This is a genomic window from Pseudomonas sp. GM33 (assembly GCF_000282295.1).
Taxonomy (GTDB): domain Bacteria; phylum Pseudomonadota; class Gammaproteobacteria; order Pseudomonadales; family Pseudomonadaceae; genus Aquipseudomonas; species Aquipseudomonas laurylsulfatiphila.
Map to the genome: position 1 here is coordinate 1 of NZ_AKJO01000014.1, position 57,393 is coordinate 57,393.

At 60.2% G+C, this 57,393-nt stretch carries 43 protein-coding genes; 21 read left to right on the top strand and 22 right to left on the bottom strand.

The features are described 5' to 3' along the window. The 10 genes from xylB to PMI26_RS26410 all read right to left on the bottom strand — a co-directional run. On the bottom strand, positions 1 to 902 hold a 902-nt coding region (xylB, locus tag PMI26_RS26455), incomplete at its 3' end, for a xylulokinase (protein WP_007970562.1). A gap of 137 nt (positions 903 to 1,039) precedes the next feature. Further along, complete coding sequence (locus PMI26_RS26450) at positions 1,040 to 2,512, bottom strand: mannitol dehydrogenase family protein (RefSeq protein ID WP_007970564.1); 1,473 nt, start codon at positions 2,510 to 2,512, stop codon at positions 1,040 to 1,042. A 16-nt stretch (positions 2,513 to 2,528) separates the two neighbouring features. Next, positions 2,529 to 3,632, bottom strand: a complete 1,104-nt coding sequence (locus PMI26_RS26445; protein ID WP_007970566.1) for an ABC transporter ATP-binding protein — start codon at positions 3,630 to 3,632, stop codon at positions 2,529 to 2,531. Positions 3,633 to 3,799: 167 nt separating this feature from the next. Beyond that, a complete protein-coding gene (locus tag PMI26_RS26440) occupies positions 3,800 to 4,630 on the bottom strand; it encodes a carbohydrate ABC transporter permease (protein WP_007970567.1) in 831 nt (276 codons plus the stop codon). Positions 4,631 to 4,638: 8 nt separating this feature from the next. Continuing rightward, positions 4,639 to 5,565, bottom strand: a complete 927-nt coding sequence (locus PMI26_RS26435; RefSeq protein WP_033047392.1) for a carbohydrate ABC transporter permease — start codon at positions 5,563 to 5,565, stop codon at positions 4,639 to 4,641. Positions 5,566 to 5,745: 180 nt separating this feature from the next. Next, entirely contained in the window at positions 5,746 to 7,056 is a 1,311-nt protein-coding gene (locus PMI26_RS26430) for an ABC transporter substrate-binding protein (RefSeq protein ID WP_007970569.1), read from the bottom strand. Positions 7,057 to 7,396: 340 nt separating this feature from the next. Next, entirely contained in the window at positions 7,397 to 8,302 is a 906-nt protein-coding gene (locus PMI26_RS26425; protein ID WP_033047396.1) for an AraC family transcriptional regulator, read from the bottom strand. Positions 8,303 to 8,375: 73 nt separating this feature from the next. Further along, positions 8,376 to 9,242, bottom strand: coding sequence for a hypothetical protein (locus PMI26_RS26420; protein WP_007970571.1), 867 nt, complete (start codon positions 9,240 to 9,242; stop codon positions 8,376 to 8,378). A gap of 118 nt (positions 9,243 to 9,360) precedes the next feature. After that, positions 9,361 to 10,653: a glycosyltransferase gene (locus PMI26_RS26415; protein ID WP_007970572.1), complete on the bottom strand. Its 1,293-nt coding sequence runs from the start codon at positions 10,651 to 10,653 to the stop codon at positions 9,361 to 9,363. A 74-nt stretch (positions 10,654 to 10,727) separates the two neighbouring features. Continuing rightward, positions 10,728 to 11,090 carry a response regulator gene (locus tag PMI26_RS26410; RefSeq protein ID WP_007970574.1) on the bottom strand — a complete coding sequence of 121 codons (363 nt, stop codon included), beginning with the start codon at positions 11,088 to 11,090 and terminating at the stop codon, positions 10,728 to 10,730. 254 nt (positions 11,091 to 11,344) lie between these two features. Between PMI26_RS26410 and PMI26_RS26405 the strand changes: the two genes are divergently transcribed. From PMI26_RS26405 to PMI26_RS26385, 5 genes are all read left to right on the top strand, one after another. Further along, complete coding sequence (locus tag PMI26_RS26405) at positions 11,345 to 14,836, top strand: response regulator (RefSeq protein WP_007970576.1); 3,492 nt, start codon at positions 11,345 to 11,347, stop codon at positions 14,834 to 14,836. Further along, positions 14,836 to 15,669: a CheR family methyltransferase gene (locus tag PMI26_RS26400; RefSeq protein ID WP_007970578.1), complete on the top strand. Its 834-nt coding sequence runs from the start codon at positions 14,836 to 14,838 to the stop codon at positions 15,667 to 15,669. Before PMI26_RS26405 ends, PMI26_RS26400 begins: the two co-directional genes overlap by 1 nt. Next, a complete protein-coding gene (locus PMI26_RS26395) occupies positions 15,666 to 16,259 on the top strand; it encodes a chemotaxis protein CheB (RefSeq protein ID WP_007970580.1) in 594 nt (197 codons plus the stop codon). Before PMI26_RS26400 ends, PMI26_RS26395 begins: the two co-directional genes overlap by 4 nt. Continuing rightward, a complete protein-coding gene (locus PMI26_RS26390) occupies positions 16,253 to 17,434 on the top strand; it encodes a hybrid sensor histidine kinase/response regulator (RefSeq protein ID WP_007970581.1) in 1,182 nt (393 codons plus the stop codon). Before PMI26_RS26395 ends, PMI26_RS26390 begins: the two co-directional genes overlap by 7 nt. Positions 17,435 to 17,511: 77 nt before the next feature. Next, positions 17,512 to 17,889: a response regulator gene (locus PMI26_RS26385; protein ID WP_007970583.1), complete on the top strand. Its 378-nt coding sequence runs from the start codon at positions 17,512 to 17,514 to the stop codon at positions 17,887 to 17,889. A 4-nt stretch (positions 17,890 to 17,893) separates the two neighbouring features. Here PMI26_RS26385 and PMI26_RS26380 read toward each other — a convergent pair whose 3' ends face one another. The 3 genes from PMI26_RS26380 to PMI26_RS26370 all read right to left on the bottom strand — a co-directional run bounded on the left by PMI26_RS26380 (position 17,894) and on the right by PMI26_RS26370 (position 22,291). Continuing rightward, positions 17,894 to 19,564, bottom strand: a complete 1,671-nt coding sequence (locus PMI26_RS26380) for a response regulator (RefSeq protein ID WP_007970584.1) — start codon at positions 19,562 to 19,564, stop codon at positions 17,894 to 17,896. Next, a complete protein-coding gene (locus PMI26_RS26375; protein ID WP_007970585.1) occupies positions 19,561 to 21,063 on the bottom strand; it encodes an ATPase domain-containing protein in 1,503 nt (500 codons plus the stop codon). The genes PMI26_RS26380 and PMI26_RS26375 overlap by 4 nt, the downstream gene beginning before the upstream one ends. Positions 21,064 to 21,235: 172 nt before the next feature. Continuing rightward, a complete protein-coding gene (locus PMI26_RS26370) occupies positions 21,236 to 22,291 on the bottom strand; it encodes a tetratricopeptide repeat protein (RefSeq protein ID WP_007970586.1) in 1,056 nt (351 codons plus the stop codon). A gap of 215 nt (positions 22,292 to 22,506) precedes the next feature. Between PMI26_RS26370 and PMI26_RS26365 the strand changes: the two genes are divergently transcribed. From PMI26_RS26365 to PMI26_RS26355, 3 genes are read left to right on the top strand one after another with little or no spacing between them, the layout of a single operon-like run. Further along, the gene (locus PMI26_RS26365) at positions 22,507 to 24,642 is read left to right on the top strand and encodes an FUSC family protein (protein WP_007970587.1); all 2,136 of its coding nucleotides are present in this window, start codon (positions 22,507 to 22,509) and stop codon (positions 24,640 to 24,642) included. Then, positions 24,632 to 24,832, top strand: a complete 201-nt coding sequence (locus PMI26_RS26360) for a DUF1656 domain-containing protein (RefSeq protein ID WP_007970588.1) — start codon at positions 24,632 to 24,634, stop codon at positions 24,830 to 24,832. The genes PMI26_RS26365 and PMI26_RS26360 overlap by 11 nt, the downstream gene beginning before the upstream one ends. A gap of 4 nt (positions 24,833 to 24,836) precedes the next feature. Beyond that, a complete protein-coding gene (locus PMI26_RS26355) occupies positions 24,837 to 25,802 on the top strand; it encodes an HlyD family secretion protein (RefSeq protein WP_007970589.1) in 966 nt (321 codons plus the stop codon). Between the two features lie 206 nt (positions 25,803 to 26,008). On the opposite strand, the gene PMI26_RS26350 is transcribed toward PMI26_RS26355, so the two are convergent. From PMI26_RS26350 to PMI26_RS26335, 4 genes are all read right to left on the bottom strand, one after another. Next, on the bottom strand, positions 26,009 to 27,430 hold the full coding sequence (locus PMI26_RS26350; RefSeq protein WP_007970590.1) for an efflux transporter outer membrane subunit: 1,422 nt from the start codon (positions 27,428 to 27,430) through the stop codon (positions 26,009 to 26,011). After that, complete coding sequence (locus tag PMI26_RS26345; RefSeq protein WP_007970591.1) at positions 27,430 to 30,609, bottom strand: efflux RND transporter permease subunit; 3,180 nt, start codon at positions 30,607 to 30,609, stop codon at positions 27,430 to 27,432. The genes PMI26_RS26350 and PMI26_RS26345 overlap by 1 nt, the downstream gene beginning before the upstream one ends. 12 nt (positions 30,610 to 30,621) lie before the next feature. Next, entirely contained in the window at positions 30,622 to 31,875 is a 1,254-nt protein-coding gene (gene mexE, locus PMI26_RS26340; RefSeq protein WP_007970593.1) for a multidrug efflux RND transporter periplasmic adaptor subunit MexE, read from the bottom strand. 286 nt (positions 31,876 to 32,161) lie between these two features. Then, complete coding sequence (locus PMI26_RS26335; protein ID WP_007970595.1) at positions 32,162 to 33,079, bottom strand: LysR family transcriptional regulator; 918 nt, start codon at positions 33,077 to 33,079, stop codon at positions 32,162 to 32,164. Between the two features lie 269 nt (positions 33,080 to 33,348). Between PMI26_RS26335 and PMI26_RS26330 the strand changes: the two genes are divergently transcribed. From PMI26_RS26330 to pgm, 4 genes are all read left to right on the top strand, one after another. After that, complete coding sequence (locus PMI26_RS26330) at positions 33,349 to 34,371, top strand: zinc-dependent alcohol dehydrogenase family protein (protein WP_007970597.1); 1,023 nt, start codon at positions 33,349 to 33,351, stop codon at positions 34,369 to 34,371. 569 nt (positions 34,372 to 34,940) lie between these two features. Continuing rightward, positions 34,941 to 36,431 carry a hypothetical protein gene (locus PMI26_RS26325; protein ID WP_007970598.1) on the top strand — a complete coding sequence of 497 codons (1,491 nt, stop codon included), beginning with the start codon at positions 34,941 to 34,943 and terminating at the stop codon, positions 36,429 to 36,431. 40 nt (positions 36,432 to 36,471) lie between these two features. Beyond that, positions 36,472 to 37,872, top strand: a complete 1,401-nt coding sequence (locus tag PMI26_RS26320) for an aminotransferase-like domain-containing protein (RefSeq protein ID WP_007970600.1) — start codon at positions 36,472 to 36,474, stop codon at positions 37,870 to 37,872. A 111-nt stretch (positions 37,873 to 37,983) separates the two neighbouring features. Next, a complete protein-coding gene (gene pgm, locus PMI26_RS26315; protein ID WP_007970602.1) occupies positions 37,984 to 39,630 on the top strand; it encodes a phosphoglucomutase (alpha-D-glucose-1,6-bisphosphate-dependent) in 1,647 nt (548 codons plus the stop codon). Between the two features lie 197 nt (positions 39,631 to 39,827). Here pgm and PMI26_RS26310 read toward each other — a convergent pair whose 3' ends face one another. Continuing rightward, complete coding sequence (locus PMI26_RS26310; RefSeq protein ID WP_007970604.1) at positions 39,828 to 40,523, bottom strand: pirin family protein; 696 nt, start codon at positions 40,521 to 40,523, stop codon at positions 39,828 to 39,830. 279 nt (positions 40,524 to 40,802) lie between these two features. On the opposite strand from PMI26_RS26310, the gene PMI26_RS26305 reads away from it, so the two are divergent. Beyond that, on the top strand, positions 40,803 to 43,277 hold the full coding sequence (locus PMI26_RS26305; RefSeq protein WP_007970605.1) for a UvrD-helicase domain-containing protein: 2,475 nt from the start codon (positions 40,803 to 40,805) through the stop codon (positions 43,275 to 43,277). A 136-nt stretch (positions 43,278 to 43,413) separates the two neighbouring features. On the opposite strand, the gene PMI26_RS26300 is transcribed toward PMI26_RS26305, so the two are convergent. After that, positions 43,414 to 43,686, bottom strand: coding sequence for a DUF1652 domain-containing protein (locus PMI26_RS26300; protein ID WP_007970606.1), 273 nt, complete (start codon positions 43,684 to 43,686; stop codon positions 43,414 to 43,416). A gap of 264 nt (positions 43,687 to 43,950) precedes the next feature. Here PMI26_RS26300 and PMI26_RS26295 point away from each other — a divergent pair, with 264 nt between their 5' ends. The 4 genes from PMI26_RS26295 to PMI26_RS26280 are packed head-to-tail and all read left to right on the top strand — an operon-like array spanning position 43,951 to position 47,739. After that, positions 43,951 to 44,766, top strand: a complete 816-nt coding sequence (locus tag PMI26_RS26295) for a helix-turn-helix transcriptional regulator (protein WP_007970607.1) — start codon at positions 43,951 to 43,953, stop codon at positions 44,764 to 44,766. Between the two features lie 51 nt (positions 44,767 to 44,817). Further along, positions 44,818 to 46,224, top strand: a complete 1,407-nt coding sequence (locus PMI26_RS26290) for an NAD(P)/FAD-dependent oxidoreductase (RefSeq protein ID WP_007970608.1) — start codon at positions 44,818 to 44,820, stop codon at positions 46,222 to 46,224. A gap of 43 nt (positions 46,225 to 46,267) precedes the next feature. After that, on the top strand, positions 46,268 to 46,609 hold the full coding sequence (locus PMI26_RS26285) for a cupin domain-containing protein (protein WP_007970609.1): 342 nt from the start codon (positions 46,268 to 46,270) through the stop codon (positions 46,607 to 46,609). Between the two features lie 44 nt (positions 46,610 to 46,653). Continuing rightward, complete coding sequence (locus PMI26_RS26280) at positions 46,654 to 47,739, top strand: polyamine ABC transporter substrate-binding protein (RefSeq protein WP_007970611.1); 1,086 nt, start codon at positions 46,654 to 46,656, stop codon at positions 47,737 to 47,739. Positions 47,740 to 47,785: 46 nt separating this feature from the next. Here PMI26_RS26280 and PMI26_RS26275 read toward each other — a convergent pair whose 3' ends face one another. Both PMI26_RS26275 and PMI26_RS26270 read right to left on the bottom strand, forming a co-directional pair. Next, complete coding sequence (locus tag PMI26_RS26275) at positions 47,786 to 48,463, bottom strand: MliC family protein (protein ID WP_007970613.1); 678 nt, start codon at positions 48,461 to 48,463, stop codon at positions 47,786 to 47,788. Between the two features lie 137 nt (positions 48,464 to 48,600). Next, positions 48,601 to 48,825 carry a YgdI/YgdR family lipoprotein gene (locus tag PMI26_RS26270; protein ID WP_007970614.1) on the bottom strand — a complete coding sequence of 75 codons (225 nt, stop codon included), beginning with the start codon at positions 48,823 to 48,825 and terminating at the stop codon, positions 48,601 to 48,603. Between the two features lie 259 nt (positions 48,826 to 49,084). Here PMI26_RS26270 and PMI26_RS26265 point away from each other — a divergent pair, with 259 nt between their 5' ends. The 4 genes from PMI26_RS26265 to PMI26_RS26250 all read left to right on the top strand — a co-directional run bounded on the left by PMI26_RS26265 (position 49,085) and on the right by PMI26_RS26250 (position 56,013). Then, complete coding sequence (locus PMI26_RS26265) at positions 49,085 to 50,689, top strand: VRR-NUC domain-containing protein (protein ID WP_238540785.1); 1,605 nt, start codon at positions 49,085 to 49,087, stop codon at positions 50,687 to 50,689. After that, on the top strand, positions 50,686 to 52,965 hold the full coding sequence (locus PMI26_RS26260; protein WP_007970617.1) for an ATP-dependent DNA helicase: 2,280 nt from the start codon (positions 50,686 to 50,688) through the stop codon (positions 52,963 to 52,965). The genes PMI26_RS26265 and PMI26_RS26260 overlap by 4 nt, the downstream gene beginning before the upstream one ends. A 125-nt stretch (positions 52,966 to 53,090) precedes the next feature. Continuing rightward, positions 53,091 to 53,993, top strand: a complete 903-nt coding sequence (locus PMI26_RS26255; RefSeq protein ID WP_007970619.1) for a zeta toxin family protein — start codon at positions 53,091 to 53,093, stop codon at positions 53,991 to 53,993. Between the two features lie 100 nt (positions 53,994 to 54,093). Further along, positions 54,094 to 56,013, top strand: a complete 1,920-nt coding sequence (locus tag PMI26_RS26250; protein WP_007970621.1) for a hybrid sensor histidine kinase/response regulator — start codon at positions 54,094 to 54,096, stop codon at positions 56,011 to 56,013. Here the strand turns inward: PMI26_RS26250 and PMI26_RS26245 are convergent. Then, positions 55,991 to 57,352, bottom strand: a complete 1,362-nt coding sequence (locus PMI26_RS26245; RefSeq protein ID WP_007970622.1) for a cation:proton antiporter — start codon at positions 57,350 to 57,352, stop codon at positions 55,991 to 55,993. The genes PMI26_RS26250 and PMI26_RS26245 overlap by 23 nt on opposite strands. Positions 57,353 to 57,393 lie beyond the last annotated feature (41 nt).

A 57,393-nucleotide genomic window follows, 5' to 3' on the forward strand; every position in this document is an offset into this window, starting at 1 on the left:
GGCAGCCAGCCGCCACTGGAAGAACAGAACGTGGCGACTGCGGCATCCGGGGCGACGTTCGGCCGGTCGGCATAGGCGTACACCGTGCCTGACGAGCCGAGGCTCATGGTGATTGCGCCGGGCTGGATATTGCCGGTGCCGATGGCCCCCATCATGTTGTCGCCGCCGCCACTGGACACTTGTGCTCGCGGATTGATGCCCAAGTGCTCGGCAATCCCCGGCAGAATCGTGCCGACTGCCTGGTGCGCATCGATCAGCTCGGGCAGCGCGGCTTGCAGGCGTCCGCTGGGGTCGATGTCGCACAACAACTGCACATCCCACTGCCGGGTACGCACATTGAAATACCCGGTGCCCGAGGCATCACCGTATTCGCTGCAACTGCGGCCGGTGAGCCAATGGTTGAGGTAGTCGTGGGGCAGCAGGATATGGGCGATCCGGGAAAACACCTCGGGATGCTGCTCTTTGGTCCAGAGCAGCTTGGATACGGTATAGCCCGGCGCGATGACCACGCCGAGGCGTTCCAGCGAAGCCTTTTCGCCGCCGAGGTGGGCCAGGAGACGGTCATTCTCCGGCGTGGTTTCGGTGTCGCACCAGAGCTTGGCCGGACGCAGCACCTGGCCCTTGTCGTCGAGCAGCACCAGGCCATGTTGCTGGCCGGACACGCCAATGCCGAGGATCGACTGGCCATCGACCCTGGCCGCGAGCAACGCGCGGCGGGTGGCCGTGGCGAAGGCTTCCAGCCACTGACGGGTGTCCTGTTCGCGGCGGCCATTGGCCGCGCTGATCAAGCTATGGCTGGCCGCGCCCTGGCCGAGCACTTGACCACTGACTGCGTCGAGGATGATGGCCTTGGTGCCCTGGGTACCGCAGTCGATGCCTAGGAAGAGTTGTTGGTTTGGCATAGTGGATCCTTGGATCATTCAACATGGATGTCGCCTGTCAGGCCGCCTTCGCGAGCAAGCCCGCTCCCACAGGGGAATGCATTTCAAGGGTGGGAGCGGGCTTGCTCGCGAAGACGGCAGCAGCTCCACCGCAGGACTTACGCCAACACCCGCTCCAGCGTCCGCGACACCCCCACCTCTCGCAAACTGTTGCAGCACCACTCGAACGCCGCGACAAACTCCGCCGAGCAGGGTATCGCCGTACCAAAGATCTCCTCGACCGCCAGCAAGCGCTGGGTGATCAGCACATCATCGGCCACCAGCGCCTGGCAGAACCCGGCACGAGGATCGGGAATGCTGTACGTGTCGCCATGTTCATCCACGCCCTTCAGATACAGGGCCCACGCCGCCACCACCAGCGCGGCGCGTTTGGTCTCGCGGCCATCGGCGATCAGGCGGTTGATGGTCGGCACGGTGAATTTCGGAAGCTTCGAAGAGCCGTCCGAACACACCCGCTCAAGCTGGTCGGCAATCGCCTGATTGGAGAAACGCGCCACCAGGGTGTTCTTGTACTCGGTCAGGTCGATTCCCGGCACCGGGGCCAGTTGCGGCGTCACGTCCAGGTCCATGTAGGCGCGCATATAGCGTACGAACAACGGATCGTTCATGGTCTCGTGGACGAAACGGTAACCCTTCAGGAATCCCAGGTAGGTCAGCGCCAGATGGCTGCCGTTGAGCAGCTTGATCTTCATGTCTTCGTACGGCGTGACGTCGTCGGTGAACTGCACGCCGACCTTTTCCCAGGCCGGGCGACCGTTGACGAACTTGTCTTCCAGCACCCATTGCACAAAGGGTTCGCAGACCACCGGCCAGGCATCGTCTACCCCATGCTGGTCCGCCAGTTGCAGGCGGTGCGAGGTGCTGGTCATCGGCGTGATGCGGTCGACCATGGCGTTGGGGAAACTGACGTGGGTGTCGATCCAGTCGCGCAGTGGGATGTCGTGCAAGGCGGCGAAGGCCAGCAGGGCCTTGCGGGTGACGGCGCCATTGTGCGGCAGGTTATCGCAGGACATCAGGGTGAAGGCCGCTGTGCCGGCGGCGCGGCGCCTGGCCAGTGCGGCACAGAGCAAGCCGAACACGGTCGTTGGCGTGTCGGGGTGCGCGAGGTCATGCCGGATCTGCGGCAAGTGCGCCATGAACTCACCGGTGCTGTCGTCAATGCAATAACCGCCCTCGGTGATGGTCAGCGAGACGATGCGGATCTCGGGACTGGCCAGTTTGTCGATCAGCGCCCGGGTGTCGTCTTCGGCCAGCAGCATGTCGCGGATGGCCCCGATCACCCGCACTTCGGTGTCGTCGCCATCGCCGAGCTCGAACAGGGTGAACAGGTAGTCCTGATCCTTGAGATCGTCACGGGCGCGACGGTCCTCGGCGCGCAGGCCGACGCCACAAATGGCCCAGTCCAGGCCTTCACCGGTGTTCATCAGCGCATCGGTGTAAAACGCCTGGTGGGCGCGATGGAAACCGCCGACGCCGATGTGCGCAATGCCCTGACGGGTATCGCCCAGCGCGTAGGCGGGCAGGGCCACTCCGGGTGCGAGGCGGTTGAGGTTCTGTTTATTGAGTTTCATCACAGTCTCTCTGGGATCAGGCAGCAACGCGCAACGGACGGGTCAACGCCACGCCGTCGGCATCGAATAAATGGCAGTGTTGCGCGTCCAGGTGCAGGCTCAGGGTTTCGCCGTAGCGGCTGGCCAGATCGCCGCGAACGCGCAGGGTCAGGGCTTCACCGGAGGAAGTCCGGACGTGGCAGAACGTATCGCTGCCCAGGCGTTCGCTGACATCGGCGGTGACCTGCAAGGTGCAATCGCCGGGTTTGGCCAGTTCCAGGTGTTCCGGGCGAATACCGAGGGTCACTGCGCTGCCGACGCTCAGACGGGATCCGCTCAAGGGCAGGCTGATGCGGGTGCCAGCGTCCAGTTGCACTTCGCAGCCCTGGCTGTCGACGCGGGTGACCTTGCCCTTGAGGAAGCCCATTTTCGGCGTGCCCAGGAAACCGGCGACGAACAGGTTGGCAGGCTGGTGATAGAGGTCCAATGGCGAGCCGACTTGCTCGATCTTGCCGCCGTTGAGCACAACCACTTTGTCGGCCATGGTCATGGCTTCAACCTGGTCGTGGGTGACGTAGATCATCGTCGCTTGCAGGTCTTTGTGCAGGCGCAGCAATTCCAGGCGCATCTGCACCCGCAGGGCCGCGTCGAGGTTGGACAGCGGTTCATCGAACAGGAAGATTTTCGGGTTGCGCACGATGGCCCGGCCAATCGCCACGCGCTGACGCTGGCCGCCGGACAGTTGCTTGGGCTTGCGCTCCAGCATCGGCCCCAGTTCGAGGATGCGCGCCGCTTCGCTGACCTTTTTCTCCACTTCTGCTTTCGCTACGCCCGCCAGGTCAAGGGCGAATGACATGTTCTTGCGTACGCTCATGTGCGGGTACAGGGCGTAGGTCTGGAACACCATCGCCAGGTCACGCTTGGCCGGGCTCACTTCGGTGATGTCGCGGCCATCGAGTTCGATGGTGCCGCCGCTGACTTCTTCGAGCCCGGCGATCAGGCGCAGCAGTGTGGATTTGCCGCAGCCCGACGGGCCGACGAAGACCACAAATTCCTTGTCGTTCACTTCAAGGTCAATGCCCTTGATGATGGAAAAACCTTCGAAGCCTTTTTGCAGATTCTTGATTTTCAGGTTGGCCATGGTGGTGGGCCTCCGTTTGTATATATTCAGGCTTTTTGTAGGAGCGAGCCTGCTCGCGATGAGCGTTCAGGCGACGCGCTCTTCCAGTCAGCCAGCGTTATCGTTCACGTCCATCGCGAGCAGGCTCGCTCCTACAGGTTTCGCATTGAGTCAGGAATCCGGGGGCTTCATTTCACCGCACCGAACGACAGGCCGCGAACCAACTGTTTCTGGCTGATCCAGCCGAAGATCAGGATCGGCGCACAGGCCAGGGTCGAGACCGCCGACAATTTGGCCCAGAACAGCCCTTCGGGGCTTGAGTAGGAGGCAATCAGGGCGGTCAGTGGCGCGGCTTTCGACGAGGTCAGGTTCAGTGACCAGAAGGCCTCGTTCCAGCACAGGATCAGCGACAACAGCACCGTGGACGCCAGGCCACCCTTGGCGATCGGCAGCAATACCCGGAGCATCTCCTGGACCAGCGTTGCGCCATCCAGTCGCGCGGCTTCGAGGATGTCCCTGGGGATGTCCTTGAAGTAGGTGTAAATCATCCAGACCACGATCGGCAGGTTGATCAGCGTGTAGATGACGATCAGCGCGATCCGCGTGTCGAGCAGGCCGAAACTCTTGGCCAGCAGGTAGATCGGCATCAGCACGCCCACCGGCGGCAGCATCTTGGTCGAGAGCATCCACAGCAGCGTGCCTTTGGTGCGCCGGGTTTCGTAGAACGCCATCGAGTAGGCCGCCGGCACCGCGATCAGCAGGCACAGGGCCGTGGCGCTGAAGGAAATCACCACCGAGTTCCAGGCGAAGCTGAAGTAGTCGCTGCGCTCGTTGATGTGCAGGTAGTTCTCCAGCGTCGGCGTGAAGATGAACTGTGGCGGCGTGGCGAAGGCCTCGATTTCGGTCTTGAAGCTGGTCAGCACCATCCAGAAGATCGGGAAGAAGATCAGGATCGCGATGGCCCAGGCCAGCGTCCCGAGCAACAGGCTTTGCAAACGACGGGATTGTTGAAGAGTCATGGCAGGCCTCAGGCTTTGTCGGTCAGGTTTTTGCCGATCATCCGCACCAGAATGATCGCCGCGATGTTGGCAATGACCACCGCGATCAAGCCGCCCGCCGAGGCCATGCCGACGTCGAACTGCACCAGCGCCTGGTTGTAGATCAGGTAGGCGAGGTTGGTCGAGGCGTAGCCGGGGCCGCCGTTGGTGGTGGTGAAGATTTCGGCGAACACCGAGAGCAGGAAGATGGTTTCGATCATCACCACCACCGCAATCGGTCGCGCCAGGTGCGGCAGGGTCAGGTGCCAGAAGATCGCGATGGGGCCGGCACCGTCCAGGCGTGCGGCCTCTTTCTGTTCCTGGTCGAGGGACTGCATGGCGGTCATCAGGATCAGGATGGCGAACGGCAGCCATTGCCACGAGACAATGATGATGATCGACAGCAGCGGGTAGTGCGCCAGCCAGTCCACCGGTTGTGCGCCGAACAGTTTCCAGACGTAGGCGAGGATCCCCGACACCGGGTGGAAAATCAGGTTCTTCCAGATCAGCGCGCCGACCGTGGGCATGATGAAAAACGGCGAGATCAGCATGACCCGCACGATGCCGCGACCGAAAAACTCACTGGCCTCCAGCAGCGCACTGATCAGCACACCGAACACCACGCTGATCAACAGCACGCTGCCCACCAGCAACAGGGTGTTGGTGGCGCCGGGCAGGAAGCCCGAATCGGTGAGGAAGTAGGTGAAGTTCTCCAGCCCGACGAACGCGTTCTCGCCGGGATCGAGCAGGTTGTAGCGAATCGTCGAGAAGTAGAGGGTCATGCCCAGCGGCACGATCATCCACAACAGCAGCAGTGCCACCGAAGGGCTGACCAGAAACCAGCCGGGATTGGCCACGCGGCTTTTGCGCAGGGGTAGGGCAATGTCCATGTGAGCTTTGGCAGTTGATGTATTCATGGTGATCAGAACCGGTCGAGTACGGGCAGATGAAGATCAACTGTGGGAACGGGCTTGTGTGGCGAGGGGGCTTGCCCCCGTTGGGTCGCGAAGCGGCCCCAAAGCTTTGCGACTGCTTCGCAGCCGAACGGGGGCAAGCCCCCTCGCCACACAAGCCCGCTCCCACAGGGATGGTGTTGGTTATTTTGGATAACCCGCGCGCTTCATTTCGCGCTCGGTGGTTTGCTGGGCAGCCGCCAACGCCTGCTCGACCGTGGTCTGGCCGATCAGCGCCGCCGAGAAGGATTTGCCGACCTGAGTACCAATGCCCTGGAACTCGGGAATGGTCACCAACTGGATGCCGATATAAGGCACCGGTTCCAGCGTCGGCTTGCCCGGGTTCGCGGCCTTGAGCGATTCGAGCGTCACCCTGGCGAACGGCGCGGCACTCATGTAGGCCTCGCTGTAGGTCGAGGCCCGGGTACCCGGCGGCACGTTGGCGATGCCGTCTTTTTCCGCGACCAGTGCGCTGTATTCCCGGGAAGTGGCCCAGGCGCTGAAGGTTTTCGCCGCGTCCTTGGCCTTGGAACTGGTCGGAATGGCCAGCGCCCAGGAATACAACCAGGCCGAACCCTTGTCAGTGACCTGATGCGGCGCATAGGTGAAACCGACGTGATCGGCGACCTTGCTCTGGGTCTTGTCGGTGACGAACGAGCCGGCGACGCTGGCATCGACCCAGATCGCGCATTTGCCGCTGTTGAACAGCGCCAGGTTTTCGTTGAAACCGTTGCTCGATGCACCCGGCGGGCCGGATTTCTTCATGGTATCGACGTAGAAGTTCAGCGCATTCTTCCACTCGGGCCCGTTGAATTGCGGCTGCCACTGTTCGTCGAACCAGCGCGCGCCATAGGCGTTGGCGACGGTGGTGATCAGCGCCATGTTCTCGCCCCAGCCGGCCTTGCCCCGCAGGCAGATGCCGTACTGTTCCTGGTCCGGTTTGTTGAGTTTGGCGGCGAATTCACCGATCTGCTCCCAGGTCGGACGCTCGGGCATGCTCAGGCCGGCGTCCTTGAACAAATCGGTGCGGTAATAGGTGATCGAGCTTTCGGCGTAGAACGGCAGGGCGTACAGCGAGCCTTTGACCGACAGGCCTTCGCGCACCGACGGGAACACGTCGTCCAGGGCATAGCTGGCCGGCAAATCCTTCATCGGCTCCAGCCAGCCCTTGGCGCCCCAGAGTGCCGCTTCGTACATGCCGATGGTCAGCACGTCGAATTGCCCGCCCTGGGTGGCGATGTCGGTGGTCAGGCGCTGGCGCAGGACGTTTTCCTCGAGCACCACCCAATTGAGCTCGATGTCCGGGTGCTCGGCCTCGAAGGTTTTCGAGAGCTTTTGCATGCGGATCATGTCGCTGTTGTTGACGGTGGCGATGGTCAGGGTCTGGGCGCCAAGGCTGACGCTGCTGAGGGTCATGCAGGTGAGGGCAAGCAGGGCTTTTACCGAAGGTTGCATCGTGCACTCCTTTTCTGCACCCGGCGGGATACAGAAGGACAGTTATTGTTTTTGTGTCTTCCGAAGGCAGGAAGAATGTGCACGGATTACAACCTTCATTGGAGGGCGAGACAAATCATCCATCGCACTTCAACTGATACTTTTTTGCACTGGAGTTTAGGGCGGTAGACACAAGGAAAGGCTTTTCAGCGATGGGGTGACGTTGAATCCGTACAGGTTTCGAGCTTGGCTACGACCCCTTGTGGGAGCGGGCTTGCTCGCGAAAGCGGAGTGTCAGGCGACATTTCTCAACCTGACACAGCGCTTTCGCGAGCAAGCCCGCTCCCACATTTGATCGCATCTAGCCGAGGTTTTGCTCGGTCAACCGCTGGACCACCAACCGCCGGTAATGCGAAGGCGTCATGCCCTTGAGCTGCTGGAAGCGCCGGTTGAAGTTGGAAATGTTGTTGAAACCGGATTCGAAGCACACGTCCGTGACCGGTTTGTCGCCATCGGCCAGTAACTCGCAGGACTTGCTGATGCGCAGGCGATTGACGAATTCGATGAAATTGCGCCCGGTGGCCTGCTTGAACACGCGGCTGAAATACGTGGGCTTCATGCCCAGATGTTCGGCGACTTCTTCCAGCGGCAATTCCCGGGCGTAATGGGCGAAGATGTAATCCACCGCGCGGTTGGTGCGATCGACGTTGTTCTCGTCGGCCAGTTGCGGCGTCGTGGCGCCGGAGAGCAATTGGTAGTCGTCGGTGGCCGCGAGCAACTCCAGCAGAATGAAAAAGTGCCCGAGACGGGTCGCACCGCTGGTATCGGCGATGCGTTGCATCAGATCCATCGCCTTGGCGATAGTGTGCTTGCCGCGAAACTCGATGCCGTATTGCGCGCGCTCCAGCAAGGGTGCCAGTGTCTTGAGCTCGGCAAACACTTGATAGCCGCTGTCGAACAACTCGTCGGTGAAGTTGACCAGCATGTCGCGCTTGGGCACCACTTCGTCCTCGGCCACCTGGCTGATCCAGTTGTGGGGCAGGTTGGGGCCGGTCAGGAACAGGGATTGCGGATAGAAGTTGCCGATGTAATCGCCAATGAACACCTTGCCGGAACTGGCGACGATCAGGTGCAACTCGTATTCCTTGTGGAAATGCCAGCGCACCAGCGGGCAGGGAAAACCGTGCTGGCGGTAGATGATGGACAAACCATTGTGGTCGTCCATCAACTCATAGGAGGGATCGGTGACTCTGGCGGTGCGGGTCATGTCCAGGGTGGTCTTGTTGTTTTTCAGGCGCCAATCATGCACCCCCGCCCAGGACAGTTCCAGTTCCCCGGCCTTACTTCTTGTTCTGTCCCCTGGAAAGGTTGATTTCCCGGCAATAGCTGACCAGTTGTGTCGCTCCAATAAAGTCGGCACTGATGATGCTGCACTTCTGCGTCCATCCAGTGCCCGGAGCAAACCACTCGTTCAATTCCCGGGTGATTCGTTTTACACCGGCCAGTTCTCCATAACTGGTGGCGGATAACGACCAGAGCGTGTTTTCCTCGGGCGGGTTATTCAGTGTTCTTTCAATATGCTGTCTTAACTCTTCGGGGGAAGTAATGTCGTTGCCACTCCATTTAACCGGGATTTTCGGCCAATACAGGGAGGAGTTGAAGTCCAGATGCCAGTCGGCGGCAAGTACGATTCTTTGCAGGGGATTTATTTTCTTTAGTGCGCCCAGTGTCAAATAACGGTTTTCTCGCGGAATCAATCGCGTGCCCAGTTCACTCATGATGACCTCATCAAAGCCTGTGTAGTCGAAACTCTTTTCATCAAGGCCTTTGAGTTCGCGAATATCCAGCACGACGAACTCATCCGGGTTTTCATTGAGGAAAAAGTCCAGGCTCTTGAACAACTCACTCAACGATCGCCCCCTGAGCAGCTTGAAGCCGTGAAACGTATGGAACTTCCTGACTCCCAGCCAGTGCTCGTCTGAATGGAATCGCAAGTCGAGTGCCCGGACACCCTCGTTGAGCTGCTGGATAAAGGGTCCATCCTGGCAGACGAACCAGTGACTGACGGGTTGAACGTGGATCGGGTAAGAGAAGTCATAATCCACTCCCGCATTATGGGCGCCGGGCCAGACCAGTTCCAGGAGGGTTAACTTGTCAATGGAAGAAGTCGCCGACATCCAGTTTTTGTAGGGGTAAGTATTTGTCATCGTGCAGTCCGTTGCTAATTAAGAATAAAAAACGCCCGACTATCAGGTTTGATGTCGGGCGATTTATTCTTGGACACAAGTCAGGCACTGCACAAGTTGTCAGTGTTTCGGGATATTGTTATTGCTGGCTGTTTTTCGCCTCTATCCATTGCGCCATGTATTGAGTGCTCTTGTGCTGATGATGACGCAGCATGCTGCCAGTAAAGTTGTCTCGCCTGATGTTGGCCAGATCCCGTTGGCAATCGACCAGCCGCTGGATCAAGGCCGGGCCATGAACGGATTTGCGGTAGCGACTGGCAAGCAGGGTTTGCCCCTGCGCCTGGGCATCGAGCCAGCGCGTCTTGTCGTTGTGCAGTTGCACGGCCTGATCGGCGAACTCCCGTGCCGAACGGGTCACTGCACCGGGCCACGCTTGTTCGCCATGCATCGCTTCGGCACCGACAGGCGTTGTCACATTCGGTGTGCCACAGAGCATCGCATCGACAATCTTGCCTTTGATGCCAGCGCCAAAACGCAGAGGCGCCATACAGACCCGTGTCGACGACATGACTTGCAGGGCGTCCTGCGCCCAGTTCATCACATGAAAACCCTGGGCCGGGTTATGCAGGGCGGTCGCCTTGGGTGGTGTATAGGCACCGTAGATATGCAATTGGGCGCCGGGCAACTGCTCGCGAATCAGCGGCCAGATAGCGGTTTTCAACCAGAGCACCGCATCCCAGTTGGGTGCATGGCGAAAATTGCCGATATGAAGAAAGTGTGCCCGGTCTTCGAACGCTACCGGCGCACGGGTCGGTAATTCAACCATCAAGGGGCACCAGTGCAGCAAGTTGCGCGGAATTCTGAACTGCTCGACCAGCAATTCGATTTCCACTTCGGAAACCATCAGCGTCAAATCACAACGATAAAACGACGCGATCTCACGCTTGGCCAGATCGGTATTGGCCATGTGTTCAAACTCTTCACGCGACGCCGGGGCGAACAGGCCGCTGAAGTCATTGTTGTCTTCACTTGCCTTCAAGCGCTCCTTGAGGCGTTGATGCCGACCCTGCCTGAGGCTTTGCAAGTCGCAACTTTCCAGTACGCGCAACGCGTCGGGACAATACTTCTCGACCCGCCACCCGAACTGTTCCTCCATCATGAATTGATCGAACAACACGATGTCCGGCGCCAGTTCACTGATGAATGCGTCGAAACTGCTGTTGTTCAGCTCGATGGGCACTTCACGAATACCCAGCGCCGTCAGGTCTGCGCGCTGTTCGCCGAAACCTGCCGGGCTGCTGAAGGTGATATCCCAGCCTTGCTGCAGGAAAACCTCGAGAATCTGCATGACATGCCCGCTGGCCGCAGAAGAGCGGGGCTCGGGCCAGACGTAACCAATGACCAGGACTTTGGTTGCGCGGGGCTCAATCATGTACGGAATTTCCTTGAAGCGAAGACAGGGCAGGGACGAAAAAGGCGCGCATTAAACCACAGTGGATCGCCAGGTCACTCGAGAATGCTTTTGACCTTGTCGCGCAACTGATCAATGGAGAAGGGTTTGCCGATCACGTGCATGTCGGCGGGCACGTCGATGCTTTCGGCATAACCGCTGGCAAACAGGATGGGCAGGTCGGGGCGTATCGTGCGGGCGAGGGTGGCCAGCTCGCGACCATCCATGATCGGCAGACCGACATCCGTCATCATCAGGTCAATGTGTTGGTTCGAGTCCCTGAGCATCTCCAGCGCCTGTTCGCTGCCATCGGCTTCCAGCACCTCGAACTCCAGTTCCTCCAGTACGTCGACAATCAGCATGCGCACGATGGCATCGTCTTCGACGACGAGGATGGTGTAGGCGTTGACGGATGACATAGTGGACTTCCTGAAAATATTGGCATTGCCGGTCGCTGGAAATCACCGGCCTCTTGCATCAGTAAGTGGCAGATCCAGACAAGTTCCCGAGGTGGCGCAAAAAAGAATGCGGCAGGTCGACAAGGATAACCTGCCGTTTTGCGCGGGCGCATCGGAATGTAGGAGTTTGCGCGAAAACATGTCAGAAAAATGGATCCATGTACCAGTTTTGGGGCAAACTCCTTGCATTCTGACAGTTCGACAAGGCCTGCCCCATGACCTCCGCGTCCTTGGTTGATGAGCAACGATTTCGTAAACTCCTGAGCCGCAATATCAGCCTGCCGTTGGGGCTGGGCCTTATCAGCGCGGTGTTCTTCGTTTCGCTGATCAGCTATCTGCTGTCGACGATCCAGTGGGTGGAACACACCGACCGGGTGATCAATAACGCCAATGAAGCGGTCAAGCTGACCGTGGACCTGGAAACCGGCATGCGCGGTTTTCTGCTCAGTGGCGACGAGCATTTCCTCGATCCCTACGAAACCGCCAAGCCGCGGGTTGCCGTGGCCCTCAACACCTTGCTCGAGCTGACGGCCGACAACCCGGTGCAGACTGACCGCTTGCTGCGGTTGCAGGCATTGCAACAGGAGTGGGCCAGCTATGCGCAATCGATGATCGATTTGCAGCGCAGCAGCGGTGATTATCGCTCGGTAGTGAAGGCCGGGCGGGGCAAACGACTGACCGATGAAATTCGCAAGCAGTTCGAGGAGGTGATCGATACCGAACAACAGTTGCGCGCCACACGCAATGATGAGGTGCGCCGCACCACGGTCTGGAGCATCAGTCTCTATCTGTTGTTCATCGCCGGTGTCAGTGGCTTGCTGGCGTACGTCGGGCGCCGCGATTTGCTCAGCCTGTCGCAAAGCTACAGCGTCAATCTCGCCGCCCAACAAGCCAGTGCCCAGCGCCTGGAGCAACAGGCCTGGCTGCGCAACGGTCAGACCGAGCTCGCCGAGCAGGTGCTGGGACAGTTGAGCCTGAACCTGCTGGGGCGCAACATCCTGCAGTTTTGCGCGCAGTACCTCGGTAGCGCCGTGGCGGCGCTCTATGTTCGGGAAGACCACGGCGGTCTCAGACGCATCGCCAGCTACGGTTTTTCCCGCGAACAGGAAGAGCGGGATCAGCAGATTTACAGCGATGAAGGCATTGTCGGCCAGGTGGCGCAGCAGGCGCGGCTGATTCGCCTGGACGAGGTGCCGGGGGATTATTTCAAGGTCAGCTCCGGCCTCGGAGACGGATTGCCGCGCAGTGTGCTGGTGGTGCCGACCAGCGACGACGACCGGGTCAATGGCGTGATCGAGTTGGGTTTCCTGCGTCCGCTGGATGACCGCGATGTCGCGTTGCTCGAGTTGATTGCCAGCAACATCGGCACGTCCATCGAGGCCGCACGCTATCGCCATCGCCTGCAGGAAGTGCTGGCCGAAACCCAGCAGCTCAATGAAGAGTTGCAGGTGCAGCAGGAAGAGCTCAAGACCGCCAACGAAGAGCTCGAAGAACAGTCGCGGGTGCTCAAGGAGTCCCAGGCGCACCTGGAAACCCAGCAGGTGGAGCTGGAGCAGACCAACGAACAACTCGCCGAACAGGCAGAAGTGCTGGCCGAGCAACGCGACGCCATGGACCTGAAGAACTCCGAACTCAATCAGGCGCAGATCCAGCTCGAAGAGCGCGCGCTGGAACTGCAGCGTTCAAGCAAGTACAAGTCAGAATTCCTCGCCAACATGTCCCACGAGCTGCGCACTCCGCTTAACAGCTCGTTGATCCTGGCCAAGCTGCTGGCGGAAAACCCGGAAGAAAACCTCACGGCCGAGCAAGTGAAGTTCGCCGAGTCGATCTACTCCGCCGGCAATGACTTGCTCAACCTGATCAACGACATTCTGGACATTTCCAAAGTCGAGGCCGGCAAGCTGGAAATCCGTCCGGAGAACACCAGCGTGGCGCGCCTGGTCGATGGCCTGCGCGGCCTGTTCCAGCCATTGGCCACGGACAAGCAGCTGGATTTCCAGGTGGAGTTGCTGGACGGCGCGCCGCCGATGCTGTTCACCGACCGCCAGCGCCTGGAGCAGGTGCTCAAGAACCTGTTGTCCAACGCCGTGAAGTTCACTGAAAGCGGCAGCGTCAGCCTGTCCGTCGCTGCGGCGCCGAATGACGGCATCGCGTTCAGCATCCGCGATTCCGGGATCGGCATCGCGGCGGATCAGCACGACAGCATTTTCGAAGCCTTCCGTCAGGCCGATGGCACCACCAATCGGCGCTACGGCGGCACCGGGCTGGGCTTGTCGATCTCCCGTGATCTGGCCGCGTTGCTCGGCGGCTCCATCAGCGTGACCAGCAAACCGGGGCAGGGCAGTGTGTTCACCCTGGTCATGCCGCAGCAGTACGTGGAACCGGGCGAGGTGCCTGTCGAACCGATGCGAGCGGTTGCGGTGGCGGCGGCTGCGGATGCAGTGCCGCCCACGTTATCGCCATTGGTGGCCGAAGTCGACATTGCGCGTTTCGACGACGATCGCCACAAAGGGCCGTTCAACAGCCGCTGCATTCTGGTGGTTGAGGACGAGTCGAACTTTGCGCATATTCTCTACGACCTTGCCCATGAACTGGGTTATCAGTGCCTGGTGGCCCATGGCGCCGACGAAGGCTACGACCTGGCCAAGGCGTTCATTCCTGACGCGATCCTGCTGGACATGCGCCTTCCCGATCATTCCGGCCTGACCGTGCTGCAACGCCTGAAGGAACACGCCGAAACCCGACACATCCCGGTGCATGTGATTTCAGTCGAAGATCGGGTCGAAGCGGCGATGCACATGGGCGCCATTGGCTATGCGGTCAAACCCACCACCCGCGAGGAACTCAAGGACGTATTTGCGCGCCTGGAAGCCAAGCTGACCCAGAAGGTCAAGCGTGTGCTGCTGGTCGAGGACGACGACTTGCAGCGCGACAGCATTGCCCGCCTGATCGGCGACGATGACATAGAGATCACCGCCGTTGGCCTGGCGCAGGAGGCACTGGACCTGCTGCGCACGTCGGTCTTCGATTGCATGATCATCGACCTCAAGCTGCCTGACATGCTCGGCAACGACCTGCTCAAGCGCATGTCCACCGAAGACATCTGCTCCTTTCCGCCCGTCATCGTCTATACCGGGCGCAACCTGACCCGCGATGAAGAGGCTGAACTGCGCAAGTATTCGCGTTCGATCATCATCAAGGGTGCGCGTTCGCCGGAGCGGCTGCTGGACGAAGTGACACTTTTTCTGCACAAAGTCGAATCACGGTTGTCCCATGACCGGCAGAAGATGCTCAAGGTCGCCCGCAGTCGCGACCGGGTCTTCGAAGGCCGCAAGGTGCTGCTGGTGGATGATGATGTGCGCAACATTTTCGCCCTCACCAGCGCGCTGGAGCAAAAGGGCGCAGTCGTGGTCATTGGTCGCAACGGCCGGGAAGCGATTGAACGACTCAATGAAGTGGAGGACATCGATCTGGTGTTGATGGACGTGATGATGCCGGAGATGGATGGCTTTGAGGCCACCGTTGAAATCCGCAAGGTCCCGCGTTGGCGCAAATTGCCGATCATCGCGGTGACGGCCAAGGCCATGAAGGACGATCAGGAGCGCTGCCTGCAAGCCGGCGCCAACGATTACCTGGCCAAGCCTATCGACCTGGACCGCCTGTTTTCGCTGATTCGCGTGTGGTTGCCGAAGATGGAACGCATCTAGTGGAGCGCCATTTTTCCGTGGAGCGCAGCAGTGAAATCGAATTGCGCTTGTTGATCGAGGCGATTTACCTCAAGTACAGCTACGACTTTCGCGATTACTCCGGCGCGTCGATCAAGCGTCGGGTCAACCATGCGTTGAGTCAGTTCGAGTGCCAGACCATCTCGGCGTTGCAGGAAAAGGTCCTGCACGATCCGGCCGCTTTCATGCAATTGCTGCAATTGCTGACCATCCCGGTCAGCGAGATGTTTCGTGACCCTTCGCACTTCCTGGCCATCCGCAAGGAAGTGGTACCGCTGCTGCGAACCTACCCCTCGATCAAGATCTGGATCGCCGGATGCAGCACCGGGGAAGAGGTGTATTCGATGGCAATCCTGTTGCGCGAAGAGGGCTTGCTCGACCGTACGATCATCTACGCGACCGATATCAATCCGCGCTCTCTGGAAAAAGCCAAGCAAGGGATTTTCTCGATGGAGAACGTCCGCGCCTACACTGCTAATTACCAGCAGGCCGGTGGCCAGTGTTCGTTTGCCGACTACTATACGGCGGCCTATGGGTACGCGATTTTCGACAAGACGCTGCGCGATAACGTGACCTTCGCCGACCACAGCCTGGCGACGGACAGTGTGTTCTCCGAAACTCAATTAATTTCATGTCGTAACGTATTGATTTATTTTAATAAAAAACTCCAGGATCGGGCGTTCGGACTGTTTCATGAGTCCCTCTGCCATCGCGGATTCCTGGTGTTGGGCAGCAAGGAAACCCCGGATTTCTCGGCTTTTGGCGATAAGTTCGAGCCGCTGGTCAAACAAGAACGGATCTATCGAAAAACATGAACAGTGCAACGAACCTGCCCGCTATCGAAGCGATCGTGATCGGTGCCTCCGCCGGTGGCGTGGAGGCGCTGTTGAACATCCTCGGCCCGCTGCGCGAAGGTTTTGCGTTGCCGATCATTGTCGTGCTGCACCTGCCGGACGAACGCCGCAGCCAGCTGGCGGATGTGTTTGCCCGCCGAGTTGCCATGCCGGTGCTGGAGGCGTGCGACAAGACTGCGGTCGAGGCCGGCACGCTGTATTTCGCCGCGCCCGGTTATCACCTGTCGGTGGAGCGGGACCGCAGCTTTTCCCTGAGCCTGGAGCCTCGAGTGCATCATTCGCGACCCGCCATCGATTACCTGTTCGAGTCGGCTGCCGATGCCTACGGCACCGGGCTCGCTGCAGTCTTGCTCACAGGCGCCAACCGCGATGGCGCGCGCGGGCTGGCCCAGGTCAAACAAAACGGTGGCATGACCATCGTGCAAGACCCGCAAGAGGCTCAGGTCGCCACCATGCCCCAGGCTGCGCTGGATATGCACCGGCCAGACCACATACTTTCTGTACGCGGCATCGGCCGTCTGCTTGTCGAGCTGGAACGAATCGCATGCTGAGTAATATCCAGGCCAAACTGCTGATCGTGGACGATCTGCCGGAAAATCTGCTGGCGCTTGAAGCGCTGATCAAGCGTGAGGACCGGATTGTGTACAAGGCGCTGTCCGCCGACGAAGCCTTGTCACTGCTGCTGCAGCACGAATTCGCCATGGCCATCCTCGATGTGCAGATGCCGGGCATGAACGGCTTCGAGCTGGCCGAGTTGATGCGCGGCACCGAAAAAACCAAGAACATTCCGATCGTTTTCGTCAGCGCCGCCGGGCGTGAAATGGAATACGCGTTCAAGGGCTATGAAAGCGGTGCCGTGGACTTCCTGCACAAACCGCTGGACATCCACGCGGTCAAGAGCAAGGTCAATGTGTTCGTCGACCTGTACCGTCAGAGCAAGGCGATGAAGGAACAAGTGCTGGCCCTTGAGCAAAGTCGCCGCGAACAGGAAGCCCTGCTCGAGCAACTGCAGAACACCCAGCTGGAACTGCAGCAGGCGGTGCGCATGCGCGACGACTTCATGTCCATCGTCGCCCACGAAGTGCGCACGCCGCTCAACGGCCTGATCCTTGAAACCCAGCTGCGCAAGATGCACCTGGCCCGGGACAACGCCGCCGCCTTCACCCTGGACAAGATGCACGCCATGGTCGACCGCGACGAGCGACAGATCAAAAGCCTCATTCGCCTGATCGAGGATATGCTCGATGTCTCGCGCATTCGCACCGGCAAGCTGTCGATCCGACCGACTCGGTTCGATCTTTCGACGCTGGTTCGCGATTTGCTGCACAACTTTTCCCGGCAGATCGACGCCGCCGAGACGTCGGTGACCCTTGATGCCGAGCAACCGGTGATCGGAAACTGGGATGAATTTCGTATTGAGCAGGTCATATCCAACCTGTTGACCAATGCCTTGCGCTACGGGGCCAAGAGCCCGGTCACGGTGAAGGTATACAGTGAAGGAGGCCAGGCGCTGGTAGACGTGCGCGACCAGGGGATCGGGATCGACGAAGAAAACCAGAAGCGCATATTCCAGCAGTTCGAGCGCGTATCGGCCAGGCAGGCCGTCGCCGGATTGGGCCTGGGATTGTTTATTTCAGAACAGATCGTGACCGCCCATGGCGGTACAATCACCGTCCAGAGCCGGATTGGCGAAGGCGCCTTGTTTCGCGTTTGTCTGCCGCTGTAGGAAAACAGCCAGATAAACGCAACCTCTGATCGACCCCATGGTCGTATCAGCAGCAATTGAACGAACAAAGGCTTCCCATGAGCGAAGATGCACAAGACGTAGTACTCGTTGTCGAGGACGATCCGTCGATTCTGATGGTGCTGTCCGCTTATCTGTCGGGTGAGGGTTATCGCGTACTTCAGGCCGAAAACGGCGAACAGGCGTTTGAAATCCTGGCGAGCAAACCCCACCTGGACATGATGATCACCGACTTCCGCCTGCCCGGTGGAATCTCCGGTGTGCAGATCGCCGAACCCGCCGTGAAGCTGCGACCGGAACTCAAGGTGATCTTCATCAGCGGCTACGCCCAGGAAATCCGTGAGACCGACAGTCCGATCACGCGCAAGGCGCCGATCCTGGACAAGCCATTCGATCTGGATAAATTGCAGGAACTGATGCAGGACATGCTTTCGTAAGCATTCAGGCGCTGATCATCTCCCGCACCTTCGCCGTCAACAGATCGAAGGTGAACGGCTTGGTGATCATCTGCATGCCCGGATCGAGGAACCCGCCGCGCACGGCGGCGTGCTCGGCGTAGCCCGTGATGAACAGCACCCTGAGGTCGGGCCGCAACTGCCGGCCGATTTCCGCCAGTTGCCGGCCGTTCATGCCGGGCAGGCCGACATCGCTGATCAGCAGGTCGATGCGCTGGGTCGAATCGAGTATCGGCACCGCGCTATCGCCATCACAGGCTTCGACGAAGGCATATCCCAGATCGCTCAACACCGTGCTGACCAGCACCCGCACCGCCGGGTCGTCTTCGACAATCAATACTGTCTCGCCATTGTTGGCAAAGGGCGAGTGTTCGACATTGACCGGATGCTCCTGAGGCAGGTCACCCCCGAAGCGTGGCAGAAACAGACTCACCGTGGTGCCTTCGCCCACGACGCTGTGGATGACGACGTGACCGCCTGACTGCTTGCTGAAGCCATAGATCATGGACAAGCCCAGCCCGGTGCCCTGGCCGATGGGCTTGGTGGTGAAGAAGGGGTCAAAGGCGCGATTGACGATGCTTTGCGCCATGCCGCAACCGGTGTCGGTGACGCTGAGCACGACGTAATCACCGGCATCGAGATTGCTCTGGGACTGGGCAAAGTCCTCGTCGAGGTGCCGGTTCGAGGTAGAGACCACCAGCCTGCCGCCATTGGGCATGGCATCGCGGGCGTTGATCACCAGGTTGAGCAGGGCGCTTTCCAGTTGATTGGGGTCGGCTTCGGCCACCCACAGTTGTTCATCGAGTTGCATGTCCAGGCGAATGCTTTCGTTGATGCTGCGTTGCAGCAGTTCATCCATGGAGATCACCAGGGCGTTCATCTCCACGGGTTTGGAATCCAGCGACTGGCGGCGGGAAAACGCCAGCAGGCGGTGAGTCAGGGCCGCCGCGCGGTTTGCCGAGGTCACCCCCAGGTCGATCAGGCTGTCCAGATCTTCGGTACGGCCCCGGGCCAGGCGTCGACGCAACAATTCCAGGCTGCCGATGATGCCGGTCAGCATGTTGTTGAAGTCATGGGCGATGCCGCCGGTGAGCTGGCCGACGGCTTCCATTTTCTGCGACTGGCGCAGCGCCTCTTCGTTGTGACGCAGTTGCGCGGTGCGCTCTTCCACCTGCTGCTCAAGGGTTTCGAGGGTGTTTTGCAGGCGCAATTCACTTTGGCTCAGGTCGACCAGCCGATCCCTGGCCTCGTACTGTCGTCGCCGTCCGCGCAAGGCAGTGGTGACCAGACTGATCAGGGTGATCGGGTGAAAGGGCCGTTCGAGGAAGGTGACATTGCCCAATTGCGGGCCGAAACGTGATGCCGGATTCTGTTGCGGGCCGCCATGGTGCGTCATCAACACGATCGGCAGGTCCGACCACGCGGGCTGTTGTTCAATCAGCCGGATCAGCGGTTCGAGATCACGACCCAGCAGCGCTTCACTGGAAATCAGCAGCAGGCCGGCACCGAGCTGCAGCTCGGCGCACAGCCCGGGCAGGTCCTGGCTGATCACCCCGTGAAACCCGGCTTCATTGAGCATCATCAAGGCAATCTGGCTGTCACGCCCTCGCGGCGCAAGGATGAGGGTGCGCTCGGGTGTCGCCGGCAACGCAGTCACCGGATATCTTCCGCAAGCAAGGGGTTGCTCGCCCCGAGATAGGTGGGCACTCCGCGCAGCACGCCCTGGAAGGCTTCCAGCGGTTCACCGATGGTCATGCCCTGGGCGCTGATACGGTATTCACGGATGGTCGATTCATGGCTGCCGGTGCGTTTCTTGATGATCGAAATGGCCCGGCGTACCTTGCCCAGGGCTTCGAAGTAACGCAGCAGGATCACCGTATCGGCCAGGTAGGTGATGTCGACCGGGGCCTGCATGTCGCCGACCAGGCCATGCTGGGCAACCGTCATGAAGGTCGCGGCGCCTTTTCGATTGAGGTACAGCAACAACTCGTGCATGTGCAGCACCAGGGCGTTCTCTTCCGGCATTGCCGCTTGATAGCCATTGATGCTGTCGATCACCACGGTCTTGATATTGCCTTCGTCGACACAGCGCCGGACCCGGTGGGAGAACTCGCCGGGAGACAGTTCGGCGGCGTCCACCTGTTCGACCAGCAGATTGCCGCTGTCTTGCAGGGCCTGCAAATCGATGCCGATGTTCTTCATGCGCTCGTACAGCAACCCCAGCTCTTCATCGAAGATGAACAACGCGGCTTTTTCACCCCGGGCCACCGCCGCGGCGGCGAACACCATGGAGATCAGTGATTTGCCGGTCCCGGCCGGACCGAGAATCAAGGTGCTGGAACCGGTTTCGATACCGCCGCCCAGCAGCGCATCCATTTCCCGGATGCCACTGGTCAATTGCTGGCGCAGGTACTGACCGCGATGTTCGGCGGCCACCAGACGCGGAAATACATGCACGCCGTCGCTGGCGATGGTGAAGTCATGAAAGCCGCCCCGGTATTTCTGGCCGCGGTACTTCACCACGCGCACGCGCCGGCGCTCGGCACCGTAATTGGGTGTCAACTCTTCCAGGCGAATCACGCCGTGGGCGACGCTGTGCACGGTCTTGTCCAGTGACTCGGTGGTCAGGTCGTCGAGCAGCAAGACCGTAGCGTCGTAACGCACGAAATAATGTTTGATGGCCAGAATCTGCCGACGATAGCGCAGCGAGCTCTGTGCCAGCAGCCGAATTTCGGAAAGGCTGTCCAGGACGACGCGGGTCGGTTTGACCCGTTCGACCACTTCGAAAATCTGCCGGGTGGCCTCGCCTAGTTCAAGGTCGGAGGAATACAGCAGCGTCTGCTGCTGTTCGGCATTGAGCAGGTTTTCCGGAGGCGTCAGCTCGAAGATGTGGACGTTGTCGTCCATCTCCCAACCATGGGACAAGGCGCCCTGGCGCAGTTCGCGCTCGGTCTCGGACAGCGTGATGTACAACGAGCGCTCGCCGGCTTGAGCGCCGGCCAACAGGAAATGCAGCGCCACCGTGGTCTTGCCGGTTCCCGGCTCGCCTTCCAGTAAAAACACGTGACCGCGGGACAGTCCTCCATCGAGGATATCGTCAAGGCCTTCGATACCGGTGGCCGCCTTGGTACGGTTCAATTCGTTGGTTAGAGACAAATAAGAGTCCTCTCGTGGCCAGGAGCAATGAGGCAGCCTCTTGGAAGTGCCGCAACGGGCTGCCTTTTCACTTGACCCCTGGCCCGGACGAGCGTTCAACCTTTTTTAACGCAAAAAGATCGCAGCCTGCGGCGTAGATGTAGGAGCTGCCGAAGGCTGCGATCTTTTGGTTTTAGAGCCCCTGTTGCAACGACGGATCATCAGGGTTCATCTGCTCGAGCTGGGCTGTCAGGATCTGCACGTTTTGCAGCTGCCCGCTTTCCTTCCAGTAGTTGATCAGCAGCACCCGTGCCTTGCGATCGTTCGGATGGCGCTGGACGATTTCCTGCAACTGAATCTGCGCCGCTTCGAGTTCCTGCTCACCGCGCAGTGTGGTGGCCAGGTCGTAGCGGTAATCCCGGTTGTCGGGCTCAAGCTCAACGGCCTTGGACAGGCCGAGCAGGGCGAATTCGCTTTGGTCGTGATGCAGTAGCCAGAGCCCCAGGGCATGTTGCAGATAGGCCGAGTTGGGCTGTGCCTGCAGTTGCCTGGCCAGTAGCTGCCGGGCGGCGTCGTTCTGGCCCTGTTTGTCCAGCACTTCGATTTGCAGCACCAGCGCCGGCAGGTTGTCCGGCGCCAGGCGCAGGGTGTTGTCCAACGCCTGTTGCGCTTGCTTGAGTTCGGCGTTGTGCAGGTGCAGCCGGGCCAGTTGATATTGGTTTTCGGCGCTTTGCGGTTCGCTCTTGAGCACCAGCTCCCAGGCATCGATGGCTTGCTCCAGCGGCCCGAAATACAAGCCGAGTTCATCCGGGGACAACCCCAGCAGCGCGTTGATTGCCGCCAGCCGCACGTTCTGTTCGCTGTCGTCGAGCATTGGCCCCAGCAAAAGACTGCGCTGGCCGTTCGGTACCAGGGCGCTGATGCTTCTGATCGCCGCGATTCGCACTTCGGGCGATTCGTTCTGCAAGTCGGCATCCGCCAGTTTAAGGGCCACCGAGCTTGGATAATTGGGCAGCTCGGCATGCAACCAGACACGGCGCTTGGGGGACAGGTCCGGACGCTTCAACTGCTGATAGAGCACCCGCGCGGCACCGGGTTGACCGCCACGGGCCGCTGCCAGCGCTTCGCTGTAACCGTGTTGGATGGCTTCGGGAACCACTGGCGTGGTATCGCGCAGGGATAACCATGCAAGGCCGATGACGAGCAGGGCGAAGAGGCTGATAAACAGATAGCGGCGGGACTGGGGCATGCAGGAATCCGGAAGCTGGCGAACTTTTGCAAAGGCGCCAGCTTCGGTCAGGCCAGGCCTTGAGTCAAACCTTGAAGACGTTCACTGACGATTCAAACCGTGGAAAAGCCCTCCCGCCAGCTTTCAATGGGCCTGCAAACGGCGTCGCCAGCAAAACCTCTCAAGGCACCGCCACAGTGACTACGCTTGCTGGAAGTGTGTCGACGGGTGTTCCCATGCAAGCGTTGTTGCAGTACTTCAAGGCCATGCTCAACCCCGGACCCGGGGTATTGCTGTTTGCCTTGCGAACCATTGCGGCGGGGTTATTGACCCTGTACCTGGCGTTTTTGTTCGATCTGGACCAGCCCAAGTGGTCGATCATGGCCGTGGTCATCATCAGCCAGCCACTGGGGGGCATGGTGCTGGCCCGCAGTTTTGGCCAGGTGATCGGCACCACGCTGGGCGCTGCCGTGGCGGTGTTGATCATGGCGATCTTTCCCCAGGCTCCGCTGCCGTTCATTACCACCCTGGCATTGTGGCTGGCGTTGTGCACCGCCGGTGGCACCTTGTTGCGCTATACCAGTTCCCAGGCATTTGTCCTCAGTGGCTACACCGCCGTGGTGGTGGCCTTGCTGGCGGTGCCGGATCAGGACGGCATGTTTCTGCTGGCGGTGACCCGTGTCACCGAGACCTTGCTGGCGGTGGCCTGTGTGTGTCTGGTCAGCCTGCTGACCGCCAGGCCGGAAACCGTGGCCCGTGACTACTTCGCCAGGATCGACCAGATCATCCGGTTGCTGGCCACTCATGCCAGCGCCGTCCTTCGCACCGAAGAGAGCGAAACCGATTTCCAGCAGCGACAAATGCAGCTGTTGGGCCAGATCAGCGGTCTGGAGGGCGTGCGCCGGCACATGTACTTCGATGCGCCACGGTTGCGCAGTGCCAACGGCCTGGTGCAACTCTTGGGCAATCAATTGGTGTTGTTGACCGCACGGCTGACAGCCCTGCGCCACCAGCGGCTGCTGTTGACCGAGCGCTGGGAGGGCGAGTTGCCCGAGGAAATTCAACGGATACGCGCCGAAGAACTGGAGTTTCTCGATGAGCTGGCGCGGGAGGGGCGTTCGCTTTCCAGTGACAAGCGTCACCACTTCACGTCGTTGCAACAACGCTTCGATGAACTGGCCTACAGAGCCGAACAATTGACCGAACCGCTGCCGGCCACCTTGCGCTCGCTGGCCTGGTCGCTGCGCTGGGAGCAGGCTCGCCTGTTGCAGCAGCTGGAGCAGATCCTGGAGTTGAGTGATGCCATCCAGAGCGGGCGACCGGCCAGCAGCGTGTTTCGCGGGCGGGAAAATCCGCTGCATCTGGACTTCACCCTGGCGACCATGAACGCCATCCGGGCTTTTTCCGCGCTGTTGATTTGCGGCCTGATCTGGATCGAGACCGGCTGGGACGGTGCACGAGGCGGGATGGTGCTGGTGGGCATCCTTTGCTCGCTGATGTCGACCTTTCCAAGGCCGCTGCTGGCCGTGCAAAGTTACGCGAGGGGCTTCGGGCTGGCACTGGTGGCCTCGGCGCTCCTGCAGTTCTTGTTCGTGCCGATGATCAGCAATTTCGAGATGCTTGCCTTGCTGTTGGCGCCCTTGCTCTATGCCGTTGCGGTGGGGCTGGCCAGTCCACCCACGACAGGCACCGGCATTGGCCTGGGGCTCACGACTTTTCTGTTGCTCGGTCCGTTGAACGTAGGGATCGGTCAAAACACCGCCATCCAGTGGTTCGAATTTGCCGGGGCCTATACCTGCGCGACCGTGCTGGCGTTGAGCGTCTATGCGCTGATTTTTCCGTTCAGGCCGGATTTGCGCATGAGGCGGCTCTATAAAGAGAACTGCGAGCAGGTGTACGCCTTGCTGAAAACCGCGCCGACCGATGAACAGCAGTTTGCTTTCGAGAGCCGCATGGTTGATCGCCTGACCATGATGCTGGGGCTGCTGCCGGCAACGCAGGAAGCACAATCCCATGAGCGCTTTCAAGTCAGCCTGGCCTGCATGGCGTTGGGGATTGCCATGAATCAGCTCAGGCAGCAGGGGCAGAACAACGCACTGTTGAGTGCGGATCTGCAAAGTCGCCTGTTTTCCACCGTCCGGGAAACGGGCAGGCTGGTCGCCGGACGTCCCGGGGTCGAAGTGGCACGGGTGCTCGATAGCCTGCACGCCCTGGGCGACGAACTGGATGCCCTGCATGCCGATGTCCATGAGCATTTGTGGTCGGTGTTCCGCATGCGCGTGGCGCTGTTGATCGTGGTGTCGTTCGTCGAGCGTTATCGCGGCTACTTTCAACCCTCCGGCATTGAAGGAGACCCTGTCCTTGCCCATTGATCTGGAAGTGGGTGGCGCCTATCTGCCCCCGATTGCCCAGGCGTTGTTGCTGGGTTTGCCGATTTTCCTCCTGCTGGACTGGGGGCTGCGGCGCCTCGGGGTGCTGCAGTTCGTCTGGCATGAGGCCTTGTTCGAAGGCGCGTTGTATGTCTGCGTGTGCGCCACGTTGATACTGGTGATGGGAGTCTGATGCCTTGAAGAACATCCTTCCCCGACTTACGACGCTGGCGGTGGTACTGCTGGCTTTGATCCTGGGCTGGTTCGCCTGGGAGCATTACACCCGCGCCCCCTGGACCCGGGATGCCCGGGTGCGTGCAGATGTGGTGACTCTGTCCGCCGATGTCTCGGGGCGAATCGTCAGCCTGGCCGTGCAGGACAACCAACATGTGAACAAGGGCCAGGCGCTGCTGGAGATCGATCCGGCGCGATACACGCTGGCGGTGGAGCATGCCAAGCGTGCCGTCGAGGTGTCGAAAGCCTCGCTCGGGCAGGCCCAGGCGTCCATTACCGCCAGCGAAGCCTTGCTCAAGCAGCGTCAGAGCGAGGAGCAACGGCGGCGCACGCTCAAGGATCGTTCGGCGATTTCCGGCGAAGAGTGGGAAAAAGCCAACACCGACGTGTCGGTGGCCCAGGCTGATCTGCTGCGAAATCAGGCCAATCTGGTGCTGGCCCAGGCCAACGTGCAACTGGCCATCGCGGCCTTGACCCAATCGGAACTCGATCTGCAGCGTACCCATGTCGTCTCCCCGGTGACCGGCTTTGTCACCAATCTGCTGACCCGGGAGGGCGACTACGCCTCGGCCGGTGGTCCGTTGCTGGCGCTGGTGGACAGCGATTCGTTCTATGTCAGCGGTTACTTTGAAGAAACCAAGTTGCCGCGGATCGGCGAGGGCGACCGGGTCAGGATCGAGTTGATGAGTGGCGAAACCTTTGGCGGCAAAGTGCAGAGCATTGCCTTTGCCATTGCCGACCGGGAAAACCTGCCGGGCGGTCGCCTGTTGGCCAACATCAACCCCAGTTACACCTGGATCAAACTGGCGCAGCGGGTGCCGGTGCGGATCGAGATCGATGCCGACTATGCCGGTAAAGACAAACTCAGGGCAGGGACCACGGCCACCGTGACCGTCCAGGAAAACCAACAATCCAAAGACCAACAATAACCCCGGTGGGAGCGGGCTTGCTCGCGAAGGCGGTGTGTCATTTGACATTTGCATTGCCTGACACACCGCCTTCGCGAGCAAGCCCGCTCCCACAAAGGATTTACATTGCCTTTTAAACGGCAAAAAAAGCCCCGCGACCGAATGAGACGCAGGGCAAAGGAATTGGTTGGTTGCGGCCAACCAAAGGAGCGCTTGAAAGCTTGGGGTTAATTGCTGGCGACCGTCTCGGGCTGCCAGCCGCCACCGAGGGCCTTGTAGATCGCGACGATGCCGCGATACAGGTCGACTTCAGCCTGGGCCTGGGTGTCCTCGGCCGCCAGGCGTTCACGCTGGGCGTCGAGCAGCACGAGGAAATCGGCGGTGCCTTCGCGGTAGCGAATTTCGGCAAGATCGGCAGCCGAACGGCTGGACTCGCTCTGGCGAATCAGCGAAATCAGGCGCTGCTGGCGTTTGCCGTAGTCGCTGAATGCGTTTTCCGATTCTTCCAGGGCCAACAACACTTGCTGCTCGTAAGTCGCCAGGGCGCCTTCGGCATCGGCGTCGGCGGCGCGCAAACGGGCGCGCACGCTGCCCAGGTCGAATGCCGCCCAGGTGATGCTCGGGCCGAGCGCCCAGGCGTTGGCCGCCGAGGAACCGATTTGCGAACCCCGCCCGGCGGTGAAACCGAGGAAGCCGCTCAGGCTGACTTGCGGGAACAGGTCGGCCTTGGCCACGCCGATCCGCGCCGTGGCCGACGCCAGTTTGCGCTCGGCACTGCGAATGTCCGGCCGGCGTTGCAGCAGTTCCCCCGGATTCCCGATCGGCAAGGCCTTGGCAATCGCCGGCAAGTCTTTCGGGCTCAGGTCCACGGTCAGCTTGTCCGGCCGCTCGCCCAGCAGCGTGGCGATACGGTTCTTTTCCCGAACCTGCTCGGCCTGCAATTGCGGCACGCTGGCTTCGACCGACGCCAGGCGGGCATCGGCACGTTCCACATCGAGTTGATCGCCGACGCCGGCATCACGCAGGTTGATGGTGATCTTGCGCGACTCCTGCTGGTTCTCCAGGTTGGCCAGGGCGATCTTTTCCCGCAGTTGCGCACCACGCAGTTGACCGTAGGCATCCACCAGTTCGGCAATCATGCTCACCTGCAGTTGGTACAGATCGGCTTCTAGCGACTGTTGCTCGGCATTCGCCGATTCCAGGTTGCGCTGGATACGCCCAAACAGGTCGATCTCCCAGGCCATGTCCAGGCCCAGGTCGTAGCGTTCGCTGTTGACCCGGTCGGTGGTCTGGCCAGGAATCTGGCCCTTGCCCAAGTCACTGCTTACACGGCTGGTGACGACCGGCAAGTTGTCGTTACTGATGTCATCGCGGATCGCCCGTGCGGCTTTCCAGCGGGCAAACGCGACGCGCAAATCACGGTTGCCCTTGAGCGATTGCGTCACCAACTGGTTGAGGGTCGGGTCTTCGAACTGCTGCCACCAGATGCCTTCGAAACGCGAACGGTCAAAGTTCTTCTGGCCGGCGGCGCCATCGGTGGCGGCCGTGATGTTGGCCGCCTCGGTGTTGGGCGTCTGGTAATCCGGACCCACGGCACAGGCACTCAAGGCCAGCACCAGCAGGCTCGGCAGGAAGGCTTTCAAACTCATCAGTGCGACTCCAGCTTCAGGGCGACCTTGGCGGCTTTGCGCGCCTGGCCACGCTCGACAAAGTTACGAATCAATACGTAGAACACTGGCGTCAGCAACAGGCCGAAGAAGGTCACCCCGAGCATCCCGGAGAACACCGCCACACCCATGGCGTGACGCATTTCGGCACCGGCACCGCTGGAGAACACCAGCGGCACAACCCCCATGATGAACGCGAAGGAGGTCATCAGGATCGGCCGCAGACGCAGGCGGCAAGCTTCCAGTACTGCGGCCAGCGGGTTGAGGCCCTCCAGTTGCTTGTCCTTGGCGAACTCGACGATCAGGATCGCGTTCTTGCACGCCAGGCCCACCAGTACGATCAGGCCGATCTGGGTGAAGATGTTGTTGTCACCGCCGGAGGCGATCACACCGGTGATGGCCGACAGCAGGGTCATCGGTACGATCAGGATCACCGCCAGTGGCAGGCTCCAGCTTTCGTACTGGGCCGCCAGTACCAGGAACGCCAGCAGTACGCAGAGCGGGAACACGAACAGCGCGGTGTTGCCGGACAGGATCTGCTGGTAGGTCAGGTCGGTCCATTCGTAGGTCATGCCGTTCGGAAGTTCTTCCTTGAGCAGCTTCTCGATGGCTTTTTCGGCCTGGCCGGAGCTGTAGCCGGGGGCCGCCGCACCGTTGATTTCAGCGGTGATGAAGCCGTTGTAGTGCATCACGCGGTCCGGGCCCGAGGTGTCGCTGACCTTGATGAAGGTCGCCAGCGGGATCATCTCTCCTTTGTTGTTACGCACTTTCAATTGGCCGATCTGGTCGGACTCGAGGCGGAACTGCTGTTCGGCCTGAACGTTGACCTGATAGGTGCGGCCAAAGCGGTTGAAGTCGTTGGCATACAGCGAACCCAGGTAGATCTGCAGGGTGTCGAAGATGTCGCTGACGGCCACGCCGTGGGTCTTGGCCTTTTCCCGGTCGATGGCGGCATCGACCTGCGGTACGTTGACCGTGTAGCTGGTGAACAGGCCGGCCAGTTCCGGCACGTTGTGGCTCTTGGCAATGATATTCATGGTTTCCTTGTACAGCTCGTCGTAACCCAGGTTGCCCCGGTCTTCGATCTGCAGGCGGAAACCACCAATGGTACCCAGGCCTTGCACCGGCGGCGGCGGGAAGATCGCCATATAAGCTTCCTGGATGTTCGCGTACTGGCCGTTCAAGGCACCGGCAATCGCACCGGCGGACATGCTCGGGTCTTTACGCTCGTCGAACGGTTTGAGGGTCACGAACACGATGCCGGCGTTCGGGCTGTTGGTGAAACCGTTGATCGACAGGCCAGGGAAGGCCACCGCGCTCTCTACGCCTGGCTGTTTCAGGGCCAGGTCGGACATGCGCTTGATCACGTCTTCGGTACGGTCCAGGCTTGAGGCATCCGGCAATTGTGCGAAGGCCACCAGGTATTGCTTGTCCTGGCCGGGTACGAAACCGGTCGGGGTGCTGGAGAAACCGAAGAAGGTCAGGACCATCAGGCCGGCGTACAGCAGCAGGGCGATGCCGCTTGAGCGGATCACACGGGCGACGGTGCCGACATAACCATGGCTGGCCTTTTCAAAGAAACGGTTGAACGGACGGAACAGCCAGCCGCCAAACATCTTGTCCAGCACCCTGGAGAAGCGGTCTTTCGGTGCGTCATGGCCCTTGAGCAATACCGCGGCCAACGCCGGCGACAGGGTCAGCGAGTTGAAGGCCGAGATCACCGTGGAAATCGCAATGGTCAGGGCGAACTGCTTGTAGAACTGACCCGTCAGCCCGGAGATAAATGCCGCAGGAACGAACACCGCACACAGCACCAGCGCCGTGGCAATGATGGGACCTGTCACTTCACGCATGGCGCGTTTGGTGGCTTCCACCGGGGTCAATCCGAGCTCGATGTTCCGCTCGACGTTCTCCACCACCACGATGGCATCGTCCACCACGATACCGATGGCCAGTACCAGACCGAACAGCGACAGGGCGTTGAGCGAGAAGCCGAACAGGTGCATCACGGCAAAGGTACCGATCAGCGAAACCGGCACAGCCACCAACGGAATGATCGAGGCGCGCCAGGTCTGCAGGAACAGGATCACCACCAGTACCACGAGGATCAGTGCTTCGAAGAGGGTGTGAACCACCGCCTCGATGGAGCCGCGCACGAAGATCGTCGGGTCATAGACGATGCTGAAGTCCATGCCTTCGGGGAAGTTCTTCTTCAGTTCGGCCATTTTCGCCCGGACTTCGTTGGAGATCTCGATGGCATTGGAGCCAGGGCGCTGGAAGATCGGGATCGCCACCGCCGGCTGATTGTTCAGCAGCGAACGCAGAGCGTACTGGCTGGAACCCAGCTCGACGCGAGCGATGTCCTTGAGGCGAGTGATTTCACCGTTGTCGCCAGAGCGAATGATGATGTTCTCGAACTCTTCCTCACTGACCAGACGACCCTGCGTGTTGACCGACAGCTGGAAGCTTTGGGCATTCGGGGCAGGGGGAGCGCCCAATGCACCGGCGGCCACCTGGCGGTTCTGTTCACGAATGGCGGTGACAACGTCAGTGGCGGTCAGGTTGCGCGAAGCGGTCTTGTTCGGGTCGAGCCAGACCCGCAGCGAGTAGTCGCCCATGCCGAACAGTTGCACGTCACCGACACCGCCCAGCCGCGCCAGCTCATCCTTGATGTTGAGGATCGCGTAGTTGGACAGGTAGAGCATGTCGTAGCGTTTGTCCGGCGAGGTCAAGTGCACAACCATGGTGAGGTCGGGCGATGCCTTGTCCACGGTGATACCGATACGCGTCACTTCCTCGGGAAGTTTCGGCTCGGTCCGGGTCACGCGGTTCTGCACTTGCACCTGCGCGTTGTCCAGGTCAGTACCCAGGGCAAAGGTGATGGTCAGGGTGATCTTGCCGTCGGCGGTCGACTGCGAGGACATGTACAGCATGTTCTCGACGCCGGTGATGGCCTGCTCCAGGGGAGCGGCCACGGTTTCACCGATGACCTTGGGGTTGGCACCGGGGAAGTTGGCGCGGACCACCACGGTCGGCGGCACGACTTCCGGGTATTCGCTGATCGGCAACTGGAACAGCGAGATCGCACCGGCGATCAGGATCAGCAGCGACAGCACCGCTGCGAAGATCGGCCGCGAAATGAAGAATTGGGAAAAATTCATCGTAAAAATCCCTTAACCGCGTGGGGTCGTGGCAGCCAGTTTCACAACCGTGCCCGGCGCGACCTTGGCAGGCGCGACTTGGGGCAGGTTGCTGGCTTCCAGCGCTTGGCGTTGTTGTGCGAGTGCCGCGAGGGTCTGTTCGCTGGCCATCGGAATCACTTCAGGGGTGACCGGTGAGCCGGGACGTACCCGTTGCAGGCCCTTGACGATGATGGTGTCGTCCTTGTTCAGGCCACTGCGCACGATGCGCAAACCTTCGATCTTCGGCCCCAGTTCCACCGCGCGGTAGGCAGTCTTGTTGTCGCCGTCCATCACGATCACGAACTTCTTGCCCAGGTCGGTACCCACCGCTTCATCGTTGATCAGCATGGCGCTGTAGGTACCGCTGCCCACCAGTTTCAGGCGTGCATAAAGGCCCGGGGTGTAGCTGCCATCGCTGTTGTCGAACACGGCGCGGCCACGGATGGTGCCGGTCTTCGGGTTGACCTGGTTGTCGACGAAGTTCATCACGCCCTGGTGCGGGTTACCGTCTTCGTTGGACAGGCCCATGTAAACCGGGGTGGTAGCGCCGCGTTTGCCCTGGCGAGCGAGCTCGGTGTACTTGAGGAACACACGCTCGTCAGCGTCGAAGTAGGCGTAGACCTTGTCGGTGGAGACCACGCTGGTCAGCGGCGTGGTGTCGGCGGTCACCAGGTTGCCGGCGGTGATTTCCGCACGGCTGACACGGCCGCTGATCGGTGCGGTGACGCGGGTGAAACTCAGGTTGAGCTTGGCCAGGTCGAGCTGTGCCTGCAGCGCACCGACGGCGGCGCGGGCTTCCTGGGCGGCGCTGGTGCGCGAATCGGCCAGCTCGGCGGAAATGGCATTGCTGGTGCGCAGGCGCTCACCGCGCTGGGCTTCGTTTTCACTGCGGGTGGCATTGGCGCGCGATTGTGCAACCAGGGCTTCGAGGCGGCGGACCTCAGCCTGGAACGGACGCGGGTCGATCTGGAACAGCAGGTCGCCTTTCTTGACCAGGGCGCCTTCAGTGAACGCCACTTCATCGATCTGGCCGGAGACCCGTGGACGAATCTCGACCGTTTCCGGCGCTTCCAGGCGCCCGGTGAATTCGTCCCACTCGTTGACCGGTTGTTCCAGCACCTTGGCCACGCTGACCTTGGCTGCTGGCATCGTGGCGGCGGTTTCCGGGGCCTTGCCGCAAGCGCTGATCACCACTACGGCCAACAAAGCCAACGGGAAGCGCAAATGTTTGAATGACTGTTCCATGGATGCATCCGCCAATGTGTTGAGATTGGCGAATGATGCGCGGCGGGTTTGTATCTCACGAATCGAATGGGGCGAAGGTAACTATCATTCGGAATGATATAAGACCAAGGCTAGCCCTCTAGATTGCGCCTTTGGTTAAAGCTTGTTCAATCGGATTGACGACAATTCTGTGTTGCCTCGATTGTAAAAATACAAGATCAAAAGATCGCAGCCTTCGGCAACTCCTGCATTGAAATGCAATCCCCTGTAGGAGCTGCCGAAGGCTGCGATCTTTTGATTTTTCGGGTCACGCCAAACTATCCGGATCCCCAAAGAACATCTGAATCCGCGACCGCAACCAACGCTCACCCGGATCATTATCCTGCGACCCGCGCCACGCCATGTGCAATTCAAAGCTGCGCACCGGCAACGGCGGATCTTCCGCGCGCACACCGCCCGCGGTCGTCAGCGCATCGGCCGTGTAGTCCGGCACGGTTGCGACGATGTCCGTACCGGCCAGCAAGGTACTCAAGCCATTGAACTGCGGCACCGCGAGCACCACATGACGTTTGCGCCCGAGCTTTTCCAGCTCTTCATCGATAAAGCCGCTGAGGTCGCCGGCGAACGACACCAGTGCATGGGGGCGCGCGCAGTAATCATCCAGGCTCAATGGCCCCGGTACGGTGTCGGCGCGCAACAGCTTGGGCTGGCTGCGGCGCAGTACCTTGCGCTTGGCGTTGGCCGGCAGGTCGGTGGTGTAGCTGACGCCGATGGAGATCTCGCCGGAGGCCAGCAACCCCGGCATCAGGATGTAGTTGACCCGGCGCACCACCAGTACGATCCCTGGTGATTCGGCGCGCAGGCGCTTGAGCAGCATGGGCAGCAAGGCGAATTCGACGTCGTCCGAAAGGCCGATGCGGAACACGGCGGTACTTGTGGCAGGATCGAACTCGGCCGCACGGCTGACCGCGGTGGAAATCGAATCCAGTGCCGGCGAGAGCAGGGCGAAGATCTCGATCGCCCGAGCGGACGGTTCCATGCTGCGGCCGGTACGCACAAACAACGGGTCATCGAACAACCCGCGCAGGCGCGAGAGCGCCGCACTGATGGCCGGCTGGCCGAGGAAGAGTTTTTCCGCAGCACGGGTCACGCTGCGTTCGTGCATCAATGTTTCAAAAACGATCAACAGGTTCAGGTCGACACGACGCAGGTCATTACGATTCATCTGGAGTCCTGGCAGAGTCAGCAAACTTGACGTGGGCGGCCATATGAGAACAATGGCCAGCAGGAATATTACGGGGAAAGGCTGGTACTCTGCACCGGGTAATTCAGATTTCCTGAAAAGGTGGCTTCGGTTTCTTGCGGCATTTCACAATGTCGCCGCCCCTGCGGAATCAATGACAGGCATGTCGACTATTAATACCCACTGATAGTGTTGGGTTGAAAGCCCAGCTAGAGTTCAAGGCATTAGAGGTTCATTTGGCGAGGTTTGCGATGTCCCGCACGATCCGTTTTCACAAGTTTGGTCCAGCCGAGGTGCTCAAATGCGAAGAGCATGCGGCGGCTCTGCCTGCACCGGGCGAAGTGCAGGTGCGCGTCGAGGCCATTGGCATCAGCTGGTACGACACTCTCTGGCGCCAGAATCTGGCGTCGTCCCGCGCCCATCTGCCTTCCGGCCTCGGCCAGGAAATGGCCGGTATCGTCACGGCTGTGGGTGAGGGGGTGGATGACCTGGCGATCGGTGACAAGGTCGCCAGTTTCCCGGCCCAAAGCCCGAACGACTATCCGGTCTACGGAGAACTGATTGTCCTGCCGCGCTCGTCGCTGACCCGTTACCCGGACGTGCTGAGCCCGATCGAGGCCAGCGTGCATTACACGCCGCTGTTGGTCGCCTATTTTGCTTATGCCGACCTGGCACGGGTCAAACCCGGGCAATTCGCCCTGGTGACCGACGCCAGCCATTGCGCCGGACCTTCGTTCGTACAACTGGGCAAGGCCTTGGGTGTTCGAGTGATTGCGGCAACCAAGTCAGCAGAAGAGCGTGAGTATCTGTTGTCGCTGGGCGCCGAAAAAGTCATCGTTACCGAGGAAGAAGATCTGCTGATACGGATCAACAAGATCACCGATAACCGCGGTGTGGACGTGGTCTTCGATGGCTTGGGCGGTCCTCAGATGTCCTTGCTGGGCGATGTGCTGGCGCCTCGCGGCAGCCTGGTGCTGTACGGCCTGCAAGGTGGCAACCAGACGCCATTCCCGGCCTGCGCGGCGTTCCAGAAGAACATTCAGTTCTTCGTGCACTGCATCGGCAACTTCACCGGCAAGCCGGAACTGGGCATCATCCAGGACCAGGTCGCACTGCAACGTGCCTTGCGCGACATCAACCAGTTGACCGCTGACCGCGTGCTGCTGCCGCTCAAGACTCGGGTCTTCCCGTTTGCCGAGGTGGTCGAGGCACACCGCTACATGGACGAATGCCCTTGCCGCGAGCGGGTCGCCCTGCAGGTCGAACCGGCGTAGCCCCAAGCGCCGACGCAAAAGCCCCCCCCCAAGAGTCCGTGCCCACACGGACTCTTTCGTTTGTGCCCCCCCCCCCAAAAAAACCGTCGATCCGCAGACCGGTCCAGCAACTGAACTGGTTTTTGCCCGTAATCTGTAGCTTCTAATCAGCCACTAAGCCCTGATAATTGAATGATTACTTTCATCTCAAGGAATGAGTCATGGCTGGGTGTCAGGCTAAAACTTTTCAATGTGCGCTCTCGGTGCATGCCTTCGATTTAGTTAGTTGTTGTGTAGTTGCCAAAAAGACAGCAACAACTTCTTTCCTTATTTCTTGTGTTAAGTGTCTGTGGGACGCTGTCGGACGTTTCCTAGGACTTCGTCTCCAATCGAAAAAACCCTTGCCAGCTGGGCGCTACAGCCTTGTCTTCGGCGCGCCTCAGAAGGGTTGTTACGATCGTTTCAAATGATGTCCATAAAATTCAATTGCTAGCATTTGGCAATAAAGTCGATGACTCCATTCGTGCAGACAGTCCAGCGGAATGTGCTGTTTGCGCGAAATTGAACTTACGAGTACCAGGTAAATAAAGATGACCAGCATCCATGACCAAGCGATGAACTATGTCTATCAACAAGTGCTGCAGCGATTGCTGGGTTTCTTCTCCCGTGCCGAACGCACTGCAATGCAGTTGTTGATTCAGCGTCTGGCAGTGGCGGCGGGGGGCATGGAGCGTATGGGTGATTTCAAGGTGTTGGTGGTCCAGTCCGGGACCCGCGACAATTGCTACAGCCTGGCGCTGTTACGCGCGGCGCAATTGACCATTGCCACTCGGTCCCCGACGACATTCCAGTTGCGCATCGCCTCGTTGCGGTTGAACGGGACAAGCCGGGCGGCCGAGCAAAACATGCACCGGACCAACAGCGCACTGTTTGTCTATGACGATCCGCGGGTCGAGGTGCTGATGGTCGACGATCGGGAAATCCTGCCGTTCGATCACCTGACGCCGATCTCCGACGCCGGCCGCGAGTCCAGCCGCCTGAACCTGCTGCTGATCGGCCATCGCCGGGAGTGGCGCGGCGGTTTCGACCTGTGGGATGACGGGTATCTGGCCACGGGAGAGTTCTATGGGCAAATCGCCCGCTGGGACGGTGGCGTCGACGCTTTGCTTGTCAGTGACACGCCGCGTCAGCAGAAACAGTTCATCGACGGCCTGAAGCGTGCCGCCACCAAGGCAGGGCTCAAGCCCTCGCACGTGGGCGAGGCCGGCCATGCGGGGTTGTTTGCATTGCTCGATGAACTGGGCAGCGACTGTTATCAGGCGTTCTATGCCGATGGCGGCCAGGCCCGATGGCGTCCTGAAGAGCGCTTTGAGACCTGTCGCCGTGCCACCTGCATCGACATTCACGACCTGCTGGTCAGCAACCTGGAAGAGCGCTGGTCATTGTTGACTGAGTTTCTCGGCTTCCAGCCTGACGAATTGTCCGCGCAGATCAGCGACAACGAGTTCGTCAGCGCGTCGATCTCGACGCACGTGCGTGGGTTGCAAGCGAGCTTCGTGCAGGGCCGCGATTACCAGTCGGGCGTTGCGCAATACCTGCAACGCGCCCTGGTGATGATGCGCCGCAAGCGCTTGCCCGAGCGTTTGTGCGAGCAGGCCATCGAGGTGTTCGGCAACCCGGCGACACTGGCCGACCAGCGTGCCCGCGCGGCGGCCGAGGCGCAAAAGACCCTGGGTCTGAGCGAGGCACAGCTGGTATGTCTGCTTTTTTCGCCGTTTATCGAAGAAGGTGCGGGGCTTGAGCGATTTTTGCGTCAGTGCCATCCGGGCATGCTGGTGGCCATGCCCGAACTGCACCGGGCCATGCAGGGGCATCCGGTCGCCGAACAGATCATGCAATGGATGATTGATGTCAGCGGATTGCCCGTCAGCCTGATTGGCCGGCTTTATCGCATGGAGCGGGTGCCAGGCAGCGATGGCGAGGCGCCCGAAGCACAGATCCAGTGCGCCGCGTTGCAAGAGGCAGGGGGCGATCCTGACACCGGCGACACCTTGGTGGATGAATGGTCAGCGGGTCACTGAGGGTGGGCGGACTATCAGCCCGTGCGGTCGGCCTTCAGCCATGAAAGGTCCACGAGAAACGGATTTCGCCTATCAGGCCGTTTATCGATATCTGGGCAGCCTGATCAATGAGTCCGAAGGAGATTCACGCATCCGCCTGCCGTCGCTGCGGCAGCTGGCGGAGCGCCTCAACGTGTCGATCTCGACCATTCAGTACGCTTATTCGCTGCTGGAGAAGGAAGGGCGCGTGTTTTCGGTGGCCAAGTCAGGTTATTACGCGTTGCCGGTGTCCTCTTTCAACCCGCAGGACAGCGGCAGCGATCTGCTCGAAGCCGTCTATGTCAATGCCAGGCGTCCGGGGATGCTGGTCCTGAGCGCCGATGAACCGGCGTTGCTGCAACCGCTCGACAGCCCTTTGTTGCTGCTGGAGCGGGAGTTGCTGCGCCAGTATCCCCGGCAGCCGCAGTCACCCTCGCAACCCTGCGGCGAGCTCGAGCTGCGCACTGCCCTGGCCGCACGCTACACCACGTCTCCCATGCGTTACTGGCACGCCGATGATGTCTACATCGGTGCCGACCTGCGCGGCGTCCTGGAAATCCTCATCGCCGTGCTGGGCTTGAAGGACGCCACGGTAGTGGTTGAGTCGCCGTGCGACTGGACGATCCTGCGATTGTTTCAAGGCGCCTGCGTGCGGGTGATCGAGTGGCCTGTGCAAGCCGATGGTTGCCTCGATCCGCAACGGCTGAAAACCTTGCTGGAGACCGAGCCGGTGCGCCTGGTGCTGCTGTCATCGGCCCTGAACATGCCCCGTGGCAGTCTGGCGCCTGAGGAAAACAGGCAGGCCATTGCCCGGCTGTTGGCCGCGCATGACAGTTGGGTGCTGGAAAACGACTGTTATGGCGAACTCGGATTCGACCCGGGCGGCCTGCGCTTTCGCGACTTGCTGGACCCTGAACGGCTGATGGTGTTTTCCACGTTCGAGAAAATCGTTGGACCGGAAGCGCCCTACGGCTACCTGCTTTCCAGGCACTTGAGCACCGAGTTGCAACGGCACTTCCTGTTGCGTTCGTTTCGACTGTCGCCGATTCGCCAGAAAGCCATCGCCCGTTTGTACAGCAGCGGCCGCATCGATCAACACCTGCTGGTGCTGCGCCGGCTACTCAAGGAGCGCAAGAGCCAAATGACCCAGTTGTTGCAGGAGCGACTGGGTGATGCCTTGCATTTCGTCGAGCCGCAAGGCGGTGCAACGATCTGGGTGCGTTCGTTGCGTCGGGTCAATGTCCGTCGTGTGTTCCAGCGCCTGCTGGCACAACAGCTGGTCATCGCGCCGGGGGAACTGTTCAGCCTCCAGGGTCTGCACGGGCAGCATTTGCGCCTGAGTCATACCTTCGGCGGCGATCACAACCTGGCGGCCGCGCTGGGATTGCTGGGAGATGCGCTGCGCCTGGAATCGATCGAGTGAGTGACAAAAAATAACAACCTCCACTGTGTGGGATCGATCCCATCGCGTTGCGGTCAAACTGCCAGTAAACTGCTGCTCACTTCCTGAACCACTCTATTCCAGAGGTTTTGCATGACACTCAGTCCTTTTGCGGGTAAACCGGCACCGGCAGAATTGTTGGTCGACATCCCGCGACTGGTAACGGCCTATTACACCGGCCAGCCTGATGCCGCCATTTCGACCCAGCGCGTTGCCTTCGGTACGTCGGGGCACCGCGGTAGCTCGTTCGACCTGAGTTTCAACGAATGGCATGTGCTGGCGATCAGCCAGGCCATTTGCCTGTATCGCGAAGCTCAGGGCATCGATGGCCCGCTGTTTGTTGGTATCGACACCCACGCGCTGTCCACGCCAGCCGGTGCCAGCGCCCTTGAAGTGCTGGCGGCCAACGGCGTGACCGTGATGATCGCCGCGGGCGACGAGTACACCCCGACGCCGGCCATTTCCCATGCGATTCTCTGCTACAACCGTGGTCGCACCAGCGGCCTGGCGGACGGCATCGTCATCACGCCGTCGCACAACCCGCCACAAAGCGGAGGCTACAAGTACAACCCCACCAACGGTGGTCCGGCCGATACCCACATCACCAAGTGGATCGAAGCCAAGGCCAACGAATTACTGGCCAACAAGCTCGCTGGCGTCAAGCGCATCAGCTACGAGCAGGCACTGAAGGCTAGCACCACCCATCGTCACGATTACCTCAACACCTATGTCGCCGACCTGATCAACGTGATCGACTTCGACGCCATCCGTGATGCCAAGCTGCGCCTGGGCGTCGATCCGCTGGGTGGAGCAGGGGTGCGCTACTGGTCGGCGATTGCCGAGCATTACCGTCTGGACCTGGATGTGGTGAACAAACAGGTCGACCCGACCTTCCGCTTCATGACCGTCGACTGGGACGGCCAGATCCGCATGGACCCATCGTCGAGCCACGCCATGCAAGGCCTGATCGGCCTGAAAGAGCGCTTCGACGTGGCGTTTGCCTGCGACCCTGACCACGACCGCCATGGCATCGTCACGCCGTCCGGCGGTTTGCTGGCACCGAACAACTACCTTGCCGTTGCCATCGACTACCTGTTCCAGAATCGTCCGCAATGGCGCGCCGATACTGCCGTGGGCAAAACCGTGGTCAGCAGCGGCTTGATCGATCGCGTGGCCAAACGCCTGGGCCGTCGCCTGTACGAAGTGCCGGTCGGCTTCAAGTGGTTTGCCGATGGACTGTTCGATGGCTCCCTGGGTTTCGGCGGCGAAGAAAGCGCCGGTGCCTCGTTCCTGCGCAAGGACGGCGGCGTCTGGAGCACCGACAAGGACGGTTTGATTCCGGCCCTGCTGGCTGCCGAGATGACGGCCCGGACGGGTCGCGATCCGAGCCAGGCGTACCGTGCCTTGACCGATGAACTGGGTGAACCGTTCTCGGTACGGGTCGACGCCAAGGCCAACCCGGAGCAGAAAGCCCTGTTGAGCAAGCTGTCGCCGCAACAGGTCACCTCGACCCAACTGGCCGGCGAACCGATCCAGAGCATCCTCAGCCACGCACCGGGCAACGACCAGGCCATTGGCGGTCTCAAGGTCATGACCGAAAACGGCTGGTTCGCGGCGCGTCCGTCGGGCACGGAAGACATCTACAAGATCTACGCCGAAAGCTTTGTCAGCGACGACCACCTCAAGCAACTGGTGGCCGAGGCGCAAACGCTGGTGGATGGTGCCATTTCCGCGAAATAAGCAACGTAACTCCCACTGGAGTTGTATGTAACCCTGTGGGAGCGAGCTTGCTTGCGATAGCGGTCTGTCAGTCAATATCAATGCTGGATGTCAGGCCGCCATCGCGAGCAAGCTCGCTCCCACAAAGGGTTTGCCGCAGTAACTAAAAAGGGGCGACCAACACGGTCGCCCCTTTTTTTGCGATTGCCCTCAGCAGGTCACGCCAGATCCACCAATACGATCTCACTGTCTTCGATGGCCGTCACACGCAGCACCTGCTCATCGGCCACCGCAACTCCGTCTCGAGCTTCTGCGCGCAAGCCATTGACTTCAATAACCCCGGTGGCCGGAACCAGGTAAGCACGACGACCGCTGTCCAACAGGTATTCGGCCGTTTCACCGGCCTTCAGATTGGCGGCCACCAGCCGGGCATCGGCGCGGATGCGCAGGCTCTGCTCGTCGCCTTCCTTGCCGCTGGCCAGGGTGACAAAACCTTCGCGGTCGCCTTTCGGGAACGGTTTGGCGCCCCAGGACGGTGCCAGGCCGGTCTCATTCGGGATGATCCAGATCTGGAAAATCCGGGTCGGCGTCGCTTCCAGGTTGTACTCGCTGTGAGCGATCCCGGTACCGGCGCTCATGACCTGGACGTCACCCGCTTCGGTCCGGCCCTTGTTGCCCAGGTTGTCCTGGTGGGTAATGGCGCCTTCACGGACATAGGTGATGATTTCCATGTCCCGGTGCGGGTGCTGCGGGAAACCAGTGCCGGGAGCGATCACGTCGTCATTCCAGACCCGCAGGTTGCCCCAGTTCATGCGCTGTGGATCGTAGTATTCGGCGAACGAAAAATGGTGATGCGCATCCAACCAACCGTGGTGAGCACCGCCAAGGGTTTTGAAAGGTCTGAGTTCAAGCATGATCGTCTCCAGAAAAGGTTCGTCATGGGGCGGAGCGCCTTGGCCACGAAGCGAGACCGGTGGTTGATGACGGCCATCATCCATCAGGCAACAATCGATAAAAAGCGTAAAAAATGCGCCATTCCCATCGAATCAATTGATATGAAATAGGCTCAAAATTTTCTCATCCAACTTTCACTTCATCGCATAAGCCAATGAGTCATAAGCAATTCACTAGAACTCAATGGCAAATGCAGACACCATAGCGCTCAACAGCCTCACACCCTGGAGTCAGTCCGCGTGCCGCAACACACCCCCGATCTTCCGCCTGAACTTCGCCCCCTGGCCGAGATGCCGCTGATCAAGCGCCTGCTCGCCCGGTTCTTCGGTTACAGCCTGACCCGCCTGCACGCCCAACATCGTGCGTCGTGGTTGCATGGCCAGGCCGACGGTTTTCGCAGCGGTCACAGTGCCGGGGTCGATTACGGCTACAGGGAAGGCAAGCTCGAGGGGCTGGAGGAGGGTCGGCAGGTCCTGCTGATCCGCGACTCGCGCTCCACTGAACACCGGCCACCGAATGTCGATGACCTGCTGTTCGACGATTGGCGCCTGCCGTTGAGCGCCGAGTTGAAGAAGCGCATGAAGGCAGATGTCGCCCGCTTGCTGCCGGCCCATGCCCAGCCCAGCGCCGCACAGTGGAAAATGATTTTCAGCGATACGCCGTCCACCTCGGTGATCGCCGGTGCCGGCGCAGGCAAGTCGACCACACTGGTGCTGCGCATCTTGCTGTTGAGCCATTACCTGGGTTTCGAGCTGAGTTCGATGACGGTGGTGACCTTCACCCGTGAGTCGCGCAAGGACTTCATCAACAAGCTGATCGAACTGTTTGCCCTCTGGGGCCGCGCGATCAGTTTCAAGGAGGCACGGGACCTGGTGCGCACCTTTCACTCGCGGATCCTGCCGATGGTGCGCAGTCTTCCGGGTTTCGAGCGCTTGCAGGCCTTCGAGAATCTCAGCCTGCGGGCTGCACAGGGTGACGAGGAGGTCGACAGCAATCCGTTCGACCTGCGTATCAACGACGCTCAGCGCCAACAGCTCAACGCCTGCTATCACCGTCTGCACAGTAGCGACGAGCGCTTTCGCGAACTGATCAAGCCATTGTCCCGGCATGCCTTGCAACTCAAGGAGCTGGAGCGGGATCACCCCGATGTGCAGAAACGCATGGGCGTCACCGAACTGGCGGCCAAGCGTGACGAAGAGTTGTGCGACGCCATTGAAGACCTGTGGTTTCGCGCCGGTGCCTGGCCCATCAAGGGCATCGAACCGAATCGCCAGTCGTTCGATATCAACGGCTCGACATTTCACTGTCACGGCTACATCCCGACGCTGGACGCCTGGGTGGTGCTGGGGTTCGATCCTCGGGAGAACCCGCAGGTCACACGGCCCAATGCCAAGCTGACGGTGCGCGCAGAATGGGCAGTGAAGCGCACCCTGTTTCAAGCTTTCTGTCGTAAGCCATTGATTTGGCTTGACAGTTACGAGTCATCAAAACGTGTGCTGGCCTCGCTGGCGGGGGATGCCAGCGCCGGGCCGGGCTTCGATTACAAGGTCAAGGGCGAGCTCGCTTCCGCGCCGTTGCTCGATTGCTTTGTCGCCGCCGCCGGGTTCATCGAAAACCTCGGGCTGGATGTGCCGAGTGCCGTGGGACAGATGAGTTTCGCCAAGGACGATCCCGACCGGTTCTTCTTCGAGGCCCTGAGCCTTTACTGGCGGGCGCTGGAAGATCATTTGCTCGATCAGAAACCACCGATCATGACCTACAACCGGATGTTCGCCCTGTTCAGCGAGCATTCGCCGGAGAACCTCAAGCTGCTCAGTGATGAGCTGCTGCGGCCGTTGTCACACCTGATGATCGACGAATTCCAGGACGTTTCGCCGCAAATCGTCTCCTGGATCAGGGCCAGCCTGGCGGAGATCCGCAGTCGCGGGCCGGCCATGCACGTCGGGCGCGGTGCCCAGCGTTCCTCGCTGCTCTGTGTGGGCGATGACTGGCAATCCATTTATGGCTGGCGCGGCAGTTCGCCGAGCTACTTCATGGAGTTCAACAAGGAGTTCCCGTCGCCGAGCACCACCAAGGTCATGCTCAGCGACAACTATCGCAGCCACCAGCACATCATCGACGCCGCCGAGCACATCGTGCGCGCAGCGCCGGCAATTGCCGGGAAGAAAGCCAAGGCCAGCGGTGAACCCAAGGCATTGCTGCCGGTGAACGTCCTCGATCGTGATGACCAGGGCTTGGCGCAGCGCCTGATGGAGCATTACCGAAAGGGTGATTCAATCTTGATGCTTTATCGAAAAAGTAGCGATAAGTCATTGATAGAAGAGCATATTCAGTCAGTAGTTAATGTTGATTCGAGCTTGCCCCATGCAGCTCGCAGGCTCAAGCAACTGACGTATCACAGTGCCAAGGGCCTCCAGGCCGATGCGGTGTTCTTGCTGGGCGACTGCCAACACCTGACCAGTTCGCCCTACAAGAATCAGGTTTACCGGATGGCGGGCCTGGGCAAGGCCGGTGACAGCGAACCCTACGACAATGCCCAGAAGGACGAGATCCTGCGCCTGGCATACGTGGGTATTACCCGTGCCGTCAGCCATTGCTACTGGTACGTCGATGCGCAAGACACCCAGGCTGCGAACATGCCCAAGGCGTCCGACCGGATCGGCAAGGGGAAGGCGTTCTTTGTCGATCATCGTAAAAGCCAGAACACCGCCTGAATCGAGACACTGTAGGAGCCGGCTTGCCGGCGATGGACTCAAGTGCGCCGCGTTTATCCGGTTCACACGCGTTATCGTTAACGACCATCGCGAGCGGGCTCGCTCCTACAGGTGGGCTTTTTTTGGGGAGTAGGCCTCAGGCATAACTCCTGAGGGCCTGCGGTGGAACGAAGGCTTCAAGTTCATCCTCCACCGCTTCGATGATTCGTTCTACATCCGCGGCATTCATGACGGTGGCGCAAGGAATACCGGCAATGGCGATCATGGTCTCGCCAGTGGCACGATCGAAAAGACGGGCAATCATGCTGCCCGGCGCGTCCATGCTCGCCTCGAAACCCATGGGATGAAAATGCCAGCGCATCAGCTGGCAGGCGTTTGGAAACGTGACCTTACTGAAACCTCTATTCATGTGTTGCCCGCCTTCAGTATCGAGCGCTTCCTTTAGCTCATGGTAGGAGGGAAGAACCTTCAGTGGTTCAACCAGTGACAGTCTTTAAAAGTAGCATCCGAATGTGAAAAGAATGTGGTTTTTTCAGCTCGTTTGGCGATTGCCACCCTTTTTTTGATTCAGGTCACGCTTGCTTGATATTGGCGGCCCGAAGCCCGCATCCGTTTAGTCGTTGAAGACAAAGCGGAAGTTGGGCAAGCTCGGTTTTTTCCGTCGAGATTTTCAATGCACGCCGAGGATGATGGCCCGCTGCAAACCCAGGCCACGGGCGAGACGGTCATGCGCTATCACTTGCGCTGGAAGCACCGGGACCTGGACGGGGTCATGGCGCTCTATCACCCTGAAGTCCAGTACAACGACTTTTTCCAGAATCGGGTCATGGGCCTGGCCGAACTGCGCGACTACGTGGGCAGCAGCATGCCCCGGGATCCGGATGAAGCGCTGGAGCACTCCGACCGCATTCGACTGGACGGCAACACCGCCTTCATTCAGTACCGCATCACCCTGCGCGGTGGTGAGGGACTGGTGTCGTTCCGTGCCAGCGAGGCCATCACCGTCAAGGACGGGCTGATCTGGCGAGTCAATGAATACGCTTCGCTGGTGCATGAGCAACCCGTCAGTAAAACCACCCCCGGCCAGCGCCCGGCGGTCAGCCGGCTGGGCCTGTCGCCTCGCCAGTTGAGCTTCATGGCCGATGACCTGCAGCAGTATTTCCAGCGCCAGCAGCCGTATCTTGACCCGGAGCTCGACCTGCAACGGGTGGCGAAGGAGTGCGGGTACAGCCGGAACCAGATTTCCTATCTGTTGAACCAGGTGCTGGGCCAGAGCTTCTACCGCTACGTCAACCAGGCGCGCCTGCAACACTTGCTCGCGGCGCTGGATGACGCCACGCCACCGCTGCGTATCGATGAACTGGCGTTCGCCGCCGGATTCAATTCGCTGTCGGCGTTCTACAGCTGTTTCCGCCAGCATACCGGCCAGTCACCCAAGGCCTACGTCAAACAAATTTCTTTGCGTGCACGCGCGCAAGACAGCGCCTGAGCCCACGCACTAGGATCGACGCCATCGAAGTTTTTTGTGGCGGAGTCTTGCATGCCGGCGTGGCGCACTATCAGTTTGTGGATGGACCAGCTCGACGAGCCGTTGTTGGCGCGTCCGGCGCTGGAGCGGGACCTGGATGTGGACGTGGCGATCATCGGCGCGGGCTACACCGGTCTCTGGACCGCGTACTACCTCAAGCAGCAGAAACCGCAGCTGAACATCGCCATTGTCGAAGCGCAGACCGCCGGTTTCGGCGCGTCGGGGCGCAATGGCGGCTGGTTGATGGGCAACTTGCTGGGTGAAGATCGCCTGCTGGCCGGTTTGCCGGTCGAAGAGCGCCGCGCTTCCTACGATTTGTTGCATGGCATTCCGGATGAAGTGGAGATTGTCCTCGAACGTGAGGGCATTGACTGCGATTTCCGTAAAGGCGGGGTGCTGTATTGCGCTGCGCGTTATCCGGAGCAGGCGACCAGCCTGCATCACTACCTGGACGATCTCCACCGCCAGGGCCTCGACGATAGCCACTATCGCTGGCTGAGCCCGGAACAACTGGCGCAGCAGATCCGCGTCGCCAAACCCTATGGCGGTATCTTTGCGCCGCACGTGGCGACCATCCATCCGGCCAAGCTGGTACGCGGGCTGGCCCGGGCAGTGGAGCGCATGGGGGTGAGGATCTACGAAAACAGCCCGGTCACCCATTGGCAATCCGGCAGCCTGCGCACGGCGAAAGCGTCGGTACGCTGTCACTGGGTCGTTCCGGCAGTAGAAGGCTACTCCGTCACCTTGCCGCCCCTGGGGCGTTATCAGATGCCGGTGCAGAGCCTGATCGTCGCGACCGAGCCGCTGTCGGCGGCCACCTGGGATGAAATCGGCCTGAGCCGTGGCCAGGCATTCAGCGAGGCCAGTCGGCAAGTGACCTACGGCCAGCGCACCGCTGACAACCGTTTGATCTTTGGCGCCCGTGGCGGCTATCAGTTCGCCGGCAAGCTGCGCCACGACTTCGAGCTGACCACCGATGAAAAAGACCTGCGGCGCTACCTGTTCGGCGAGCTGTTCCCGCAGTTGAAGAACGTACAGATCACTCATTCCTGGGGCGGCAACCTGGGCATGTCCCGGCACTTCAAGCCGCACATGCTCTGCGACCGGGCCAAAGGCATCGCCTTGTCCGGCGGCTACGGCGGGGAGGGCGTTGGCGCCAGCAACCTCGGTGGACGCACGCTCGCCGACCTGATCCTGGGGCGCGACACCGATCTGGTGCGCCAGCCGTGGGTCCTTGCGCAGCGGGGCCTCGACGCGCTCAGGGCCTGGGAGCCGGAACCGATCCGCTGGCTTGGCTACAACGCAATCATCCGCAGCTTTGTCCATGAGGACCAGACCCTGGCCAACCCGGCTACCGCGCCCTGGCGGCGCAAGCTGGCGAGCGGGGTGGCCGGGTTCATGGAAGGTTTCATGCACTAGACGGCGCGCTCTTCAGAGACAGCCCATATCGACAGGTAATCCCATGAGCATCACACAATTCAAGCACACCGCAACCCTGAAACTGGAAGAGTCCAACCCGGTCGCCGTGCCTCTGGGCACGCCCGTGGCCGTGGCTTCGACCACCAGCGTCGAACGCGACGACGGCGTCGAGACCGGCGTCTGGGAATGCACCCCGGGGCGCTGGCGGCGGCAGATCGTCGCCCAGGAGTTCTGTCACTTCATCCAGGGGCGCTGCACCTTCACCCCGGACGGCGGTGAAACGCTGCACATCGAAGCCGGCGATGCACTGATGTTGCCGGCCAACAGCCTCGGTATCTGGGACATCCAGGAAACCGTGCGCAAGACCTACGTCCTGATTTTCTGATCCTTGATTGCCTGCCAACAAAAACAACCTACAGGAATCGACTCATGCTCCGAAAGACACTGACCCTGGCTCCGCTGCTGCTTGTTGCATCGATCAGTCAGGCGGCCGAAACCGTCAAAATCTATAACTGGTCGGATTACATCGCGCCGGACACCACGAAAGACTTCCAGAAAGAAACCGGCATCGGCTTCACCTACGACGTCTACGACAGCAACGAAACCCTCGATGGCAAGCTGATGACCGGCAAGTCCGGTTACGACGTGGTGTTTCCGTCCAACCACTTCATGGCGCGGCAGATTGAGGGCGGCGCACTGAAGAAGCTCGACAAGAGCCAGTTGCCGAACTGGAAAAACCTCAACCCGGTGTTGCTCAAGGCCTTGCAGACCAACGATCCGGGCAACGAGCACGGCTTCCCGTACCTGTGGGGCAGCACTGGCATCGGCTACAACGTTGCCAAGGTCAAGGCGGTGCTGGGCGACAACGCCCCGGTGGATTCCTGGGACTTGATTTTCAAGCCCGAGAACATGCAGAAGTTGCAGAAGTGCGGCGTGGCCATTCTCGACAACGGTCCCGAACTGCTGCCGGCCGCGTTGAACTACCTCGGGCTGCCGCCCCACAGCAAGAACCCGGACGACTACAAGAAGGCTGAAGCCTTGCTGTTGAAAGTGCGGCCGTATGTGAGCTATTTCCACTCATCCAAGTACACCAGTGACCTGGCCAACGGCGATATCTGCGTCGCGGTCGGTTTCTCCGGCGACATCCTGCAAGCGGAAAACCGCGCTAGGGAAGCCAACAATGGAATCGACATCGGTTATGCGATTCCCAAGGAAGGCGCGGCCATCTGGTTCGACATGGTCGCGATGCCGGTCGACGCTCCGGACGAAAAGGCCGGTTACGCCTTCATGAACTATCTGCTGCGCCCGGACGTCATGGCCAGCGTCAGCAACTACGTGCACTACGCCAATGGCAACGAGCAGGCTGACAGCCTGATCGACCCGGCGATCAAGAACGACACCAAGGTTTACCCAAGCCCGGAAATGATGGGGAAACTCTTTGCCCTGGAAGCCATGCCCTTGAACATCGACCGGGTTCGCACGCGCGTGTGGAACAAGATTCGCACCGGCAGTTGAAGACCCGGTCAGGCAATCGGGACAGGATGTCCCGTTGCCATCCTTGTCAGCCGACCGGCTCGGCTGCGCAACTCATCTGGCCTGAGCCGGGTATCTGGAAAAAAACCTCATCGCCGATTTGCCAGAAGCTGTAGCTGCCTTTGTAATCCTTGCCCCTGTACTGGGTTCCGGAATTGTTCGGCACCTGGTTCAGCGTCACCGAGGAGTTGGCCCATTTGAGGAACACCACGCCCGGTTCGACCGTAAAGAAGGTCGCGGCCACCAATGCGTTGAACCCTGCGCAACGATAAGCCAAGGGGCCTTCGGTGAGCCGGCTCGGGTCCTTGGTTCTGGCAATGGCCGAACCCTGACGCAGCTGGAACGCACGCTCGGCATAACTGGCGATGACGCACGTCCTGGCTTGCGGCCCGGCACCACACCGGTTACGCGATTCAATCCAGAACCGATGATCTATCTCGACTTTATTCGGGCGCGGCACTGAATGTTCGTCGGTGAGCGCCAGGAGATACAGACGATCGAGTTCCAGGTCCATGCGCGCCAACTGAGCGTCGTGACAGATAAGCTTTTCGGTGGATGCCTGGGGCGTGGTGCAATCGAAACTGGTTTTGTACGTCGGCAAGGGCTTTGGTTTTGGTTTTGCCTTTGTAGCGGCGTCACAAAAGCTCGCCGTCACGCACGCGCTGACGGCGAGCACAGAGGCCAGAAGTGGCATGACCATTTTCATTTCGGCGTCACCTGAGTCTTTGCGTGATGCCCGTATTGCAACGCCTGTGTCGAAGCGTTGCACATTCATTCGGTCGCACGGGGTCTATCGAGTGTAAGGCAGTGCTCGAAACCTGCCACATCGTGCCAGGAGAAACGTCAGTCTTCCGCGCGAATCGTTGCCACTTCGTCGGCCCTGACTTTCACCTTCGCCCCCGAAATGTCCTCGAATTCGAAGAATCCGTCCTTGGTTTTGGTCTTCGGCATGTCCTTGGTCAGGTACTGAGTGCCGTTCTGCAGGGTCACCACCGTTGGCGTCGAGCAACCGGCCAGCGCCAGCAGTGCCGCGACGGCCAGGGGTAAACCCAAAGTCTTGATGTCCATGATTACCTCCCGTTCGTTTTGAAGCAGTGCCATCCATTCGCGCCTGTCACTGCATGCCTATGGCGGTTGGTGCCGCCAGGGGGCAGAAAGTTCTACTGCCCGGGAAATATTCCGTACAGCACCTCCATTTATCCTTTTCCGATTGCACCGGGTAGGGCGGAACTGGTATCTGTACGCATAACCAGTACTCGCTCGCCATGGCCCATTTCCTGTGACCGCAAATCCCCTTGACGATCCGTTCTATTACCTCAACAACTTCATGCAAGTGCTTGATTGGCTTGAGCAGCGCTTGGCCGATGTGCTGAGCGTCGACGAACTGCGTTTCATTAATGAGTTTAAGCGGTTACCCCGTGAATCGCAGGCACTGCTGGTCAGAATGGTCATGCGCAAGGGCGTTCATTTCAGGGCGAGCAAACTGCATTACCAGGAAATCGGCGATATCTCCGGTGCCGCCGGCCCGCTGTTGAAACTCGGTTGGGTCGACGAGCGTATGCCGCTGGCGGTCGAGGAACTGTTCGAACTGCTGCTCAAGGGGGAAATCCTCCAGACCTTCGGCACCGTCATCGATCAACCCAAAGGCAGGAAAGCCGATTGGCTGCCAACGCTGAGCGAACAATTTCCCCAGGCGCAAAGCTTCAACGACTGGTGCCCGTGGCTCGATGAGCGCCTGCTCAGCCTGACCATCATGGAGTTGTGCGATCGCCTGCGCCTGATGTTCTTCGGCAACCTGTACCAGGACTGGTCGGAGTTCGTGCTGGCCGACCTGGGTATCTACACCTACGAAAAAGTCGAATTCAGCGCCGAGTCCCGCGGCTTGCGCAGCCGCGAAGACGTGGATGCCTGTGTCCTCCTGCACGCGTACCAGCAACAGTTCGAAGCCGGTGAAGCGCTGGAGGAGGTGGCCGGGCACATCAAGGGCCTTGCGCTGGACAATCCCTGGTTGCAACGCCGGCGCGGCAAGCTGTTGTTCCAGATGGGCCAGTATTGCGAACGCATCGCGGATTTTGTCATGGCCCTGGATCTCTACCGCGAATGCGCTTATCCGGGGGCGCGGGCGCGGCTCATTCGCGTGCTGGAGCGCAGCGGGGAGTTCGAGTTGGCGCTGGATCTGGCCGAGCAGGCCGAACAGGCACCGGAGAGTGCCGCCGAACACCAGCAGTTGCTCCGCCTGCTGCCCCGCCTGCGACGCAAGCTCGGCGGGCCGCCCATCAAGCGGGCGGCGCCTCGGGAAATGCAGCGTCTGGACCTGCAACTACCAAGAGTCGATCCGGCAATGTCGGTCGAGTTTTACGTTCAGGCGCATCTGGCTGAGGATTCGGCACCGATCCACTACGTCGAAAACAGCCTGATCAACTCGCTGTTCGGCCTGTTGTGCTGGCCGGCGATTTTCGCGCCTTTGCCGGGGGCATTCTTCCACCCGTTCCAGCGCGGACCGGTGGATTTGCTTAGCGAAGACTTCCAGGCCCGCCGGGCCGAACTGTTCCAGGCGTGCCTGGCCGAACTGGAAGACGGGCGCTACCGGCAGACCATTCGCCAACGTTACGCCGCCAAGTGGGGCGTGCAGTCGCCGTTCGTGTTCTGGAGCGTGCTCAGCGAAGAATTGCTGGAGCAAGCCCTCGAATGTCTCCCCGCCGAGCATCTCAAGCACTGGTTCAATCGCCTCTTGCTGGACATCAAGGCCAATCGCGCCGGCATGCCGGACCTGATCCAGTTCTGGCCCCGGCAAAAGACCTACCGCATGATCGAAGTCAAGGGCCCGGGCGATCGCCTGCAGGACAACCAGTTGCGCTGGCTGGAGTTCTGCCATGAACACCAGATGCCCGTCGCCGTGTGCTACGTACAGTGGGCGGAGCAGGACGCTTGAGTTACAGCATTGCGGTGCGGGCGCTGTGCGAGTTCACCGCCAAGACCGGCGACCTCGACCTGCGCTTCACACCGTCGCCCACCGCGCTGGAGGGCATTGTCGGGCACCGCACGGTGGCTTCAAGGCGCAGCGAGGGCTACCAAAGCGAAGTCGCCCTTGAGGGCCAGTATCAGACCTTGACGGTCAAGGGCAGGGCGGATGGCTATGACCCGGGGCAAAACTGCCTGGAAGAGGTCAAGACCTACCGCGGTGACTTGAGCAAGCAACCGGCCAACCACCGTCAGTTGCATTGGGCCCAGGCGAAAATCTACGGCTGGTTGATGTGCTGCCAACTTGATCTGCCCCGGATCAACCTGGCGCTGGTGTATTTCGACATCGTCAGCGAAAAGGAAACCTGCCTGGTCGAGCCCTTCGAGGCCGCGCAGCTGCAACAGTTCTTCGAGCGGCAATGCGCGCGCTTCCTGTTATGGGCGCAACAGGAAGTCGCCCACCGTGACGGGCGCAATCTCGCGGCGCAGCGCCTGGCCTTTCCCCACGCCGACTTTCGCCCGGGGCAGCGCCATCTGGCCGAGTCGGTGTTCAAGGCCGTCAGCACAGGGCGCTGCCTGATGGCGCAGGCGCCCACGGGAATCGGCAAGACCCTGGGCACCCTGTTTCCCATGCTCAAGGCACTGGCACCGCAGCAACTGGACAAAGTGTTCTTCCTGACGGCGAAAACCCCGGGACGCAAGCTCGCCCTGGACGCCGCGCAAGTGTTGCTGGCCAGCGCCGATGCGCCACCGTTGCGGGTGCTGGAGATGATTGCCCGGGACAAGGCCTGCGAACATCCGGACAAAGCCTGCCACGGTGAGTCCTGCCCACTGGCCCGGGGGTTCTACGATCGCCTGCCGGCCGCACGGCAGGCGGCCAGTCAACTGAGCCTGCTGGACCAGAGCGCCTTGCGCGAGGTTGCCCTGGCACACGATGTCTGTCCGTATTACCTGAGCCAGGAAATGGCGCGATGGGCTGACGTGGTGGTTGCCGACTACAACTATTACTTCGATTTCAGCGCCTTGCTGTTCGGTCTGGCCCAGGCCAATCACTGGAGGGTCGCGGTGCTGGTCGACGAAGCCCACAACCTGGTGGAGCGCGGCCGGCAGATGTACAGCGCCAGTCTCGATCAGGCGACCTTCAACGGCGTGCGCAAAACCGCGCCCAACGTGCTGAAAAAGCCGATGCAGCGAATCAGCCGCGAGTGGAATGCCCTGCATGACGCGCAAACCGGCGCCTATCAAGCCTATGACAAGGCACCGGAAAAGCTCCTTCAGGCACTGTCATCGTGCAGCGCCAGCATCGGTGACTACCTGAACGATCACCCACAAGGGCTGGACAGCGCACTGCAAGGCTTCTACTTCGACATGCTGCAGTTCTGCCGGGTGGCCGAACTGTTCGATGAGCAGTTCCTGTTCGACATCAGCAAGCGCGACCTCGAACGCAAGCGCAATCTCTCGCAGCTGTGCCTGCGCAACGTGGTACCGGCAGGGTTCATCCGCCCGCGCCTGACTGCCGCGCGCAGCACGGTGCTGTTTTCCGCGACCCTCAGCCCAAGGCACTATTACGCCGATTTACTGGGAACGTCGGCGGACACGGTGTGCATCGACGTCGAGTCGCCGTTTCATGCCGATCAACTGCAAGTGCACATCGTCAACCAGATCTCCACGCGGTTCGTGCATCGCCAGTCCTCTCTCGAACCGATCGTGGAGCTGATCGCCAGCCAGTTCTGCAAGCGCCCCGGTAATTACCTGGCGTTTTTCAGCAGTTTCGATTATTTGCAGCAGGTGGCGCAGCTACTCGCCGAGAAACATCCGCACATCAGCCTGTGGTCGCAGTCCCGAGGCATGGGCGAAGCGCAACGCCAGCAGTTTCTCGACCAATTCCACGCCGACGGCCAGGGGATCGGCTTTGCGGTACTGGGCGGGGCCTTTGGTGAAGGCATCGATTTGCCCGGTGCCCGGTTGATCGGCGCATTTATCGCCACGTTGGGTCTTGCCCAGCTCAATCCGGTGAACGAGCAACTGAAACGGCGCATGGCCGCCATCTTTGGCGCCGGTTACGACTACACCTATCTGTTTCCCGGTGTGCAGAAAGTGGTGCAGGCCGCCGGGCGGGTCATTCGTACGCAACAGGATCAAGGGGTAGTGATGTTGATCGACGACCGTTTTGGCGAGCACAAGGTCAGGCAATTACTGCCGCGCTGGTGGTCGATTGCGTCAACGAATTCTCGCTCTGCTCCGTAGGAATATTTACCTTTAAAAATAAATACATACCTTGATTAAAACAACGGATTGAACAATCAGCGCCAGCACGCTTTATTGGAAAGGCTGGATATCACAACCCAATTCTTTGATAAGGAAATCAAGGTATGTCAGAAGCTCCGAAATACAACTATTCCTCAGACGACGTGATCAAGGCGTTCGACGAGATCCACCCTACGCTCTTCGTCGGCAAAACTGCTGAAGCCATCCCAAAGTTGCTGATCACCGCCGGAGTGGAGGGCTCGGGCAAGACTTTCTTGCTGGAAAAGAGCTTGCTGCCATCCGGGAATTACGGGAACTACATTCGACTGTACCTGCCTGAATATCGAAAAAAACACCCGCATTACACCGACATGATCAAGCTCGGGGTTTTGCACGCCTACGAACATACAGAAGCGTTTGCCAGGGAGCTCGGTGAGAAAATCTTCGCCAACGCGCTTTCTCAAAGATACAACATCATCATGGAGTGCGCGTTCGATGACATCGGTTTTGCCGGATTGGCAAAATTTGTTCCCGGTTATCAACTCGAAGTCCATGTCGTGGGCTGCAATCATGCGTTCGCCCATCTGTCCAGCATCAAAAGAGCATTCTCCAGCCTGGAAAAGCAGGAGATGGAACGGTTTGTCAGCTATTCGAGACTCGAGTCGAGCATCAGTAACGCCCCTGCGGTTCTCGTTGCGTTCGAGTTCATCGCAAAGACAGTGAGTGGCTCACAAATCTACTTGTACGAGCGCGGTCTGGGCACGCTGAGCGAACGGGTGCTGCGTGCTCACAGCACCTATACCCTGGACCCAAATGGGAATCTGAACGAAGTTTCAACGTTGCAGCCATATGCATACAGCGCCTATGACACTATCCTCAGAAGGGCCGTCTATTCGATGGAGGAGCGTGACGAGATGGTGAGGGAATGTCATCTGCAGCTGCTTAAAACCAGCAAATATGACAAACAGGTTCCCGATTTCGTCTACAACGACCTTTACTCCTATATCACCAAGTACGTGTATCGCTAAGCGGGGATTGCAGGCCATGTAGCAAATTGCTGCAGTCATGGCTTTCCAGATTGGCAGTTTGTCTCATACTCCAGAAAAACAATCATGACGCGAGAACTCAATGAGCGAGGATCAAAACAGGCCGAGTACCGTTGAGGACAAGCGCTTTCGCCTATTGATCGATGCGGTGATCGACTATGCGATCTACATGATTGATCCAGACGGCGTCATTACCAGCTGGAATGCCGGCGCCAGGCGTTTCAAGGGGTATGAAGAGGCCGAGATCCTCGGTGAGCATTTCTCGCGTTTCTACACCGATGAGGATCGCCGGGCCGGCTTGCCCCAGCGGACACTGGACACGGCGCTGGGTGAAGGGCGTTTCGAGGGCGAGGGCTGGCAGGTGCGCAAGGACGGCAGCCATTTCTGGTCCCATGTGGTCATCGATCCTATCTTCGACCCGTCGGGCACCTTGCTGGGTTTCGCCAAGATCACCCGCGACCTGACCGAGCGCCGGGTAGCCGAGGAAATCCTCAAGCAAAGCGAGCAGCAGTTCCGCCTTCTGGTGCAGAGCGTTACCGACTATGCGATCTACATGCTTTCGCCGGACGGACGCGTGAGCAACTGGAACCTTGGCGCCCAGCGCATCAAGGGCTACTTGCCGGAAGAAGTCATTGGCCAGCACTTTTCGATCTTTTATACCCCCGAGGATCGCGAAGCCCGCGAGCCACAAAGGACGCTGGACATCGCCAAGCGTGAAGGGCGCTTTGAAAACAAGGGCTGGCGGATGCGCAAGGACGGTACGCGGTTCCTCGCCCACGTCATCGTCGATCCGATCTGGGGCGACACCGGGAACTTGCTCGGTTTTGCCAAGATTACCCGTGATATCACTGACGTCACGCAAGCGCAGCAGGTGCTGGAACAAACCCGGGAGGCCTTGTTCCAGGCGCAGAAAATGCAAGCCATCGGCCAACTCAGTGGTGGCATCGCTCACGATTTCAATAACCTGCTGACGGTGATCCTCGGCAATCTGGAAATCGTGCGCAAACGAGTGACGGACAATCCAAAATTAACCCGCTTGATCGACAACGCTACCCAGGGTGCCCTGCGCGGCGTTTCCCTGACCCAGCGCATGCTGGCGTTTGCCCGACGCCAGGAACTCAAGTCGGAGCCTGTGCGGATACCGGCCTTGGTGGAAGGCATTTCCGGGCTGTTGCGCAGTTCCCTGGGGCCTTCGGTGAAAATCGAAACGCGCTTTCCCGAAGATCTCGAGCCGGTGCTGGCGGACCTCAACCAGCTGGAACTGGCCGTACTGAACCTGGCCACCAACGCCCGTGACGCCATGCCCGACGGCGGAACCATCAGCTTCAGCGCCAGAAACCGTGAAGTGACCGACACAGCCACCTCATCCCTGGCCCCGGGGCGCTACGTTTGCCTGAGCATTGCCGATACCGGCGAGGGCATGGATGAAACCACGCTGGTCTCGGCGATGGACCCGTTTTTCACCACCAAGGGCGTGGGTAAAGGCACGGGCCTGGGGTTGTCGATGGTTCACGGTTTTATTGAACAACTGGGCGGACGGTTCATCCTCAAAAGCCAGAAGGACCATGGCACCACCGCCGAACTCTGGTTGCCGGTCGCCACCGGGGATTCGCCCGTCAAACCGGTCGCCGAAGCGCCGGCCGTGACCGGACCCGGCCTGAGCGTATTGGTGGTGGACGATGACAGCCTGGTATTGACCAGCACCTGTCTGCTGCTCGAGGACCTCGGGCATCGGGTCATCAGTGCGTCTTGCGGTACCAGGGCGCTGGAACTGTTCAACAGTGAACCGCAGATTGATCTGGTCATCACCGACATGGCCATGCCACAGATGAGTGGGGCTCAACTGGCCAATGCCATCAGGAACATGCGACCGGACGTGCCGATCATCCTCGCCACCGGTTATGCCGAACGGCTGGAAGGCTTTGCCGCCCATCTGCCGCGTTTGCCGAAACCTTTTACCCAACTCAACCTGGTGGAGGTCATTGCCTTGGCGATGAAGTGACGCGGCGGTTGCGCTGTTCATAGCGGGCCAGCATGGGCTGGGTGCTGATTCCATGGACCAGAATGCTCAGGGCCACCACCGAGAGCGTCAGGTCGGTACACAAGGTGGCCACCGAAGGTGGCAGATCGTGGTTCAAGGCGTAGAACAGGTAGTAGAAACTGCCGATGCCGCGAATGCCAAACCAGCCGATCAACCAGCGTTGCGGGCCATTGAGCAGCGAACCCCAGGGCATCAGCCACACCGCCAGCGGGCGAATCATCCCGAACAGCACCAGCGCAAGCACCAGAGCCCGGCAGTCCCAGTGCGCAACCAGCACGACCCCGAGCAAGGTGACCAGAAACACTTCCATGGCCCGTTCCACCAGGCTGCCGAACGACAGCATGTCGCCCATCATGATCCCGGCAGCGACTTGCGTATCTTCCAGGTGGTCCACATTGCCGGCCACGGCCGCTTCGGGTTCGACATGCTGGTGACCGACCACCGCCTGGACCAGATGCTCGGCCGGTGCCTGGGTGTCACCGCTTGTCTTGACCTCGGCCTGGCGCAAGCCCAGGCCGGCGGCAAACACCGAGAGAAAGCCGTAGCCCTCAATGGCTTCGGCCACGACATAGGCCAGTGCGATCAGGGCTAGGGCCAGGTAGTCATTGGGCGAGAAGGTGCTGTCGGCGTTCTTGATGCGCATGAACAAGGTCAGGCGGCCAATGCCGCGCCCCATCCAGTAACCGGTCAGCAGTCCGGCGGGCACGGCCCAGAGCAGCCGCTTGAGGAACCAGTCATCCAGACCGCTGGCAACACTGCTGTTTTGCTGCAAGAACAGCAGCCCCAGAATCACAAAGGGGAATGCGATGCCGTCGTTCAATCCAGCCTCGCCCGAGAGTCCGAACCGCACCGGATCGTCGTCCTTGGCGTCATTGACCTGAACCAGCGAGGCCAGGACCGGATCGGTCGGCGCCAGTATCGCCCCGATCAGCAGCGACGGCCCCCATGCCAGCGCGAAGGCGAAATGCAGCAGCAGGCAGACGCCGACAATCGTCAGCATCATGACCGGTCCGGCCAGAACAAACGCCACTCGCCATTGGCGATCACGCAGCGCGGGGCGCAGCTTGAGACCACAGACAAACAATGAAAAAAGCACCGCAACTTCCGTCAGGTGCTCGATCCAGAATGCCGAGTCTTCGATATCCAGCCTGAGCAAACCCAGGCCTGCCGGGCCGATGGCGACGCCCAGTACCAGACACACAGCCGACGTAGTGACCGGCATCCAGCGCAGGTAGGACGAAGTCAGTGCCAGCGTCAGCAACACAGCCCCCAACACCGCCACCCAGGTAACGAAGCTCATGGTCCGGATCTCGCAACAACCTTGTAGGAGCGAGCTTGCTC

Bases quoted from the DNA above. Each gene is read 5' to 3' on its own strand.
- PMI26_RS26450 (WP_007970564.1), bottom strand. From the start codon at position 2,512: ATGAAACTCAATAAACAGAACCTCAACCGCCTCGCACCCGGAGTGGCC.
- PMI26_RS26445 (WP_007970566.1), bottom strand. From the start codon at position 3,632: ATGGCCAACCTGAAAATCAAGAATCTGCAAAAAGGCTTCGAAGGTTTT.
- PMI26_RS26440 (WP_007970567.1), bottom strand. From the start codon at position 4,630: ATGACTCTTCAACAATCCCGTCGTTTGCAAAGCCTGTTGCTCGGGACG.
- PMI26_RS26435 (WP_033047392.1), bottom strand. From the start codon at position 5,565: ATGAATACATCAACTGCCAAAGCTCACATGGACATTGCCCTACCCCTG.
- PMI26_RS26430 (WP_007970569.1), bottom strand. From the start codon at position 7,056: ATGCAACCTTCGGTAAAAGCCCTGCTTGCCCTCACCTGCATGACCCTC.
- PMI26_RS26425 (WP_033047396.1), bottom strand. From the start codon at position 8,302: ATGACCCGCACCGCCAGAGTCACCGATCCCTCCTATGAGTTGATGGAC.
- PMI26_RS26420 (WP_007970571.1), bottom strand. From the start codon at position 9,242: ATGACAAATACTTACCCCTACAAAAACTGGATGTCGGCGACTTCTTCC.
- PMI26_RS26415 (WP_007970572.1), bottom strand. From the start codon at position 10,653: ATGATTGAGCCCCGCGCAACCAAAGTCCTGGTCATTGGTTACGTCTGG.
- PMI26_RS26410 (WP_007970574.1), bottom strand. From the start codon at position 11,090: ATGTCATCCGTCAACGCCTACACCATCCTCGTCGTCGAAGACGATGCC.
- PMI26_RS26405 (WP_007970576.1), top strand. From the start codon at position 11,345: ATGACCTCCGCGTCCTTGGTTGATGAGCAACGATTTCGTAAACTCCTG.
- PMI26_RS26395 (WP_007970580.1), top strand. From the start codon at position 15,666: ATGAACAGTGCAACGAACCTGCCCGCTATCGAAGCGATCGTGATCGGT.
- PMI26_RS26390 (WP_007970581.1), top strand. From the start codon at position 16,253: ATGCTGAGTAATATCCAGGCCAAACTGCTGATCGTGGACGATCTGCCG.
- PMI26_RS26385 (WP_007970583.1), top strand. From the start codon at position 17,512: ATGAGCGAAGATGCACAAGACGTAGTACTCGTTGTCGAGGACGATCCG.
- PMI26_RS26370 (WP_007970586.1), bottom strand. From the start codon at position 22,291: ATGCCCCAGTCCCGCCGCTATCTGTTTATCAGCCTCTTCGCCCTGCTC.
- PMI26_RS26365 (WP_007970587.1), top strand. From the start codon at position 22,507: ATGCAAGCGTTGTTGCAGTACTTCAAGGCCATGCTCAACCCCGGACCC.
- PMI26_RS26350 (WP_007970590.1), bottom strand. From the start codon at position 27,430: ATGAGTTTGAAAGCCTTCCTGCCGAGCCTGCTGGTGCTGGCCTTGAGT.
- PMI26_RS26345 (WP_007970591.1), bottom strand. From the start codon at position 30,609: ATGAATTTTTCCCAATTCTTCATTTCGCGGCCGATCTTCGCAGCGGTG.
- mexE (WP_007970593.1), bottom strand. From the start codon at position 31,875: ATGGAACAGTCATTCAAACATTTGCGCTTCCCGTTGGCTTTGTTGGCC.
- PMI26_RS26335 (WP_007970595.1), bottom strand. From the start codon at position 33,079: ATGAATCGTAATGACCTGCGTCGTGTCGACCTGAACCTGTTGATCGTT.
- PMI26_RS26330 (WP_007970597.1), top strand. From the start codon at position 33,349: ATGTCCCGCACGATCCGTTTTCACAAGTTTGGTCCAGCCGAGGTGCTC.
- PMI26_RS26325 (WP_007970598.1), top strand. From the start codon at position 34,941: ATGACCAGCATCCATGACCAAGCGATGAACTATGTCTATCAACAAGTG.
- PMI26_RS26320 (WP_007970600.1), top strand. From the start codon at position 36,472: ATGAAAGGTCCACGAGAAACGGATTTCGCCTATCAGGCCGTTTATCGA.
- pgm (WP_007970602.1), top strand. From the start codon at position 37,984: ATGACACTCAGTCCTTTTGCGGGTAAACCGGCACCGGCAGAATTGTTG.
- PMI26_RS26310 (WP_007970604.1), bottom strand. From the start codon at position 40,523: ATGCTTGAACTCAGACCTTTCAAAACCCTTGGCGGTGCTCACCACGGT.
- PMI26_RS26300 (WP_007970606.1), bottom strand. From the start codon at position 43,686: ATGAATAGAGGTTTCAGTAAGGTCACGTTTCCAAACGCCTGCCAGCTG.
- PMI26_RS26295 (WP_007970607.1), top strand. From the start codon at position 43,951: ATGCACGCCGAGGATGATGGCCCGCTGCAAACCCAGGCCACGGGCGAG.
- PMI26_RS26290 (WP_007970608.1), top strand. From the start codon at position 44,818: ATGCCGGCGTGGCGCACTATCAGTTTGTGGATGGACCAGCTCGACGAG.
- PMI26_RS26285 (WP_007970609.1), top strand. From the start codon at position 46,268: ATGAGCATCACACAATTCAAGCACACCGCAACCCTGAAACTGGAAGAG.
- PMI26_RS26280 (WP_007970611.1), top strand. From the start codon at position 46,654: ATGCTCCGAAAGACACTGACCCTGGCTCCGCTGCTGCTTGTTGCATCG.
- PMI26_RS26275 (WP_007970613.1), bottom strand. From the start codon at position 48,463: ATGAAAATGGTCATGCCACTTCTGGCCTCTGTGCTCGCCGTCAGCGCG.
- PMI26_RS26270 (WP_007970614.1), bottom strand. From the start codon at position 48,825: ATGGACATCAAGACTTTGGGTTTACCCCTGGCCGTCGCGGCACTGCTG.
- PMI26_RS26265 (WP_238540785.1), top strand. From the start codon at position 49,085: ATGCAAGTGCTTGATTGGCTTGAGCAGCGCTTGGCCGATGTGCTGAGC.
- PMI26_RS26255 (WP_007970619.1), top strand. From the start codon at position 53,091: ATGTCAGAAGCTCCGAAATACAACTATTCCTCAGACGACGTGATCAAG.
- PMI26_RS26250 (WP_007970621.1), top strand. From the start codon at position 54,094: ATGAGCGAGGATCAAAACAGGCCGAGTACCGTTGAGGACAAGCGCTTT.
- PMI26_RS26245 (WP_007970622.1), bottom strand. From the start codon at position 57,352: ATGAGCTTCGTTACCTGGGTGGCGGTGTTGGGGGCTGTGTTGCTGACG.